Below are 56,604 nucleotides of genomic sequence, written 5' to 3'. Positions count from 1 at the left end.
AGAGCTAGAATTAATTGTTCAAACGGCAGGTCAGCTAAAGGCTGAGCCAAACCCAGAACTCATCAAGAACAAAGTTGTTGCCAGCTGCTTCTTCGAACCTTCTACGCGAACTCGTCTCTCTTTTGAAACTGCGATTCAACGCATCGGTGGTGATGTGATTGGTTTCGACAGTGGTGGTAACACTTCTTTGGCAAAGAAAGGCGAAACGCTAGCGGACTCGGTACAGGTTATCTCTTCATACGTTGACGCTTACGTGATGCGTCACCCTCAAGAAGGCGCAGCACGTCTGGCTTCTGAGTTCTCAAACGGTGTTCCTGTTATTAACGCAGGTGACGGCGCAAACCAACACCCAACACAAACGTTATTAGACCTATTCTCTATAGCTGAGACACAAGGCCGCCTCGACAACCTAAACGTTGCATTCGTTGGTGACCTTAAGTACGGCCGTACGGTTCACTCGTTGACTCAAGCACTAGCAAAATTCGACAACATCTGTTTCTACTTCGTGGCTCCAGAAGCACTAGCGATGCCAGACTACATTTGCGAAGAGCTTGATGAAGCGGGCATCAAGTACCAACTATTGACGGACATGGAAGATGTGATTCCTGAACTAGATGTCTTGTACATGACTCGAGTTCAAAAAGAGCGCTTCGATGAGTCAGAATACGCGCACATAAAATCCGCATACATCCTGACCGCTTCGATGCTGGAAAATGCACGCGATAACCTGAAGGTTCTGCACCCTCTTCCTCGCGTTGATGAAATTACTGTCGATGTCGATAAAACACCTTACGCTTACTACTTCCAGCAAGCAGAGAATGGTGTTTACGCCCGTGAAGCATTGCTAGCCCTTGTTCTTAACGAAACGCTGTAGAGGAGAGATATAATGTCTAAAGAGACTCAATTAAAAGTTGAAGCAATCAGAAACGGTACTGTTATCGACCATATCCCAGCCAATATCGGGATCAAGGTTCTAAAACTGTTCGACATGCACAATTCTCATCAGCGCGTGACGATTGGCCTGAATCTACCGTCTTCTGCACTAGGCGGAAAAGACCTGCTCAAGATTGAGAATGTGTTTATCACAGAAGAACAGGCGAGCAAGCTGGCACTTTATGCGCCTCACGCAACAGTGAATCAAATCGAAGATTACGAAGTGGTTAAGAAACTACCACTAGAACTTCCTGAGCAAATCAACGATGTGTTCGAGTGTCCAAACACCAACTGTATTACTCACAATGAACCGGTTGAAAGTAGCTTTAAGATCTTTGAAAAGAAAGAAGATATTCGATTGAAGTGTAAGTATTGCGAAAAAGTCTTCTCTCGCGAGATCGTAACAGAAAGATAACGTCATACGGCAAAGCAGACCGAATGTAAAAACTATCAAATACCTCGCCTGTGCGGGGTATTTTGCGCTTTACCTATCCAAAGTTTGAAGGCACACTGAAAATTGATTTTTATCTAATAACTGATGGAATAAACCAATGACTAAAGTACTTCACACAGAATCTGCTCCAGCTGCAATCGGCCCATACGTACAAGGCGTTGACCTTGGCAACATGGTACTGACTTCTGGTCAAATCCCAGTAAACCCAGCAACTGGTGAAGTATCTGCTGATATCGCAGAGCAAGCTCGCCAATCTCTAGACAACGTTCAAGCGGTTGTTGAAGCTTCAGGCCTGACTGTAAAAGACATCGTAAAACTAACGGTATTCGTTAAAGACCTAAACGACTTCGGCACAGTAAACGAGGTTTACGGCAAATTCTTCGATGAGCACGGCGTTGCAAACTACCCTGCACGTTCATGTGTTGAAGTAGCTCGTCTACCAAAAGATGTAGGTATCGAGATCGAAGCTATTGCGGTTCGCAAATAGCTTTTAATCTCTAGATTAAACACCTTCGGATAAACGACTTAGCGTAATGCTGAGTGTTTATTAGATACAAAAAAGGTTGCCCCGTTGGCAACCTTTTTTATTGTTCATCGTTTCGCTTAGATAATTACTTTTTATTAAGCTCAACCACTTCTTTGTCTAACTCTTCAAGTTTCGCAGCCATCTGCTCACGAGCTAGGTTAGCCAGTTCACGAACATTAGACTTGTCGTAGCCTTCAGTGCTGATTGGTGGCAGCATTTCAACAATCACGTGACCATTGTTCCAACGGTTTAGCTTCACGCCACCGGTTGAGCTACACACGATAGGGATGATAGGCAAGCCAGCACCAATCGCAGCATGGAATGCACCTGTTTTGAATGGCAGCAGACCACGGCCACGAGAACGAGTGCCTTCAGGGAACATCCAAACTGAAACATCGCTCTCTTTTAGACTCGTCACGACCTGATCAATCGTACCTACCGCTTTGCTACGGTTAGCACGGTCAATTAGGATGTTACCCGTCAACCAGTAAAGCTGACCAAATAGAGGCATCCACACTAGGCTTTTCTTACCAACAGTTACCACTTTTGGCGTTACCGCTGATGAAATCGTGAATAGATCCCAGCTGTTTTGGTGGTTCGCCACATAAACATGTTGGCCGCGAGAGTAGGCATCTTCTGGGATGCGAAGCTCTAACTTCATGCCGAAGATCTTCGACATGCGACCGAAATAACGGCCAAAGGTAAATACGTGTTTCGGGTTGCGTGGACTTAATAGGCAGTAACCACAACCAAATACAAACATAAGAATCGCAAATATCGCCACTGCGAAAATACGTAATATTGCTATCATTTTGTTCCTCACCGACCGCCAAGTTGATTCATCTATTCACACAAAATAGGCAATAGATTCACTTGCGGTAAATACAACTATAAAAAAGCCGAAACCAAGGTTCCGACTTTTATGTTTTCATCTTACTGATTCATGAATCCACTAACCTAAGTTAGTTCGACTCGCTAAATCGTGTAATGTTTGCGCCTAAAGCTGAAAGTTTATCTTCAATCTTATCGTAGCCACGATCGATGTGATAAATACGGTCAACGATAGTTTCGCCTTGGGCAATACAGCCAGCAATAACTAGACTCGCAGATGCACGAAGATCCGTTGCCATTACTTGAGCGCCGCTTAACTTCTCAGTTTCACCACAGATAGCCGTGTTGCCTTCGATTTCTGCTTTTGCACCCATTCGCTGTAACTCAGGAATGTGCATAAATCGGTTTTCAAAGATAGTCTCAGTGATAACACCACTGCCCTTCGCCATCATGTTGAGCAGAGTAAACTGTGCTTGCATGTCGGTTGGGAAACCTGGGTGAGGTGCTGTTACGATTTTCACCGCTTTCAGCTCACGATCTGTCATATCAAGGCTGATCCAGTCTTCGCCCGTTTCAACCTTCGCACCCGCTTCTTCAAGCTTCGCTAATGCAGCTTCAAGAAGATGAGCGTTGGTGTTGCGACAAACCACTTTACCGCCAGAAACAGCAGCAGCAACAAGGAACGTACCCGTTTCGATACGGTCAGCAACCACAGAGTGATGACCACCACCAAGACGTTCAACGCCTTCGATAGTAATCGTGTCTGTACCTGCGCCAGAAATCTTAGCACCTAGTTTGTTTAGGAAATCAGCCGTATCAACAATCTCAGGCTCACGCGCTGAGTTATCTAATACAGTTGTACCTTCCGCTAGCGTTGCTGCACACATGATAGTAATGGTGGCACCCACACTTACTTTATCCATCACGATGTGCGCGCCTTTCAAACGGCCGTCAACACTTGCTTTTACATAACCATCTTCCAACTTAATGGTCGCACCTAGTTGCTCTAGGCCATGGATATGTAAATCAACAGGTCGAGCGCCAATTGCACAACCACCAGGAAGTGACACTTGGCCTTCACCAAAACGAGCGACTAGAGGACCTAAAGCCCAAATAGAAGCACGCATTGTTTTTACTAAATCATAAGGCGCACAAAATTCATTAATCTCGCTGCCATCAACATGAACACTACCGTTACGTGATACTTTTGCGCCTAAACGCTTAAGTAGTTCCATCGTAGTATCGATGTCACGTAGGTGAGGAACATTACTCACTTCAACCGGCTCTTCAGCAAGGATTGAGGCGAATAAAATAGGTAGCGCTGCATTTTTTGCGCCTGAGATCGTCACTTCACCGCTTAACGGCTTATCCGATCCAATAACTCGAAACTTTTCCATCATAAACCTTAAAGTGACATCAGTTTCTTATCACGTTCCCACTCTTCTGGCGTGAAAGCCTTAATAGAAAGAGCATGGATGTCATTGCGTTGAATGTATTCCATTAGTGGGCCGTAGATTAGTTGCTGCTTCTTAACTCGATTCATGCCGTCAAAACATGGATCAACCGCAACAACTTCGTAATGACTGCCTTCACCCTTCACGAAAATCTCCTGAAGGTTCAGTGCCGCTGCTAATAATTCTTGTACTTTTGTGCTGTCCACAAATAGCTCCTGCCTAATTTTTTATGTGTTCTGCCATCATTGGCTGGATATTGCTCAATTGGAACAACGTTCGTAATTGTTCTGGCACGAAACTGAGCATTATATGACAGTTTTGATTTTTTGCATGCTCTAATAAGTGAATTAGCATCACCATTCCTGCTGAATCGACTCGATTTATATGGCTAAGGTCAATTTCAACGCTCGATTCCGTCGTTTGCCACTTTTCCAATATACGCCAGATTGCAGGGACACTGTCTCGGTCTAAATCACCGAACAGTTGATACTCTTTAGAGCTTAGTGCTTGCCATTGAGAATGGCTCATTATTTGTTACTCTCAAAACGAATCGGTTGTGCGGCTAATTTCTCTAGTTCGTCTGCAACTTGTAAGATGCCTTCTTGACGAATCTTAGTATTCCACTCCGATTGCTTGCTCGACAACAAGCTAATACCTTCGGCAACCATATCAAATGCTTTCCACTCGCCAGATTTCTTGTCTTTGCGAAGCTTAAATTCAAGCTTAATGTTTGGTCGCGGCGTATCGATGATGTCGACCTTGATACTGGTAATGCGGCTATCCGCTTTGATTTTTGGTTCTGGACCAAATTCAATCGTCTGATCTGTGTATTGAGTCAGCACTTGGGCATAAGAAGAAACAAGGTATTTACGGAATGAATCGATAAACACGCCCACGTCTTTTCTATCCGCGCCTTTCAAGTTTGGTCCAAGTAACTTAAGAGCTGCATATTGTGCATTCACATAAGGCATCAACTCTTCTTCCACGATGACCTTCAATAACTCTGGATCTTGGTGGATGTTGTCTTGTTCACTCTTCAAACGCTCAAATGCCACTTCGGCAACTTGAGTCATCATCTGGTAAGGCTGAGTACGGTCAATCGATTCTGCAGCAAAGGCTTGGGTAGAAATAAGCAACGCCATTGCCGCCATAAACATTGATTTCAAGTAACCAATAGCTTTTAAATAACTAATAGTTTTCAACATTATCTTATTCCTTAGCTTCGCTGTCATTAGAACCACCAACGCTATACAGCACTTGGCCAATCAAATCTTCTAGTACCAATGCTGACTTAGTGTCTTCAATTGAATCACCATCGACCAACATCTCTTCATCATCAAAAATGAAGCCTGGAACCAGACTAATGTACTGCTCACCAATTAAGCCAGATGTTAAAATTTGAGCACTAGAGGTATCTGGAAATTGTGAGTACTTCCCGTCAATAGACAGTTCAACGACAGGAAGGTAGCTCTCGGTATCAAGCTCAATGCTTTTAACTCGTCCAACAACGACGCCACCCACTTTCACTGGAGAACGAACTTTTAGGCTGCCAATGTTGTCAAAGGTCGCTTTTAGATTGTAAGTATGGTTCGAACCTATGCCTTTTACGTCAGCGACTTGAAAGATCATGATTAAGATTGCGCAAATTCCGGCAATAACAAAGGTGCCGACCCATAATTCTAATTTTCGAGTTTGTTGCATGATTAATTCCCAAACATCAATGCGGTAAGAACAAAATCTAGCCCTAGTACCGCTAGAGAAGAGTGCACTACAGTGCGTGTGGTTGCCTGACTGATACCTTCTGAAGTCGGTACTGCGTCATAACCATTGAAAAGTGCGATCCAAGTTACGGTGATAGCGAAGACCATACATTTGATCATGCTGTTACCAATATCTCGGCCAAGTTCTACTGAAGACTGCATCGCAGACCAGAAACTGCCGTGATCAATGCCTTTCCAATCAACACCAACCAGTTGACCGCCCCAAATACCTACCGCCATAAAAATCATAGCAAGCAATGGCATTGAGATAAGCCCGGCCCAAAGACGTGGTGCAATAATGCGTTTAAGAGGGTCAACGGCCATCATCTCAAGGCTTGAGATCTGCTCTGTTGCCTTCATTAACCCAATCTCTGCCGTGAGTGCTGAACCGGCTCGACCTGCAAATAATAACGCAGTCACCACAGGCCCCAACTCACGCAACAGTGAAAGCGCGACCATTTGACCAAGGTTTCCCTCAGCGCCGTAGTCAATTAACACGACATAGCCCTGCAGGCTGAGCACCATGCCGATAAACAGACCCGAAACTAAAATAATAGCCAATGACTGAACGCCAACGCTATAAAGTTGTTTTACTAATAAGGGGAAGTTTTTTAGTCGCGGGATGCCAAACAAAGCCCCAAATAACATCAGGCTTGCTCGACCAAATGACTCACAGCTCGCAAGTGTACGCTTACCGACACCCGCAATAGTTTTAACAATCATATTAAAACAAATCCTTTTCTAAGCTCTTCGCAGGGAATCTAAATGGTACTGGACCATCGGCTTCGCCTTGCAAAAATTGCTGCACTCTCGGATCGCTATTGTTGTACAACTCATCAGGTGTTCCAGCGGCAATAATCTTGCTATCTGCCATGAGGTAAACCCAATCAGCAATACTCATCACCTCTGGCACATCGTGAGAAACAACAATCGAGGTTAAGCCCAAGGCTTGATTGAGATTTCGGATCAATTCAACCAATACGCCCATGGTGATGGGATCTTGGCCAACAAACGGCTCATCGTACATGATAAGTTCTGGATCCAGTGCGATTGCGCGCGCCAGTGCGGCACGCCTAGCCATTCCGCCAGACAACTCACTCGGCATCAATTGCGCAGCACCACGTAATCCTACCGCTTCAAGCTTAAGTAATACGATGGTACGAATGAATTTGTCATTAAGTTCAGTGTGCTCTCGCAGCGGAAACGCCACATTATCAAAGACATTGAGATCCGTAAAAAGCGCACCCGATTGAAATAGCATGCTCATTTTCTTACGTGCTTGATACAGCTTTCGACGTGATAATGCAGGGACATTGTCGCCATCAAACCAAATTTCGCCTTCATCTGGCGGCAGTTGCCCACCAATCAAACGCAGTAAAGTCGTTTTGCCAATCCCAGACGGCCCCATGATTGCGGTTATCTTGCCTTGAGGCACCTCTAAACTGATGTCATCAAAGATAACGCGCTCACCACGTGAGAAGCTGAGGTTCTTAACTTTCACAAGCTCAGTGTTCAACATATTTTTGTTGTTTCCTTGCTTTAAAAAACGCCAATTATGGCTGCAATAATAATGAGTCTACTTTAGAATTAAAAGCACTGTTCAATTAATTCATATTAAACAGGAATCTATGCAGGGATTTGAAAGCATTAGGAAATTATCTATTGATCTCTCTTTCTTGCCTGCTAACTGGTAATTAATTTGCCGAGTGACTTCCCTTTTATCTAGCAACAGGTCAAAATTAGCGGTTAATTCTCCGTTTTTATTAATTTTTTAGGAATCATCATGCTTGAAGCGATTGCGTTTCTTATTATCGGTCTAGGTTTTTTGGTGTGGAGTGCAGATAAGCTGGTTTACGGTGCCGCTGCTCTTGCTCGCAACTTCGGTATTTCACCACTAGTTATCGGTATGACGATCTTAGCAATGGGGTCTTCGGCTCCTGAAATGATGGTTTCTGCGACAGCAGCCCTTGATGGCAAAACAGATACAGCTGTAGGCAACGTACTGGGCTCTAACATCGCCAACATCGCGCTGATTTTAGGTATTACAGCCCTTATCAAGCCGTTATCGATTAGCTCAGGCGTGATTCGTCGTGAACTACCATTAATGATCGGTGTCACTCTGCTAGCGGGCGCCCTATTGTGGGATAACCATTTAGGCTTCTATGAAGGCGTGTTGTTGTTTGTTCTTTTTGCCGCTTTTTTGTTTGCTATGTTGCAAATCAGCCGCAGCGAGAAAAAGAACGGCGATGCTTTCCTTGATGAGCAAGAATCAGAGATCCCTGAAGGCGTAAGTAACCCTAAGGCTGCAATGTGGGTCGTGATTGGTCTAATCGTCCTACCTTTAGCTGCTGATATGCTGGTAGATAACGCTGTGATCATCGCGAAGTTCTTCGGCATGAGCGACCTTGTCATTGGTTTAACCATCATTGCTGTTGGTACTAGCCTTCCTGAACTTGCAGCATCACTAGCCGGCGTTATGAAGGGTGAAGATGATATGGCTGTAGGTAATATCATTGGTTCAAACGTATTCAACATCCTTGCTGTTATGGGTATCCCGGGCATCCTAAACCCTTCGATCTTGAGCGAGTTCGCTATGGGTCGTGACTTCTGGGTAATGCTAGGCGTATCGCTACTACTTGTTGTGATGGCACTAGGAAAATCTCGTAGTGTGAATCGTATTGAAGGCGGCGTGTTAATTGTGACGTTCGTGGCCTACCAAAGTTACCTATTAATGAACATGTCGGCTTAATTGTTGATTTAACTTCCCGTACTTGGAGTATTTGATGTCTCAGCCATTTGATTACCGCAGCGTTGCAAAACAAGTTTTGGAAACCGAAGTTGCAGGTCTCACTCAATTAGACCAATATTTTAATGATGATTTTTGTAAAGCTTGCGACCTTATCCTGAACAACAAAGGCAAAGTCGTTGTGATGGGCATGGGTAAATCAGGCCACATTGGCAACAAAATCGCAGCAACATTGGCAAGTACCGGGACATCGGCTTTCTTTGTTCACCCAGGCGAAGCGGCGCATGGCGACTTAGGCATGATCGAACCTGGTGATATTGTGATTGCAATATCCAACTCCGGCGAATCGGGAGAAATCCTCAGCCTATTTCCTGTGTTAAAGCGTCTGAGCATCAAGATCATCAGCATGACAGGCAAGCCAGCATCAAACATGGCAACCCTGTCTGATATCCATTTACAAATTTCAGTACCGGAAGAAGCTTGTCCGCTGGGCTTAGCACCAACAACAAGCACCACGGCGACTTTGGTCATGGGTGATGCATTAGCCGTTGCACTTTTGCAGGCTCGAGGCTTCACCGCTCAAGACTTTGCCCTGTCTCATCCTGGTGGCGCTTTAGGTCGTCAGTTGCTGTTGAAGCTCGACGACATCATGCACACAGGCGATTCACTTCCTGTTGTAGCACCCGACGCACTAGTAAGAGACGCTCTACTAGAGATATCTCAGAAAGGCTTAGGCATGACAGCAATCGTTGGTGAAGATGGCCAAATGGCCGGTATTTTTACCGATGGTGATTTACGCCGTATCTTAGACAAACGCGTTGATATCCATAACACGCAGATCGGTGATGTGATGACGCTAAACCCGACGGTAGCCGAGCCAAACATGCTCGCGGTTGAGGGCTTAAACTTGATGCAAGCGAAGAGCATCAATGGCCTGATGTTATGCCAAGAAGGTAAATTAGTCGGAGCGTTAAACATGCATGACTTACTGAAAGCAGGAGTAATGTAATGACACAGACAGTCGAAACTCTATACGGCACTGTTAATTCAGATGTATTTGCAATTGCAAAAGAGATCAAACTGCTGATTTGCGATGTCGATGGTGTCTTCTCTGATGGTCGCATCTACATGGGCAACAACGGTGAAGAGCTGAAAACCTTCCACACTCGTGACGGTTACGGTATCAAATCACTGATGAACGCAGGCATTGAAATCGCGATCATCACGGGTCGCAAATCTCAAATTGTTGAGAATCGTATGACCGCTCTAGGCATTAAGCTGATTTATCAAGGTCAAGACGATAAAGTTAAGGCATACCAAGATATTTGCGATAAGCTTTCTGTAAACCCTGAAAATACAGGTTACATCGGAGACGATCTGATTGACTGGCCTGTAATGGAAAAAGTTGGCTTGAAGGTCTGTGTGGCAGATGGGCACCCGCTACTTGCAAAGCGTGCAAACTACGTGACAACCATTAACGGTGGTCATGGCGCGGTACGTGAAGTCTGTGACCTTATTTTACAAGCAAGAAATGAACTCGACGTGCATAAAGGTTTAAGCATATGAGTTTTACTCGTATTATCTATTTAATACTCATATTTATTGCCTCTTGGTCGACCTATTACTTGTACGACAGAGAGCAAACATCAACGATACAAGTGGCTCCAAATTTGGAGCTGCCCGCGTTTAGTGGCAAAAGCCTGAACAACATTAGCTACGACGAAAGCGGTATTCGCAGCTATCAGGTTGAATCGACGTATTTAGAACACTACTCAGTAGTTGGCGATACGCACTTTCAAAACCCAGTTCTTTCGGTATTCCGTGAAGGGCACACGATTGAATGGCAAGTGACCGCTGATCGCGCGATTATGGATGAGAATCAAGTTGTCACGTTTTATGACAACGTCGTGGCAAAGAACCTGTTGCCAGAAGCCAGCTTCGATACAATGACCACAGATAAAATGGTTGTTGAGCTGCCTAGCCGAGATTTTTATTCAGAGACTCCGGTCCATATGATCGGTACATTTTTTGAAACTGAGGGACAAGCAATGAAAGGTAACTTCGGTACCAACAATGCAACCCTCTTTAATTCTGTTCAAGGTAGATATGAAACTCTTACACCTTAGTTTATTCGCTTTGACCCTTGCGGCACCTAATGTCTATGCTCTGTCTTCGGATAGTGAGCAACCTGTCTACATTGACTCAGACAGCCAGCAATTGGATATGAAAAGTAACCAAGTGACTTTCCTTGGTGATGTGAACCTTAAACAAGGCAGCATCAATATCAATGCCGATAAGGTTATTGTTACTCGTAACGCCGTAAACGGTGAGATTGAAGAAATTCAAGGCTTCGGTAAGCCAGCAACCTTCTCTCAGCTTACTGACGACGGTAAGACACTCTACGGTGAAGCTGACGACCTGCACTACCAGCTTGTTGCCGACCGACTGATCATGACTAAGAATGCGATGTTATCTCAAGATGGCAGCATCATTCGCGGTTCTAAGATCACTTACCAGATCGGTTCTCAGAAATTAGTCGCTGACAGTGGTGAAAACAAACGAGTGTCAACGGTTTTACAACCAACGGAAGTGAATAAGTAACGATGGCTGTTCTTAAAGCAAAAAACCTAGCGAAAACCTACAGTAAACGTAAGGTTGTTACCGATGTAAGCTTACAGGTAGAGTCAGGCCAGATCGTCGGTCTGCTTGGGCCTAACGGTGCAGGTAAAACCACATCTTTCTATATGATTGTTGGTTTGGTGGCGCGTGATGAAGGTACCATCAGCATTGATGACCGAGACATCAGTATCTTACCAATGCACAGCCGCTCTCGTCTTGGTATCGGTTACCTGCCTCAAGAAGCATCGATTTTCCGTAAGTTGTCCGTAGAGAACAACATCATGGCGGTTTTACAAACCCGTGATGAAATGACCAACGAACAACGCCAAGATAAGCTGGAAGACCTGCTAGAAGAGTTCCACATCCAACATATCCGCACCAGCAATGGTATGGCTCTGTCGGGTGGTGAGCGTCGTCGTGTAGAGATTGCTCGTGCACTAGCAGCAAACCCGCAGTTCATTCTATTGGATGAACCATTCGCCGGTGTTGACCCGATCTCAGTAATCGATATCAAAAAAATCATTGTTCACCTGCGTGATCGCGGCTTGGGCGTTTTGATTACCGACCACAACGTTCGTGAAACATTAGACGTGTGTGAAAAAGCTTACATCGTAAGCCAAGGACACCTGATCGCTGAGGGTACTCCTGAAGATGTTCTCAATAACGAACAAGTTAAACAAGTTTATCTAGGCGAACAATTCCGTCTATGATTATATAGAGAGTATCGAGAGTTCTAAGAATAATAACTAGGTAAGTCACACTGAATGAAACCCTCATTACAACTTAAGCTAGGCCAACAGTTAGCAATGACTCCTCAATTGCAGCAAGCGATTCGTTTGTTGCAATTGTCTACTTTAGATTTGCAGCAAGAGATTCAAGAAGCACTTGAATCTAACCCACTACTCGATGTCGAAGAAGGCAATGAAGATACGCCAACATCGGAAGAAAAACCTAGCAGTGACGAAAAAGAAACTGTTGAAGCCACAGAGCAAGACTTACCTGATAGCTCAGACTTAATCGAAAAATCAGAGATTGGCAACGAACTAGAAATCGACACAACTTGGGAAGACGTCTACAGCGCGAACACCGGTAACACGGGTATTGCGATTGATGACGACATGCCGGTTTATCAAGGCGAAACCACTCAAAGCCTGCACGATTACCTACTTTGGCAACTCGACTTAACGCCATTCACTGACACCGACCGAAGCATCGCTTTTGCATTAATCGATGCCATCGACGACTACGGCTACCTCACTGTAACTTGTGAAGACATCCTTGAAAACTTCGACAATGAAGAGATCGAGCTTGATGAAATTGAAGCGGTACGTAAACGAATTCAGCAGTTTGATCCGCTAGGTGTCGGTTCAGTCAACCTGCAAGATTGCTTGTTACTGCAACTGGCAACCTTTCCCCAAGATACGCCTTGGCTTAACGAAGCTAAGTTAGTACTTACTAGCCATATCGACCAACTCGGCAATCGCGATTACAAACTGGTTATCAAAGAGACCAAGTTGAAAGAAGCAGAACTACGTGAAGTTTTGCAACTGATTCAACAGCTGGACCCTCGTCCTGGCAGTAAGATTACTCCGGATGAAACTGAGTATGTGGTTCCAGATGTATCTGTCTTCAAAGACCTTGGCAAATGGTTAGTGACCATTAACCCTGATAGCGTGCCTAAGTTGAAAGTGAATCAGCAGTACGCTGATCTGGGCAGTAAAGGCAACAGCGCCGACAATCAATACATCCGCTCAAATTTGCAAGAAGCAAAGTGGTTAATTAAAAGCCTAGAGAGCCGAAATGAGACGCTACTCAAAGTTGCGCGATGCATTGTTGAACATCAGCGTGATTTCTTCGAACATGGCGAAGAAGCGATGAAGCCAATGGTTCTTAATGATGTTGCGTTAGCTGTTGATATGCACGAATCCACGATCTCTCGTGTGACGACTCAAAAATTCATGCATACGCCACGTGGCATCTTCGAGCTCAAATACTTTTTCTCAAGCCATGTCAGCACTGACAATGGCGGTGAATGTTCATCTACAGCAATTCGCGCACTCATCAAGAAGCTTGTCGCAGCGGAAAATACCGCGAAGCCTCTAAGTGATAGTAAGATTGCTGCTTTACTGGCTGACCAAGGAATTCAGGTAGCTAGACGTACCATAGCGAAATACCGTGAGTCTCTGGGCATTGCCCCATCGAGTCAGCGTAAACGCCTGCTATAAGCTCATTTAGTCGCTAGTTACTTAGCAACTATGATCAGGCAACCAACTGAAAAGGAAAGTCTATGCAAATCAATATTCAAGGCCATCACGTTGATCTTACCGATTCAATGCAAGACTATGTTCACACCAAATTCGACAAACTTGAGCGCTTCTTTGATCATATCAATAGCGTTCAGGTTGTTTTAAAAGTTGAGAAAATCAATCAAATCGCAGAAGCTACCCTGCATATAAATCAGGGGGAAATCCATGCGACAGCAACAGATGAAAGCATGTATGCCGCGATTGATTCATTGGTTGATAAACTCGTCCGCCAACTCAACAAGCACAAAGAAAAGCTAAGTAGTCACTAACATGCAATTAAGCGAAGTACTTTCATTAGACTGCACCAAAAGTGCAGTCCAATGCACAAGCAAAAAAAGAGCCCTTGAGCTCATCAGCCAGATAGCAGCTGAGAGCTGCGGTCAAGATTCAACAGAGCTATTTGAGTGTATGTTGAGCCGTGAGAAGATGGGCAGTACCGGTATTGGTAATGGTATCGCGATTCCCCATGCTCGTATGAATGTCAGTGATAAAGCGATAGCTGTATTACTGCAATGCCAAGATCCTATCGAATTTGATGCGATTGATAATCGTCCTGTCGACCTACTATTTGCCCTGCTTGTTCCTAGCGAACAATGCAAAGAGCATCTAAAAACCCTTTCTTGTATGGCAGAACGACTAAACGACAAGCAGACTCTTAAACAGCTGCGTAATGCTCAGAGCGATCAAGAGCTTTACGACATCATGATTCAAGTGCCAACTTGCGAGCAATAACATGCGATTAATCGTGGTTAGTGGCCAATCAGGGGCCGGTAAAAGTGTTGCGTTACGAGTCCTAGAAGACTTGGGGTATTACTGTGTCGATAATCTACCAGTAAACCTGCTCAACAACTTTGTCGAATCGGTACGCGAAAGCAACCAAAACGTTGCGGTAAGTATTGATATACGTAACCTACCGAAAGAGCCTCAGTTAGTCACCGACACGCTCGAGCAACTCGAGTCAGCTACAAACATCGATGTTGATGTATTGTTCCTCGATGCCAGCAAGCAGACACTCCTTAAGCGCTACAGCGAAACCCGCAGAATCCACCCTTTATCAATTGGCCAAGAAAAGCTCTCTCTTGAGCAAGCGATTGATTTAGAGAAGACACTTCTGACACCTCTCGCAGAGCACGCCAGCATTGTGATCGACAGCAGTGACTGCAACCTCTACGAATTGAGTGAAAAGGTTCGATTTAAAGTTGAAGGCAAAGAGAAGCAAGAGCTGATCATCGTCTTTCAATCTTTCGGTTTTAAGTATGGCTTGCCAAGTGATGCCGACTACGTGTTTGATGTTCGCTTTTTGCCGAACCCTCACTGGGAACCTGCACTACGACCACTAACCGGGCTAGATGCACCAATTCACTCCTTTCTAGAAGAACACTCAGAAGTTCTGGAACTCAAGCAACAGATCCAAGGCTTTGTTGAACAGTGGTTACCAATGTTAGAGAAGAACAATCGCAGTTACCTAACGGTCGCGATTGGCTGTACTGGCGGCAAACACCGCTCGGTTTATCTAACCCAGAAAATTGGTGAGTACTTTGAGCAACTTGGCCATCAAGTTCAAATCAGACACGCCTCCCTAGAGAAGCACCAACAGGGCTAACCATGGAATTAACTCGAACTGTACTGATCCAAAATCGCTTGGGTCTTCACGCTAGAGCAGCCGTAAAGTTGGTTGAGCTTGCACAAAGCTTTGATGCAACCATCACTATCCATAGCGAAGAAGATAAAACAGCAACAGCAGACAGCGTAATGGGGTTACTTATGCTGGAATCAGCGCAAGGGCAACATATTACTATTCAAGCAGCAGGCACCGATTCACAGCAAGCACTGGATGCCGTCTGTCATCTCATTGAAGACAAGTTTGATGAGGGTGAGTAGCGAAAACGCTTCACTCGCAACGCCTAAGACTCAAACAACGAACCAACCAATATTAAATCTTAGTTCTACCTAAGTTTATGATTTAAATAAGCCCTAGAATTAAGTTACTATTCCAAGCATTGTAAGAATAATGAGATAGGAGGAAAATATGGCAGAGCAATTAGAATTCGACCAAGCTCACCAAACCCTCCAAGAAGTCAGCGAAGCCCTAGAAAACGGCCGATTTGTTCACGTACGCCGACAACTTCAGGACATGGAACCTGAGGATATTGCACACCTTTTAGAAGCCTCCCCTCGCAAAAGTCGTGACGTACTCTGGCAACTCACCGATCCTGAAGACTACGGTGAAATTCTTGATGAACTAAACGAAGACGTCAAAGATGCTCTTGTGTCGAAAATGGCACCTGAGACCTTGGCAGAAGCAACCGAAGGTATGGAAACCGATGACGTCGCGTACGTACTTCGAAGCCTACCCGACGATGTTTCTCGCGAAGTCCTTTCTCAAATGGACTCCGTCGATCGTGCATTAGTTGAAACTGCCCTGTCGTACCCTGAAGATTCAGCGGGTGCGATCATGAACACCGACGTAATCACGATTCGTGGTGATGTCGATGTTGACGTTGTATTGCGCTACATGCGTATGCGTGGCGAACTGCCGGATGCAACTGATGCTCTGTATGTTATTGATGAAGAAGAACGTCTTATCGGTAACCTATCACTTACCACGCTAGTAACGACTCAACCTGATGTCCCTGTTTCAGAAGTGATGGATGATGCCGACGAAGCGATCGCGGTAGAAACCAGTGCGTCAGATATCGCGAGCCTGTTTGAACGTCGTAACTGGGTTTCTGCGCCTGTCATCGATAGTAACCAGCACCTTGTTGGTCGTATCACCATCGATGACGTGGTTGATGTTATCCGTGAAGATGCCGAACACTCAATGATGAGTATGGCGGGTATGGACGATGACGAAGATACCTTCGCACCGGTCGTAAAATCTGCTCGTCGTCGTAGTGTGTGGCTTGGTGCTAACGTACTCGCAGCACTGGCGGCAGCATCTGTATCAAACATGTTTGAAGCAACGCTCGATCAAATGGCAGCGATTGCGGTTCTGATGACTATCGTGCCTTCGATGGGGGGTGTTGCGGGTAACCAAACCGTTGCTCTGGTGATTCGTGGTTTGGCACTCGGTCATATCGGTGACAGTAACAAACGCGAACTGCTACTCAAAGAGGCAGCCATCGGCTTCCTAAACGGCGTTCTATGGGCCGTTATCATTGGTGGTATCGTGGTGGCTTGGAAAGGTAACTGGATACTGGGAGGCATCATCTCAGCGGCGATGATGACCAACTTGATTGTCGCAGGTATTGCTGGTGTAACTATCCCAGTGATGTTGAAGAAGATGAATATCGATCCAGCCCTTGCTGGCGGTATGGCACTGACCACAGTAACCGATGTTATTGGCCTATCGGTGTTCCTAGGCTTAGCGACCATACTGATCTAGTTAGCATAAGCAGTTAGCCAATTTTTGGCGAAATACAGAAAACAAAAAGGGAGCCACGGCTCCCTTTTTTAATTCATCAGATTCGCTTTAATTGAATTACTCACCCGCGACTTTCATCGACTCAAGCAGGATAGAACCCGTTTGAATTTGCGAACGTGTTTCTACGTCGTTACCCACAGCAACAATCTGAGTAAACATGTCTTTTAGGTTACCTGCGATTGTTACTTCTGATACTGGGTATTGGATCTCTCCGTTTTCAACCCAGAAACCTGCAGCGCCACGTGAATAATCACCCGTTACGGTGTTTACGCCTTGGCCCATCACTTCAGTGACTAGGAAGCCAGTACCCAACTCTTTTAGCATCTGCTCAAAGTTTTGACCGGTCGATTTAACGAACCAGTTATGAATACCACCAGCATGACCGGTTGGCGTCATATCCATCTTACGTGCGGCATAGCTCGTTAGTAGGTAAGTTGCTAGCACACCGTCAGTGATGATTTCACGATCTTGAGTGAACACACCTTCGCTATCGAATGGGCTTGAAGCCAAACCACGCAAGATATGTGGTCGCTCAGAAATGTTAAACCAGTCAGGTAGGATTTTCTGACCGAGATGATCCAATAGGAATGACGACTTGCGGTAAAGGTTACCGCCACTGATCGCCATAACAAGGTGACCAATCAAGCCAGTTGCCACATCATTAGCGAACATAATTGGGTATTGGCCTGTTGGTAGCTTTTTCGCATCCAAACGGCTAATGGTCTTTTCTGCAGCTTCCTGACCTACACGCTCAGGCGTCCACAGTTCGTCACGGTGACGTGCAACGGTGTAGCTGTAGTCACGTTCCATTTCACCATTAGCGCCTTGTCCAATCACGCAGCAGCTCGTGCTATGACGGCTTGAAGCGTAGCTGGCTAGTAAGCCATGACTGTTACCGTAAACCTTAACACCGTAGTGACTGTCGTAGCTCGCGCCATCACTCTGTTTGATCTTATCGCTATAAGCGAGCGCTTGCTTCTCAGCTGCAATCGCAATCTCAGCGGCATAGTCAGGGTTAGGCTCGTCAGGGTGGAAAAGATCCAAATCTGGAATTTCTTTTACCATGTATTCTTTTGCCGCAGGACCGGCAAATGGGTCTTCAGAAGTGTACTGAGCGATATCAAGTGCGGCTGCTACCGTTTGAGCAATCGCCTTTTCACTCAGATCAGATGTAGATGCGCTGCCTTTTTTCTGGCCGCGATAAACAGTAATACCTAGCGCACCATCACTATTAAATTCAACGTTTTCCACTTCACACATACGTGTTGAAACACTTAAACCCGTTGACTTAGTAATAGCGACCTCAGCTGCGTCTGCACTCACTGATGCCATATCCAACGCTTTAGCTACTGCGGCTTCTAGCTCAACTCTTTGCTGGGCGACTTGCTGTTTTACATCCATATCTATTCTAATTTTTTAGGTCAATATTACGTAGGATAACAAGAATTTCGCTTTCTCCCCAAGATTCTTGCTAAAATAGGCAATATATTCGTTTGAGATAGTGACATAGGCAGAAAAGATGGCTCGCAAAAACCAAAAAGCCCCATGGGAACCAGAAGAAGAAATCATCTGGGTAAGTAAGACAGAAATGAAAACCGACATGGAAGCGCTACAAAAACTGGGGGAAGAACTTGTTTCCCTGAAGCCTTCTGTATTAGACAAGTTTCCTCTGTCTGAAGATTTGGCACAAGCGATTAAAGATGCACAACGCTTTAAAAATGAAGCGAAGCGCCGTCAACTTCAATACATTGGTAAAGTAATGCGCAATGTTGATCCTGAGCCAATTCAAGCGGCTTTGGATAAAGTACGTAACAAGCACTCGCAAGCAACCGCTGAACTGCACAAGCTTGAGCAACTGCGTGATCGCGTTGTTGCTGAAGGCGATGCTGCCATTTCAGAAGTCATGGACATGTACCCTGAAGCAGACCGTCAGCGTCTTCGTCAGCTAGCTCGCCAAGCTAACAAAGAGAAATCAGCGAACAAGCCAGCAAAGGCTTCTCGTGAAATCTTCCAAATCTTAAAAGAGCTAAAGCTAGAAGACTAATCGTTATCTCGCTTTACTCATAGAGTGAATAAAAGACCTAGCACATGCTAGGTCTTTTTGTTTTTGACGTACTCGATATCAAGAAGCACTCAATATCAATAAATACTCACAGGAGTGATGAGTCGTCACTCACCCGCTTTAACAAATGAGCTTAATTCTGTCTGTGGATGATCCGCCGTCAGTGCCTCTATCGAGTCTTCAACCAACACCTTACCTAGCGCCACAAACACAAACTTATTCGCGATACTGCGTGCGTCACCTAAATGGTGAGTCACCATCAAGACCGTAATATTTCGCTCTGCCGCTAATCGCTTCACTAAGCTAAGCATCTCTTCACGCAGCAAAGGATCAAGCGCAGAGAAAGGTTCATCAAGCAGCCAAATATCATGAGGTTGGACAAAACAACGCGCTAACGCAACACGCTGGCGTTGACCGCCGGATAAGTGCTCAGGCAACCTATCCAAATACTCAGCGACGCCAACTTGCGCTGCGGCTTGCTCCACAGCTTGCTTTTGGGTTGCAGTAAGCTTTAAACCTGGATGCAGACCTAAACCAATATTTTCTCGCACCGTAAGGTGAGCAAACAGGTTGTGCTCTTGAAACAACATCGCCAACGGACGCTGATGTGCTTCTTTACCAATAAGCGACTGCCCAGCCACTGATATCTCACCCGATGTAGGCTCGATGAAACCAGCAACTAGCGCCAACAGTGTAGACTTACCCGCACCACTCGGCCCCATAAGCGCAACAATATCGCCCTGCTCAGCTTGAAAATCAAAGCTAAACAACTCTCTGTGATAGTGGTAATCCACATCTTTCATCACTAACATCATCGGTTCCTTAATTCTTTAGCATCGAGCTTAGATCTTCGAGTAAATAAGAATTCTATTAAGCTAAAGCTGCCGACACTCAATAACAGTAAGCTCACAGAAACTACCGCCGCCGCTTCCATTTGATAGCTGCCTAACAATTGGAATAGGTACAAAGGCAGAGTTCTAAAATCTTGGCTACCAAACAAAGCAATCGCGCTTAAGTCACCCATCGCCAACATAAAGCTAATCGAGAAGGCTTGCGCCATCGGCTTACGCAATGCTCGCCACTCCACTAACCTAAAACGCGTGAAACCTGTCATACCCAAGCTTGCACACACATACTGGTACTGCTGAGACAAATGCAGCATAGGTTGAGCTAGGGTTTTAATTACGTAAGGCAGCGCCATTAAGCTGTTGACGGCAATCACGATAAAGAAAGCTAAACTGAATACATCGGTGAATGAACGCAGTAATAAGAAGATACCCGTACTGATCATCAGCCCCGGAGTCACCAAGATAATAGTGCCAATCAGCTCGATTTTATCGGCTCGAAAATTCTTGTTCTGTAAACGCCATGCTCGGCTAGTCAGTAGTATGGCGATACCAATACCAACTGCGATAACACTTGCTAATGACGCGACTTTAACCGAGGTCATTAACGCCGCCCAAAACGGCTCGCTGCTGAGTACGGTTAATGCCTGCGAGTTAATTCCACTGACGATAACCATAGCTAATGGCGGCAATACCAGCATTGAGACTATGATGATCCAAAAGCTATCCCAAGCTTTTGACCACCAGCTGTCCTTAACCAAATATTTCTCTTCCGACAGCTGACTGGCCGTCACTGAAATAGGCTTCGATAGGCGTTGAATGCTCACCGCTAGCACACCACACAGCAGCATTTGCCATATCGCGAGCAAGGCACCAGCTTGAAGGTCAAAGTCGAATTTAATCGCCTGATAAATAGCGAGCTCGATAGTGGTTGATTTAGGTCCACCGCCTAGCGCCATCACGGTAGCAAAGCTGGTAAAACACAACATGAAGACTAAGCCACACACATGTGGTAATTGCTGTCTTAAGCGAGGCCATTCAACCCATCTGAATTTGTTCCAATGACTCATACCCAAGTGAGCACAAAGCTTGTGTTGCTCGGCAGGCACGGTATCTAACGCTTGCAGAAGTAAGCGACTGGCATAAGGCAAGTTGAAGAAAACGTGCGCCAGCAAAATACCATTCAATCCGTATATGGAAAATGGCAATTCAATATCGAAGTTCGCCAAAAACTTAGCTAACCAACCACTATTGCCATAGATCGCAAGTAAGCCAAATACACCCACTAACACTGGCAGGACTAAGGTCGACGCGAACAGCCTTAACAACAAAGCGCGTCCAAAAAATTGTCTACGACACAGCGCATGAGCAATAGGTATAGCAAAGCCAACACTCAGCACCGTTGAGAGTGTCGCCTGATAAAAACTGAATTTCGTTACATGCCAATAGTAGGGATCGGACCATACTTGGCTGATATCAAGAGAAGGGGCATTGCTAAGCAATGCCCCAACTGCTGAAACCACGAAGGCGGTAATGAGTATCGCTACCCAAATCCCAACCTTAGGTGTTTTCTTTATCATAGATTGATTTTTTACCGTAAATGGTTCGCTCAGTTAACATCGAACAAACTTTTAAATACAGAAAGTTAGAAAGCTAATTTTTTAAAAGCAAATTAAAAAGTAAGTGCACTCTGCCATTCACGAATCCATGGCTTACGCTTAGCTGCAATTTCTTCGGGCGTAAAGCTTAGCGCTTTCTGAGGAACCGTAAGTTGCTCGAACCCTTTTGGAAGCTCAATATCGGTCACTGGGTACATCCAGTTGCCTGTTGGCATCGCCGATTGGAATTCATCACTTAGGATAAACGCCATAAACTCATCAGCAAGCTTTTCGTTCTTGCTACCTTTAACCTTAGCGGCCACTTCCACTTGAGTGTAATGCCCTTCTTCGAAGCTTGCTGCTGCATACTTAGAATCGCTTTCAGCAATAATGTGGTAAGCCGGAGACGTTGTATAAGACAACACTAAATCCGACTCGCCTTCTAGGAACATAGAGTAAGCTTCAGACCAGCCTTTGGTTACAGTCACTGTTTTCTGAGCAAGCTTCTTCCATGCTGCTGTCGCTTCATCACCGTATACTGATTTCATCCAAAGCATCATGCCTTGGCCTGGTGTTGATGTACGTGGATCTTGGTAGATGACCTTAAGATCATCACGCTGCTCAACCAGTTCTTTCAAGCTCTTCGGCGGGTTTTCCAGTTTCTCTTTATTGTAAACAAAAGCAAAGTAGCCAAAGTCATAGGGTACAAAAGTGCTGTCGTTCCAACCATTAGGAAGCGTTACCGATGACGTATCAACATTATGCTCAGCCAATAAGCCCGTCGCTTTCGCTTCAGCCATCAGGTTGTTGTCGAGACCTAGCAAGATATCGGCTTTGCTGTTGCCGCCCTCAAGACGTAAACGGTTCAGAATAGACACGCCATCTTCTAGAGCGACAAAATTCACATCACAACCACACTTCTCTTCGAATGCTTTTTCAACGGCAGGACGAGGGCCCCAATCCGCAGCAAAAGAGTCATAGGTGTATACAGTCAAAGTGTTGTCTGCAGCAAAGGCAGAAAAAGAAATAGCTGTAGTAACAGCAAGGGTAGTTAATGTGAATTTCACTGGACGCTCTCCATGGTCTGAGCGGCACAGGTTTGAGGGAGGAGAACGGTAGAGGTTGTTCCTAACTCAATTCCTACGCCAGCATTATCTGGTTCAGGTTTACGGGTCCCAAGCACCTGCTTGATCTCAGCTCGCATTCATTATTTGAATGGTTCGCTCCCCGATGAGTGTTCAGAATTGTAATTTGATTTTTAACAATAAGCTATCAAGTTTGGATCAATTACGTTGATCGTAACCCCAACGTGGCACTAAACCTTGTTCGATACCAAGGTGATCTAGAATACGCGCCACCATAAAGTCGACCAGATCTTCAATTGACTTGGGTTGATGATAAAAACCCGGAGCTGCAGGCATGATCGTTACGCCCATGGTCGAAAGTTTGTGCATGTTCTCGAGATGAAGCGTCGAAAATGGCGTCTCGCGAACCACCAACAACAATTGGCCTCGCTCTTTCATGACTACGTCTGCTGCTCGCTCAATCAGGTTATCTGATAGACCATGAGCAATCGAAGCCAAGCTTCCCGCTGAACATGGACAAACGACCATCTGTTTAGGTGCTGCTGAACCAGAGGCAACCGGCGAGAACCAATCATCTTTGCCACACACCACCAGCTTTTCAGGGTCGCAGCCAAGATGTTTAACCAAAGCTTGTTTCGCCGCATCTGGCCCAGCAGGTAACTTAAGTTCATGCTCGGTCGCCAATACCACTCGCGCTGCCGATGAAATCAGCAAGTAGACCTGATAATCGGCTGCCAAAAGGCATTCAAGTAAACGCAGGCCATAAGGCGCACCGGATGCGCCAGTGAAAGCAAGGGTTATCGCTTTATCGTGTTTTGTCATGTTCTCAATTACTTCAAATTATAAGGTCGTGGATGCCGTTAGCCTTTGAGTGCCAATCCATCCAACAGTTTTTGATGAATGCCACCAAAGCCACCATTACTCATTACCAAAATTTGGTCGCCAGCTTGTGCCTCTGAGACAATTTTAGCAACGAATGCATCCATGTCATCACTCACGTGTGCCGGTTGGTGACAAGCGTCTGCAACATCTTGAACTGACCAATCAATGTTATCCGGTTGGAATAAGTAGGTAGAATCCGCCTGCTTCAACGAATCAGCCAGTATTTCTTTGTGCACACCACGTTTCATGGTGGCAGAACGAGGCTCTAAAACGGCAATGATTTTCTTAGTGTCGACCTTATTACGTAATCCCCCGAGCGTAAGTTCAATCGCCGTTGGATGATGAGCAAAATCGTCATAAACAGACACACCTGCCACCTCGCCTTTAAACTCCAAACGGCGCTTAGTATTAATAAAGGTAGCTAGTGATTCACAAGCAAGGTCAGGTGTCACGCCCACATGACGTGCAGCTGCAATCGCCATCAAAGCATTATTTACGTTGTGGTCGCCCACTAAATCCCAATTTACGGTTCCAACGCATTCATTTTGGAAGTAAACCTCAAATTGAGAGCCATCTTTGACCAGTTTCTTGGCATCCCAGTCGCCTTGCTCGCCACTCGATTCAGTTTCACTCCAGCAACCGCGAGCTAGAACATCTTCAATAGCGCTGTCTTGCTTAGGTGAGAAAATGCGACCATTGCTTGGCACAGTACGCACCAAATGATGAAATTGTCGCTTAATCGCTTCAAGATCGTCAAAGATGTCCGCATGATCAAACTCTAGGTTATTCATCACTAAGGTTCTTGGGTGGTAATGAACGAACTTAGATCGTTTATCGAAAAAAGCACTGTCGTATTCGTCGGCTTCTACCACGAAGAACATGCTTTCACCAAGGCGAGCAGAGATACCAAAGTTACCCAACACTCCGCCAACTAAGAAGCCCGGTGCATAGCCACAGTCTTCCAAGATCCAAGCCAACATACTGGAAGTTGTGGTTTTACCGTGAGTACCGGACACCGCAAGAACCCAGCGGTCATGCAATAAGAACTCTTGCAGCCATTGTGGACCAGAGGTGTATCTAAGGTTGTTATCCAAGACATACTCAACACATGGGTTACCACGGCTCATCGCATTACCGATAACCACCAGGTCAGGCCTAGGCTCTAGTTGGCTTGGGTCGAACCCTTCAATAATTTCAATCCCTTGCGACTCTAACAAGGTGCTCATTGGTGGGTAAACATTCGCGTCACTACCCGTAACCTTGTGACCTAATTGACGAGCCAATACCGCAGCACCACCCATGAAGGTGCCACAAATTCCTAAGATATGAATATGCATAAATTGCTTCCAAACGCTTGGCTAAATAAACAGTGCCTAATTAAAACGGCTTGCACTCATTATCATTAAATGGCGATTAAAAGCGAGCGGCAATGCAAAACAAATTGAGTCGACATAGTAAGTGAGATCTGTGTCGCTTAGTTCATTACCATTAAAAAGATCTAACCTTTAGAATTTAGGTAAGCGTCTAGATGAATAAAGCCCACTCAAGAGGCCGAATCTACAGTGCTCAAATCCCCCCTAATATTGAGAGAAGTTTAAGGAAATAACATGTCTGAGATGCGCACCCTTGGTGAGTTCATTGTTGAGAAACAGAGTGACTTCCCCCATGCAAGCGGTGATCTATCATCCCTTTTGTCGTCTATTCGACTTGCTGCAAAAATTGTTAACCGTGAGATCAACAAGGCTGGCCTAGTCGACATCACTGGCGCTGTTGGTACAGACAACGTGCAAGGTGAAGAGCAGCAAAAGCTAGACCTTTACGCGAACGACAAATTTAAAGCGGCTCTAGAAGCCCGTGACCAAGTTTGTGGTGTTGCAAGTGAAGAAGAAGACGAAGCTGTCGCCTTCAATAAAGAGCTCAACAAAAACGCAAAATACGTTGTACTGATGGATCCACTAGATGGCTCATCAAACATCGATGTAAATGTATCGGTTGGTACAATTTTCTCTATCTACCGTCGAGTATCACCGATCGGTACACCACCAACACAAGAAGATTTCTTACAGCCCGGACACAAGCAAGTAGCCGCGGGTTACGTGATTTACGGTTCTTCAACCATGCTTGTATACACAACAGGTGCTGGCGTAAATGGCTTCACCTACGACCCATCACTGGGTACCTTCTGCCTATCTCATGAAAACATGATGATTCCAGACGAAGGTAAGATTTACTCAATCAACGAAGGTAATTACATCCGCTTCCCTACGGGTGTTAAGAAGTACATCAAGTACTGCCAAGAAAATGAGCCAAGCGACAACCGCCCTTATACATCACGTTACATCGGTTCTCTAGTATCAGATTTCCACCGTAACCTTTTGAAAGGCGGCATCTACTTGTACCCAAGCACGCAAAGTCACCCTCAAGGTAAACTGCGTCTGCTTTACGAGTGCAACCCAATTGCTTTCCTTATGGAACAAGCGGGCGGCATCGCTTCAGACGGTGCTCAACGTATCATGGATATCAAACCAACTGAGCTGCACCAACGTGTACCTTTCTTTGTTGGCTCAACAAACATGGTTCGCAAAGTAGAAGAGTTTCTTGAGCTGAACCCTGAGTAACCCTCTCATTTCATTCTCAAACTAACGCTATTAAAAAGCCAGCACCTCAGTGCTGGCTTTTTGTTGTCTCGTAAGGTGATTAACTAGTTAGGAATCATTGTTCCGCTGACACCAGTTACCCGAAAGTATTTCTTTATTAGCTGTTAGATCAAGCTGATACAAATATACCCATGCTAATCCAAATATAGTCTCTATTTGCTCGCGACGATACTCAACAGGAACATCTTCTAGCCGATCGAGCGACTCTAAAATTTCGTCGTTAATGATATAGACCTCACCAGCGACACTTTTCTTTCCCAAAATCATCGCCGGATAGGCACCTAAATCAAAAAGTGCGTATTCCTTAGGTGTATCAAACTGCCCTAATAAATCGCAGCCCTGCAAATAATGGTGATTGGACTGACCTTGCCTCAAGGTTCCATAGACAAAAACAAGATGCTGCATACTCACTCCCTAGCATTCGTCACCCGCGAATCAATCGCCGCTCAAAGTGTTACTCAAATTCAAATTGATAGAGAAGATCCACAGCACTGTCTAGACCCGATACTGCCTCTACGTAGAGATCCTGCATCAATCGATAACGAACGGTAAACTCACCTAACGAGTTAAAGATACCCACACCATACTTCACCTGTAAGCCAGGCAGGATGTAACCACTTACCGTCACTTGAGAGTCATCGCCAGAGCCTGCAGTATCCAGTTGCAAGTCCTTTACACCAAAGGCTTCACCGATTTCACCAACAACCTTACCACTCTTCGCTAAACTCAAACCGATTAAAGTCGTAGTCATCGAACCGCTCGACTCACCGTCGATATCTTGGCCACGCAAAATATAAGACAGTGCGTTCGCTTGTGGCATCGCTGGGTCAGAATAAATCTCGATGGTAGGCTCTGTCGCAGGGCCAGTCACTCGAATACCAGCGGTCACGTCATCCTGAGTATTATCAGGATTACGAATCGCGTTGATGGCTACGTATGGCTGATCCGGTGGTCCATTCATTAGGATCTTACCCTCTTCGATCAAGAGGTCTTGCCCGAATGATTGATAAGTACCATCGACGATGTTCACTTCACCTGTAATAAATGGACCTTGGTCTTTTTGAGCCACGTTGAGCTTACCGACCAAATCACCTTCAAGACCGAAGGCAGACAGTTTAAAGTCATCACCAATGGAGATATTAATATTCGTCATCACATTGAATGGAATCGTATCTTCGTTTTCTGGCTCTAGATCTTTATTCAAAATAACCTGATCAGAAGAGACGCCAACCGCTGACGGTGGTAAATCTTCAACAACAATTCGTCCCCATGGTAATGCAATATCACCGGTGATTTTCGCCAGATCTGGTGTGACATCAATAGTCATATCAGGTACGACCTTCACCTTAACCATCGGTGGGATATCAACCATCAACTCATCAGCGAAAACTCTAACGTTCGAGTGCCATGCTTTAAGATCTTGCCAATCTCCGGTTCCCTCAATATCAAGGTGACCATCAGGCGTTTCGACATTCGCATCCAGTTTTGCACTATAACCATCAAAGTCGAGGTCGATGCGGCCATCTTTCACATCAACAGGCGTAACATCGCCTTTGACTTGAATACCATCAACAGAGAATTGACCAAAGACTTGAGGGTGCATCAGAGAGCCTTTAACTTGAAGATCACTCTCAAGGTCGGCTTTCAATAAGCTGTATTCACCTAGAATTGGTTGTAAGAAATCAAGATGGAACGTGGTCAGCTTAATTGCCGCATCGACCATTTTGTCTTCGGCAAGAATATCCGGTAACGACACCGTGCCAGACAGGTCACCATTGTCGGAAACATCCAACTTAAAATCGGCATCCAGTTTGTTGTCTTTCAGTTGGGCATTCAATGCAACGCTTTCCCAACCCAGTGTGATTGGCTCACCCACTTGTTGAACAACCTGACCTTTCGGCATATCAACGCTTACCGTGACTTCAGGCTCATCTTGTTCAGACCACTTTGCATGAGCAGTCGCATTGACTAAGCCCTGTAATTGCGTCTCTTTAGGCACAAAGGCTTTAATCTGCTCGAAATCGAATTGATTGATGGCTACCTTGGCCTCACCCGATTTTCCGACACGAACGTCTTCATCCAAACACACGCTCGAACCCGATTGTTTCCAACAGTGCGCTTGAACATCGGCAAACTGTTTATCAACATCCGCATTTATCGCGACAGGTTGATCTAACACCCAAGGACCTTGCTGAGTGGTGATTTTGACTCTGTCTAACGATCCATACCAAATAAGAGAAGGCTTTTGAATCAACTCTCCGGAAATAGCTAAGCTTGTAGACACGATGTCGGATATCACATCAAGTGTCACTGTGTGTTTCTTCTCACCACCACTCACCGTGAGATCAATGCTTTTTACGCTCTGATCTTGATAGGTTAGGTTGTTAGCTTTTAATTCAAGATCAGCTTGAGCTTCAGGCAATGGCAGAGGAACCACAGAACCATTAAGCGACAAGGATTCTAGTGTTGCTTTGTTATTCCAATCTACCTTATCCACATTTAGAGCGAGATCGACTTCAGGCTTTTTCGTTGGACCACTGAGCTGGATGTTACCAATCACTTTACCTTTCAAATCAGGGACGCTTTTTACAAGCTCAGGGAAGTGAATCTCAACACCCATGTCCCATTTCTTATCAAGCTCACCCTGAGCCTTAATCGAGTTAACACCGTGAGCTAAGCTCAAACCACTGGTTTTCAGTTTTGGTTCACCGCTCGCGCTGCGATCCGACGCTGACAACTGACCTTCGATATCCAGAGGGTATTCTCGCAAGATCCCTTCAATATCCAATTTAGGCAGTTCAATCGCCCAGCCGCCCGCTTCCGTCAACTCACCTGAGGTGACGATGTTTCCACTAATGTTGCCCTCAGCTTCTGGCCACTGCAGACCCGGTTGAATATCTTTGAGTGTCACGTCAGCTTGCCAGTTAACGAGACTCTTCCAGTTCGCTTTAACGACACCGTTAAGCTCACCGCCTAGCGTGTTGAGCTTTAGACGCTCGAGAACAATTTGTTCCGTCGTGCCTTTACCCTGTAGATCGATGGCTAATTCAGGGATTTCCTTACCATCGGCTTCACCTTTAAGAAGAACATTAAAACCATCTAGTGAGCCATCAGCTTTAAATTGCTCAATTGTCGCTTGGTAATCGCTTTTTCCGGTAAGGGGCCACTGTGCTTGTCCGCCCTCTAAAAGAAGGTCAAATGGCAGAGTCGGTTCTAAGGGTTGAATATCCCCAGACAACTTTGCCTCAATCAGCTCAGAAAATTGGGAGTCTAGGTTTAGCTTAGCCACGCTGCCTTGTGCTTTCAGAGACAACTTCTGCCCAACAAGGTCGGTTTCTTTCACCAACGCATCCAAAGAAAGTTCTAGCGGGTAACCGCCCTTGAGCTCAACCTTCGTGGTTAGATTGGCGCTTGCTTGTGGCATATCGAGTTCGAGAGTTGAAACATCAACCGTGTGTTTGCCCGCGCGAGCTTCTAGCCCAAGGTGGTTAACAACGATTGGTGTTTCTTGTTCTAAGGTGAAACGGTTGAGGTCAAAACGCTCCAACACAACCTGCAGAGGAATCCAGACTTCCGGCAATTCGATAGCCGTTTTAACGGCAGCTTTTGGCTCAACCTTTTCTGCTTGCGGTTCTTCTGTCGACTCAGCGAGTTTAACCTTAAGATCATTGAATAAGGTTGGCGATACAGTTAGCTTTTCGCCCTGCATACTCAAAGCCGTAGAGAACAAGCTCCATTCAATTTCATGCCCTAAGATATTCAACTTGATATCAGACAAAGCGATACGGTTGATTACGATTGGCAACGGTGTTTTTACCGATGTTACGGGCGGAGTAGGTTCTGTTTCTTCTGTAGAGGCCGGAGGCAGTTCAGTAAATGCGAAGTCCAATCCTTGAATCGCTAAACGATCGACACACAACTTAGGGTCGAGCAGACAGCGAGGATTAATCGCCAAGTTCAGCTTTTGAACTTTGGTGTCTATATGCAGGCTGTCATCTTTAAACTGAACATTATTAAGCGTAAAGCTCGGGAACAGAGCCCCTTTAGTGCTTTCCACTTTAAGCTGTGGCAACGCTTTTTCAGCGCCCCACAACACAGTGTTCAACCCTGGATTGGTGAACAAAACAAAACCTAGCAAGGCTATCAACAACAGCAAAATAGACGTCAATGAGATCGACGTCCACTTGATGCACTTGCCCATCACTTTGATCATAATTCTGGCCCTAAACTAAAGTGTAACTGGAACTCATCACCTTTTGCTGCATCTAGACCCCAAGCAAAATCTAAGCTCACAGGGCCGACGGGCGACGCCCAACGAACCCCGACGCCGGTACCATGTTTCCATTCAGGTTTATCATTGAAGGCATCACCAATGTCGTAGAATGCTGCGCCCCACCAGTTTCCAACCAAGCGGTATTGGTATTCAAACGAGCTGGTTGCAATGAATTTGGCACCCGTTAGTGCGCCACTTTCATCTCGAGGAGAGATCGACTCATAACCATAACCACGAATGCTATTGTCACCACCAGCAAAGAATCTTAGGGAGGGAGATAGCTTATCAAACTCGTCGGCAAAGTTGCCGCCAAATTGAAGTCGAGTTAAGCCTCGGTGATTGTCGCCAATGCTTCGAATCCAAGCGGTTTGACCTTGAAAACGAACAACCTTAGTTTCAGATAACAAGGTATCATCACCCGCTTCAACCATAATGGTTTGTTTATCGCCCCACATCGGCATCGAACCGCCTCGCGTTCGAGTGCGTGAGAAAGAGATACCCGGCAGCACAAATTGCGCTAAATCATCCTGCAAACCTTGCTCATAGTTTTCGACCAAGTATCGAATGAAGACCGTGCGTTGCCAACCGTTATCCAGTCGCCAATATCTTTCTAGCGCTAAGTTTGACTCCAAACTCTTGGTATCACGATTATCCAAGTTTTTCATACCGTACTTAACTTGATAGTAGTCGTTCAGCACGTCATCCAGAGGGATTTTATAGGTAGCGGTAATCGTCTGTTCAGGTTTAGAAATCGACAGGCTGCTATTGAAGCTATGGCCTTGTTCATTAACCCAAGGTTTTTTCCACTTCAGAGTGCCTTTTACGCCAAGGTCGGTGGATACACCGATACCCGTTTCGATTTGGTTACGAGCTTGCGGAGCAAGGCTAACCTTCATCGGGATCTCTCGGCCTTCGCCTAACTGGCTTAAATCTGGTTCAACAAATACCGAGGAGAACCAATCCGTATTGGACAGGTTTTGGTTGTACTCACCGACTTTGGTGATTGAGTAAGGTTCGCCATCCTCAAATGGTTTAAGTGACTGCACCTTATCTTCTTCTATCTGGCTACCAGTAACCTGAGTAGTACCAAAGTGATAGCGGATACCACTGTTATAATGAAGACGAACATAAGCGCGGTTCAATTCAGGAGCGACTTCTAGCTTACTAAGATCATAAGCACCATCGAAGTAGCCTTTCGCTAAGCCAAGGTTGCGGATCGACGATTTCAAAGAGTCATAATTACCATGATTCAGAGTCGAACCTTTAGACAAGCTACTCTTCGCTATCAAGGCTAAAAAGTCTGGGTCATCCTTGGCTTCACCAGTTAGAACGATATCTGAAGTATAAATAACAACAGGCTCTCCCGGCTCAACCGTAACGGTCATTTCGGTATCATCTTCGGAGTGAGTAAATGTGATTTTAGGGTGGTAGTAGCCTAACGCATTCAGGGCTTCTTTAATCATAGATTCCAAGCGGGATTGGAATCTTAGTGAAACCGAATACTCTTCTTCAGGGATCGCACTCAGATAAGCATCAACATTATCCTCAAGCGCTCCATCTAGCCCTTTGATTTCAAGGGAAACGTCAGCAAAAGCGAGCGTCGATGACAATAGAGTGCCAATCAGAACTGGTAAAGTTTTTCTTATCATGTTTAATTGGTGAAGAAGTTATCAATACGTTAATAAGTGAAAAGAAATAATACCGCTAAATAGGCATTGAGTCTGTAATAAATCCTGGAATAACACGGTCTAATTTAAAGACTTATTCAATATTGACCAACAGTTAATATGAACCCACGTTAAATAAAAGCCAGCGCGGTAAACGTATGCGAAAAGGAATATAACATGCTAAACAAACAACAACTGGTTTCTGCAGCAACCGCACTACCGGGAAATGCTGACCCAATTCGAATCACTGAGCGCCATTTCGTCAATCAAACCGACCTGCTCGATGCACCCACGGGCTCTCAACAAGAAGTCCTGTTTGGTATGGGGTGCTTCTGGGGAGCTGAGCGTTTGTTTTGGCAATTGGATGGCGTTATTTCAACATCCGTTGGTTACGCTGGCGGATACACAGTTAATCCCACTTATGAACAAGTATGTACTGGGCAAACCGGCCATACCGAGGTCGTTCGTGTCATATTTGATAGTGAACAAACCTCTCTAGCTCGAATACTTGAAACCTTTTGGGAGCGTCATGACCCAACTCAAGGGATGCGCCAAGGCAACGATTTAGGGACTCAGTACCGTTCTGCGATTTACACCTTCAGTGAAGAACAACAATCTATCGCTGAGCACTCTAAACGTGAATATCAACGAGCAATGACTGAATCTTTAGGCAACGAGATCACGACGGAAGTTCTGCCTGCTGGAAAATATTTTTTCGCAGAAACCTACCACCAACAATACCTAGCTAAAAATCCGAATGGGTATTGCGGGTTGGGCGGTACGGGTGTGTGCTTCCCTCCGCAATAATGTGCGTTAGGCATACAAGCTAGAACAACATCCATTAAAAAAAGGGCTTCCATCAGGAAGCCCTTTTCATTGTTAATCTATTCGGTGCAAGACAAATCGATAAAGCTCAGTTACACCGGCAACGCTGCAATGGTGCCGTTAACTTCTTTAAAAATAGTGAGCTTTTGTTTGTCTGAAACTTCAGGAAGTAGCACCTTGCCTTGGTCGAAGCGAAACTCTCCAACACCTTCAATAGCAAATTGGCCTTTGAACAGGACTTTAACGAAACGCGCCACCTGACGTGGACGGTAAGTAGAAAATTTTCTTAACATAATACAACCTCAATTCCATTTGAGTACTACAGTCACATACCTGAACAGCGTCGCTGTTCAAAGCACATTTAATCGCTAATTCCTTTAGCAAACAGCAAGATAATCTATTGTTCATCTTGATATTGATGCATTATACCTTTTGGTAACAAGCCTGCAACTTCTTTCTACGTCGTACGATAAAAAAGTTAAAGAGGCATTTTTCAAATTTCATATTATACTTCCTGTGCAAACCAATAAGCGGAACAAAAATATAATGAAAAACAAAACTCTACTGGCTTTTCTAGCCGCAGCCTCTCCACTCTTCGCCAATGCTCACAACCTATCAGTAGGCGCTACCCTGCCTGCCGTCGATGTGAGTAACTATGGTGAGATTGTTCTAAACGACGGAAATACTGGATATCAAGCTTGGGCAACCAATGATCTTCTAGGAAAAGTTCGCGTCGTTCAAGCTATCGCTGGCCGCAGCAGCTCTAAAGAGCTCAACGCACCACTGATGGCAGCCATTACCGCATCGAAATTCTCAGAAGACAGCTACCAAACCACCACTATCATCAACCAAGATGATGCGATTTGGGGTACTGGGTCTTTTGTTAAGTCCTCTGCCGAAAGCAGCAAAGAAGAATTTCCATGGTCTTCTATGGTCCTAGATGAAGACGGCGCCGTTGCGTCAACATGGGCTCTAAAAGAAGAAAGCTCAGCGATTATCGTTCAAGACAAGCAAGGTAAAATCTTGTTTGTAAAAGAAGGTGCATTAAACGAATCAGAAGTCACTCAAGTCATTGAGTTGATTAAAGCGAGCCTTTAATAAGATATTCGCGTCTTTTTCGAGACCTAACCAAAGGATATTGTTATATTATAACAGTATCCTTTTTTTAATTCTGTGGTTAATCATCCTGATGTGGCAAAACACACCCAACAATGTGAAACGCAAAACAGGCTTCTTGCTTGGGCTTATGCTCATGTTAAGCGTGTTAGCCGCAACACACATTGTGGATATCGCACCAGAGCACCACACTTCACACCATTGTGAGCTGTTTTCGCTTAATCAGTTCATCACAGCGCACTCACTACCACAGATTCCAGAGTTCCATTCGGAATTTACTGTCGCTATTACAGAGTCAGTAACTTCACTACAGCGGCTATATTTCGCTTATTTGGCACGCTCACCTCCTGTAAATATCGCTTAATTACCACTACTTTTTAATTAACCTTTATTCAGGAAAAAACATGAAACCTACTTTTTTAGCCGTTGTTATCGGCATGACTGTCTCTACAAATGCTCTAGCTAACGAAGAATTCCGCTCTCATGATGCACACGTACATGGCCAAGTTGAAGTAAACATCGCGCAAGATGGGCAAGAATTGCTTGTTGAAGTAACAGCTCCAGGCGCAGATGTGGTTGGGTTTGAACATGCTCCAAAAACTGCAGAACAGAAGAAAGTGTTTGAACAGGCTATCGCACAATTAAACAAGCCAGAAGAGCTGTTTAGTTTTAACAATGCGAGTTGTACTCTGAAGTTCAAGTCAGTAGCAAACACCTTAGAAGGCGGTCATGACGACCATGAAGGCCATGACCATGCGGAACACGGTCATGGCGACCACAAAGACCATGATCACGCTGAACACGATCATGACGACCACAAAGACCATGACCACGCTGAACACGATCATGATGACCACAAAGACCATGACCACGCTGAGCACGATCATGATGACCACGAAGGTCACGACCACCACGATCATGAAGGCCACGATCACTCAGAAGGTGGCCACGGTGAGTTCACTGTTGAGTACCACTATGAATGTTCAGATGTTGCTAAGCTAGACACAGTTAGCACTCAGTGGTTCTCTAAGTTCAGCAACACTGAAAAAATGACGGTGAACCTACTAACAGACACAGCTCAAGTACAAGAAGTGCTTAACGCAGAGCGTATTAGTTTCCGATTCTAATCACTCCTAGATCGGATTAAACGTAAAATAAACAGCCAGGTAAGTCATCGCTTACTTGGCTGTTCAAATCGGTGTGTTCCTGGGAATTTATGTTTCAAATTACTGTCCAGTAGATACACCGCTTTAATTATTGGAGCTAGCATGTCTTCTGACAGTTCATCACTTGTGGTCAAACTCGAAAATATCAGCTTTCGTTGGAAGCCTGAATTACCACCAACGCTAGAGATCCCCTCTCTTCACATCCCAGCCCAAGAGCACCTTTTTATTAAAGGGCCAAGTGGTTGTGGAAAATCAACTTTGTTAGGGCTACTGACCGGAATCAACCAAGCTGAGCAAGGAGAAGTCTCTATCCTTGATCAAGACCTCACTCAGCTTACACCTCGTCAAAGAGATAAATTCAGAGCCGATCATATTGGTTATATTTTCCAACAATTTAACCTGCTTCCTTATCTATCAGTTATCGATAACGTGACGCTTCCTTGCCAGTTTTCACAGATACGTAAACAGCAAGTCGCTGAAAGCCAGAAAAGCTTACAAGAGACGGCTCGAGAGTTGTTACTCAGATTAAAACTACCTCAAGCTTTAATGGACAAGCCCGTTACCGAGTTAAGCATCGGTCAACAACAACGTGTTGCTGCCGCTCGTGCTTTGATCGGCCAACCCAAAATCATTATTGCCGACGAGCCAACCTCGGCTTTGGATCATGACAACCGAGAAGCTTTTATCGAACTGTTGTTAGAACAAGCCAACCAGGCAGGTTCTACTCTTATCTTTGTTAGCCATGATCCAACACTAGAAAAATTATTTACTCGAACCATAGATTTAAAAACCGTTAACCAAGCTAAGGTTGTCGTATGAAAGTAATTACTCACTTAGCCTTAAAAAGCGTACTCAACCGTAAAGCCACGGCTATTCTCACCATTCTCACGGTGGCGGTATCTGTCATTCTCTTGCTCGGCGTAGAACGCGTTAGAACCGAAGCAAAAAGCAGCTTCGCCAATACGATTTCAGGTACTGACCTTATCGTTGGTGGCCGTTCTGGTCAGGTCAACCTGCTGCTTTACTCAGTATTCAGAATCGGTAATGCGACCAACAACATCGACTGGAAAAGCTATGAAGAATTTAGCCAGCACAACGCAGTAAAGTGGGCGATACCAATATCATTGGGCGATTCACACAAAGGCTTCCGTGTGATGGGTACAAATCATAGTTACTTTGAAAACTATCGCTATGGAAGTAAGCAATTACTTACTTTCCAACAAGGTAAAGAGTTTAATCAGCTATTTGACGTAGTGATTGGTGCCGACGTCGCGAAGAAGCTAGATTACAAAATAGGTGATCAAATCATTCTTGCGCACGGTATCAGTGATGTTGCGTTTAGCCGTCACGATAATCTGCCCTTCAAGATTGTGGGAATACTCGCGCCAACAGGAACACCAGTAGACAAAACCGTACACGTATCGCTAGAGGCAATCGAAGCAATTCATGTTGGCTGGGAGTCAGGTGCCAACCTCGGGCACACACCGAATGCTGAAGCGCTAAAGCAACGTGACTTCCAACCGAAGCAGATTACCGCGATGATGGTTGGCCTTAAATCGAAGATCCAAACCTTCGCACTGCAACGAGAAATCAATAACTACCGCCAAGAACCTTTAAGCGCCATTATGCCGGGCATTGCGCTTCACGAATTGTGGGGAATGATGGCTGTAGCAGAACAAGCATTACTGATTGTTTCAGGGTTTGTTGTTGTCGCCGGATTATTGGGTATGCTCAGTAGCCTACTCACTAGCTTGCAAGAAAGGCGTCGAGAGATGGCTATCCTACGTGCGATGGGCGCAAGACCTCGTCATGTGTTTGGTTTACTGATCAGTGAAGCCAGTGCACTAACCTTCCTTGGCATTACATTAGGTGTTGCAGTGCTGTTTGCGCTGATCGCAGTGGTTGCTCCTATTGTGCAACAAAGTTATGGTATCAACATATCGATATCCGCAATCACACCGCATGAGTGGAAACTGCTTATGCTGGTACAAGTTGCCGGAATCATTATCGGCTTTATTCCCGCTTTCAGGGCTTACCGCCAGTCATTGTCTGATGGCATGACGATTCGAATCTAAAATAGGAACCTACGATGCAACGCAAATTCCTACTGATACTTGGGCTACTTCTGTTCCCATTTATCAGTACAGCTCACGCTGAAACCACTCAGAATGACGAATCGGTATTAACACTTGAATGGATTGATTTGATTCCAGAATCAGAACGTGCTCAGCTAGATTCATTTGGTATGCCGATGGTTGACCACAATAGTATGGACAAACCTCAACAATCGACACTTGGTGCTGTTCGCCCAGAGCTGAATGGCAGCACAGTGAAGATTCCTGGCTTTGTGATTCCATTGGAAGGTGATGAGAATATGATCACTGAGTTTCTGCTGGTACCGTACTTTGGCGCATGTATCCACGTGCCACCGCCGCCACCGAACCAAATCATCTACGTGAAGTTCCCGAAAGGTGCACCAATACAGCAGTTATGGGATGTGATCTATTTGGTCGGAACGCTGAAAACTGAGTCAATCAGCCATGACTTAGCGCAAACCGGTTATCTTATTGAAGGTACTGCGATTGAAGAGTATGACGACATGTAGTCATTAGAAGGGTGGCTCAAGGATGAGCTGCCGTCACTGAACGAGTGTGATCATTCAATAACAGTTTAATAACGATAATTTTCTTCTGAATTACGCGATGTAATTAGATAAGTAAGCTAGAACAGCGACATAAATCGCGAGTAATAACCCTATACTAAGCTGTTTCTTCAGCTTGTTATCATTGACTTGATTCATAACTCCTCCTTGAGAATTACAACAAATTTAACATTTTATTATCATTAACAAAAGTAAAATTTTGTTGAAACCTTCAACTATGCTCACAAAATCTAGCCACCAATAAGATAAAGAGTTACATTTTAGACAGTTATACCAATCACAATAAGTAAGTGTTCAGAAATAGCGTAGGAAAAAGCCTTGAGAACAAGGCGGAGCTTTTTGATAAGTAGTTATTCTACAATCAAAAATTGTAGCTCAGTTATCAAGCGTTTTAACAAGCTAGGCTGAGCAATTATTTACTACGATTGGTTTTGAGTCGTCTCCTAACGGTACTCTTATGTCAAAAACCAAACAGCCAGTGATCATTGAGCATGCTAGCGACACACAGCATAAGCATGAGAAAAAGCCTCATATTGCCGACAGTGCCAGCAGAATGCTGCACATCGCACAAAGCTTCGGCCTCGATTCCTTAATTAGTCATAGTGCCAAGCCAAAGGATAAAGCTGAGAGTACGCTTATCGAACGGGCACTATTGCGAGAGAAAAAACGTAGAGAGCTTCGCCAAAAGAACCTAGAACAGATTCTAAAGTTGGCGCACTCTTCATGTAAGGATGAAGCGGCTGGAGACCCGGATCAGGACTGGTTATACCGTTTCTTCGACATGGCACAAGAGATCCACAATACATCGATGCAGAGGCTATGGGCTCAAGTACTGAAACGAGAAGTCACCAACCCAGGCTCGACGTCGATGAAGGCACTGCAAATCTTAAAAGACATGACACCAAAAGAAGCGTTAACCCTACAAAGGGCAGCATCACTGGGTTGTAGCTTTGGTAGCGATAACAGCAGAAAGCTCTTACTCGGCTTTAAATCTCATGCTGGGCTATTCAACTTTGGCAAAAGGGACACCACCAACACCATCAACCTTGGTGGGCACAACCTGCCCTACTCCAGCTTGCTCCACTTGATAGAGCTCGGGATTATTCTGGGCACAGAATTAGAATCCGGAGAGATTGATTTCGATCCAGCCCTGCACCTAACCTATCAAGGTAAGAGCATGTCACTGGCACCATTATCAAAAGGCGTGAAGCTGGTTTACTACCGATTCAGCCCTACAGGCAATGAGCTTTGTACCTTGCTCGGCAACAAGCCAAACACACAATATTACGACCAACTGATTGCACTATTGAGCCAGAAATTCACGGTTCAGACAGAGGTGAAAAGCAGCGTGAATTACACCGTCTAGACACTCTACGGAGCTAAAATAGACGATGTAAGAAGTGAAGTATTAAGAGGAATAAAGAGAATCTAGGGGATAGGTTTCTTGTCTCGGTAAACCAAGGCTGTACTACTTATCAGTCATGAATAAGTCGATAAGTAAGTGAACAGCCTTAGTCGTACCAACGATCTCAATTGGCTAAAATATTTCGCTTCTCCAACGCATCAATACACAGTTCGACCAATTCATCGAGTGTCTTCTCACCTGCAGGTAGATCAATCTCAGGGTTCAGAGGCGCTTCGTACACTGAACTAATACCTGTGAAGTTCGGGATTTCTCCGGCACGTGCTTTCTTATACAGACCTTTAGGATCACGCTGTTCGCAAACCTCTAATGGCGTATTGACGAACACCTCAAGAAACTCACCTTCCGGCAATAAATCTCTCACGAGTTGCCTTTCAGCTTGATGCGGAGAAATAAAGGCTGACAACACGATCAAGCCTGCATCTGCCATCAATTTAGCAAGCTCACCAATACGACGGATGTTCTCTCGACGATCTTGCTCAGAGAAACCAAGGTCACTACATAATCCATGACGCACATTGTCGCCATCCAATAGGTAAGTATGGTAACCAAGCTGTGCCAAGCGATTTTCTAATGCTCCAGCGACTGTCGACTTCCCAGAACCAGATAATCCCGTGAACCAGAGCACGGCTGGCTTTTGTGATTTCAGATCAGAGCGAAATGTTTTATCAATCGAGTGTTGATGCCACACAACATTCTCATCTTTTGGTTTGAGTACTGCGGTCATAATTAGTCCTTTAAATAAACAGCATTAAAATGGGAAAAAATAAGGAATTAGGGTCAGCACCAAACCCGAATAAACAATCGAGATTGGGATGCCGATGCGCAGATAATCCGTAAGGTGGTAATTACCTACGCTATAAACAAGTAAGTTGGTTTGGTAGCCGTATGGCGAAATAAAACTGGCACTGGCACCAAACAGAACCGCCATAATAAACGGCATTGGATCGACGCCATAGCCCACGGCCATACTGTAGCCAATGGGGAATGAGAGTGCCGCTGCCGCATTATTGGTCACCAACTCAGTCAGGACCAACGTCATGAAATAGGTCGCGACTAGCGCTCCAAATACGCCCCAGCCATTAAAGGCCTCCATAAACATCAGCCCCATTCGCTCAGACAACCCAGATGAAATCATCAGTTGAGCAATAGAGAGTGCCGAACCAACGATCACGACAATATCGACGGGGAAGCGGCGGCGAAGCTCACCAAGTTGTACTACACCAAATGCCACCAGCAATAATAAAAATCCCGCTAGCCCTTTAATAATCGGCACGACTTCAGCGAGCGATAACCCAATCACACTGGCAAAACCGAGCAACACAAACGTCGATTTATCGGCATCAAGCTTGGCGCTTGAGTCTAGGTCGTTCATCAACACAAACTCTTTATTGTGTTGTTGACGCTGTTCTTCAAAACGTTTGCCTGGAACCAAAATCAAGGTATCGCCGGCGGTTAATGTGATGTTTCCAAGGCCACCTTCAAGGCGTTCATGACCACGACGAATAGCAACCACAACCGCATCGAAGCGATCTCTAAACTGGCTGGTCTTGAGGGTTTTATTACAGAAGCTTGCCGATGAACTGACTACGACCTCAACAAAGCTCTGGCCGTTCAGGTGGTGCTGACCAAACAGAGTTAGCCCTTGGATCTCTTGCAGTGTCGCAACACTCTCGACATCACCACAAAACAGTAGTCGATCACGAGCTTGAAGAATAAAATCAGGGTCAATAGACGCGGTTGTTTTACCGTCTCGAATCACTTCCGCTAAGAACAGTTTTCTCAATGCTCTGAGGTTATTCTCGCTGACGCTGCGGCCAACTAAAGGAGAACCCGGCTCAACTCGCGCCTCGAGAAAGTAAGGCAGATCATCTTGAGAACCATCATCGTAGCTGGGTAAGAAGTAGCTCAGAGGAATGAGGATCAACACACCGCCGACCAACACCGCTAAACCGATCAAGGTCGGTGTAAAAAAGTTTAAGCTTGGCAGTCCAGCATCTTCAACAAAGCTATTGATGATCAAGTTGGTAGAGGTGCCGATCAATGTCAGGGTTCCACCTAAGATGGCAGCGTATGACAAAGGGATAAGCAGTTTAGATGGCGCATGTTGTTGATTACGTTTGATCGCCCCGATCAAAGAAACAACCACCGCCGTGTTATTAGTAAAAGAAGAAAGTAACGCTGTGGAAATACCCAACTTCGCAACCACGGTACCTAGCCTACCTTCAGAGATATTACGGCTAACCCAACTGATTAAGCGAGTTTTCTCCAACGCACTTGATGCGAGGATAAGAAGAATTAAAGTCAGTAACGAGGAGTTAGTGAAGTTATTGGCTAAGCTCGACAAATCGATCATACCAGCCATAAAAGCAATAAACGCCGCGCCAGCAAAGATAAAGCTTGGCTTAATACGGGTAACGAGCAGGCAAGTAATGATGCCGAGCAAAATCGCTAATACAAATCCTTGTTGCCACATATACCCGTCCTTTATGGCGGAAACGATCGGTTTCCGCCTGATTCAATAAGCTGTTACTTGGTCGTTTATGACTTCAGTAGTTGGCTTAGATCTTTGGCATCCCAATGAGGGAAATGTTTGCGAACCAATGCGTTGAACTCAAGTTCAAATGCAGAGAAGTTACCGACTTGCTGTTCAACAGAGTCCAAACGGTCTCGAATCAAACCCGCGCCAACCGTCACGTTGGTTAGTCGGTCGATAACGATGAAGCCACCGGTATCGGCACTTTCACGGTATTTATCCAGCGCGACAGTCTCGTTCAGTGACCATTCACACAAGCCAATGCCATTCAATGGCAACTCATCGACAGCGTGAGTCGATAGGTTGTTGATGTCGTATTGGTGACGAACCGTTTCAACCTGACCAACGGTTTTCTTGCCTGCGATCTTGATGTCGTAAGCTTTGCCCGGTTGCAATGGTTGCTCTGTCATCCACACGATGTCAGCCAATACGTGGTTAGTGGATTCAATCTGCGCGTTTTCTAGCACAATCAAATCACCACGACTGATATCAATCTCATCTTCAAGGGTCAGTGTTACTGCCAAGCCCGCTTGCGCAGACTCCAAATCACCATCAAAAGTTACAATGCGTGCAACCTTAGAGGTTTTACCCGACGGCAGCGCCTTGATTTCATCACCGACACTGACACGGCCAGAGGCAACGGTGCCAGCAAAACCGCGGAAGTCTAAGTTAGGACGATTGACGTACTGAACTGGGAATCGGAATTCACCTGCCGAACGCTTTTGGTCAATGTCGACGTTCTCTAACACTTCTAGCAGAGATGGGCCTTCGAACCATGCAAGCTCTTTACTTGGTGCAGCAACGTTGATGCCTTCAAGCGCCGATACTGGCAAGATCTGAATATTGGTTTCACCTTCTAGGTTTTCTGCAAACTCTAGATACTGATCGCGAATCTCCTCAAAACGATCTTGCGAGTACTCGACGAGATCCATTTTGTTGACTGCGACGATGAAGTGCTTCAAACCAAGCAGGTTAGAAATAAACGAGTGACGACGTGTTTGATCCAGAACGCCCTTACGAGCATCAATCAAGATCACCGCTAGATCACACGTTGAAGCGCCTGTTGCCATGTTGCGCGTGTACTGCTCATGCCCTGGGGTATCAGCAATAATGAATTTACGCTTTTGAGTCGAGAAGTAACGATAAGCCACATCGATCGTAATCCCTTGCTCACGCTCAGCCTGCAAGCCATCAACAAGCAGTGCTAAATCAGGTTTCTCACCCGTGGTACCCACTCGTTGGCTATCAGAGTGAACCGCTGCTAGCTGATCTTCATAAATCTGCTTTGTATCATGGAGCAAGCGACCGATTAACGTACTTTTACCGTCATCTACCGAGCCACAAGTTAAAAATCTAAGCATAGATTTATGCTGATGCTGACTTAGATAACCTTCAATCCCTAGTTCAGCCAATTCGGCTTCTACTGCACTATTCATTTTTCTTTCCTTAGATTCTTAGAAATAACCTTGGCGCTTTTTCAGCTCCATAGAGCCCGACTGATCATGGTCAATTGCTCGACCTTGACGCTCACTAGACGTCGCCACCAGCATCTCTTCAATAATGCCTGTTAGCGTATTCGCCTCAGATTCAACCGCTCCGGTTAATGGGTAACAGCCTAAAGTACGAAAACGAACGCTTTTCTCTTCAATCACTTCACCTTCTTGCAGCTCCATACGGTCATCATCAACCATGATCAGCATGCCATCACGCTCAACTACAGGGCGTTTGTCTGAAAGGTAAAGTGGAACAATATCGATGCTCTCTAGGTAGATGTATTGCCAGATATCGAGCTCAGTCCAATTAGATAGCGGGAAGACACGAATGCTTTCGCCCTTATTAACCTGACCGTTGTAAGTGTACCAAAGCTCTGGACGCTGGTTTTTTGGATCCCACGTATGGTTCTTATCGCGGAAAGAGTAAACACGTTCTTTCGCACGAGATTTTTCTTCATCACGACGCGCACCACCAAAAGCTGCATCGAACCCATACTTGTTTAACGCCTGCTTAAGGCCCTGTGTTTTCATGATGTCAGTGTGCTTCGAAGAACCATGTACAAATGGGCTACAACCCATCTCAATACCTTCTGGGTTCTTATGTACTAAAAGGTCGAAGCCGTACTTTTTAGCCGTACGATCACGAAACTCAATCATCTCGCGGAATTTCCAATCCGTATCTACATGCAATAGCGGGAATGGAATCTTGCCTGGATAAAACGCTTTGCGAGCTAAATGAAGCATCACAGAAGAATCTTTTCCGATGGAGTACATCATCACTGGGTTATCAAACTCAGCCGCTACTTCACGGATAATATGAATACTTTCCGCTTCGAGCTGTTTTAGGTGGGTTAAACGTTCTTGGTCCATTTCAGTGCTTCCTTTAAGGCTCGCGTTACGAGCAATTCATTACTTGTTCTTGTCAAGCATGGGATTTAACTCATCCACTTGAGTGAATGGGAGTATTGGCACTAGAAGAAAACAGAAGCTTCGTGTTGAGCTATCCTTGCTATTCGTCTGCCTGATACGTCCTTGATATAGGCATTATGACGAGCCTCTCATATTACTGGAAATTCTAAAATTTCATTTTTTATTCGAAAAGCTGATAAGGGATTGAATTTACCGATAAGCAGGTGAAATGAATGGACTAATATTATCGATATCAGTTGCGCATCGATTGAGCAGCTTTGGGAGGCGTCTTGCAGAACACCATAAAGTAATCGATCTAAGTCACGAATTAACATTCGTTGTAATCATTGTTTCATTCGGTTTTGTTACATTACGCAACGAATTTTCTACTATCCACTTTGGAGCTACAAAATGAAAGTTGCAATGAAACCTTTGTCATTGGCTGTACTTGCGGGTCTTGGTTTGACTTTAGCAGGCTGCACAACAACACCAGATACCGATGAAGTGATTAAATTACGTGTCGTAGAAACGACGGATATCCATACCAACCTAATGGATTACGACTACTACAAAGACAAGCCATCGAAAAAAATCGGCTTAGCACGTACTGCAACTTTAGTAAAAGAAGCTCAAAGCGAAGTAACCAACAGCGTTTTAGTTGATAACGGTGACTTACTGCAAGGTAGCCCAATGGGTGACTACATGGCAGACAAAGGCATCGAAGCTGGCGAAGTTCACCCTGCATATAAAGCAATGAACCAACTAAGCTACGACGCTGCAAACCTAGGTAACCACGAATTCAACTACGGTCTTGAGTTCCTAGAAGAATCGATCAACGACGCTGATTTCCCTTACATCAGTGCTAACGTTTACGACGCAGAAACCAAAGAACACTACTTCACGCCTTACATCATCAAGACGCACACGTTCGAAGATACTGCTGGCGTAGAGCACGAAGTAAAAGTGGGTTACATCGGTTTTGTTCCACCACAAATCATGACGTGGGATAAGAAGAATCTAGAAGGCAAAGTGATCGCTCGCGATATCATTGAGACGGCTAACGAGTTAGTGCCTCAAATGAAAGCGGAAGGTGCAGAGGTTATCGTTGCTATCCCTCACTCAGGCGTATCAACTGACCCATACAAAAATGGCGAAGAGAACTCAACGTTCTACCTATCTGAAGTAGACGGCATCGATGCGATCGCATTCGGCCACTCTCACGCAGTTTTCCCAGGTAAAGGTTTTGATGACATTCAAGGCATCGACAACGAAACGGGCACCATGAACGGCGTTGTGGCAGTAATGCCTGGTCGTTGGGGTAGCCACGTTGGTGTTATGGATCTAACACTTGCACAAAAAGACGGTAAGTGGGAAGTCGTTAAAGGCCAATCAGAAGCACGCCCTATCTACGACAAGATCGAGAAGAAATCTCTTGCTGCGGCTGATGAAGGCATCGTAACAGCACTAGAAAAAGACCACGCTGGTACTCGTGAGTTTGTTAACCAACCGATTGGTAAAGCAGACGATGTGATGTACAGCTTCTTGTCTCTAGTACAAGACGATCCAACAGTTCAAATCGTTAACCTTGCACAGAAAGATTACGTTGAACAGTTCATCCAAGGTGACCCTGACCTAGATGGTACGCCAGTACTTTCCGCGGCTGCACCATTCAAAGCTGGTGGCCGTAAGAATGACCCAGCGAACTTCACTGAAGTTGAATCTGGTCAACTGACATTCCGTAACGCAGCTGACTTATACCTTTACCCGAACACACTAGTTGCGATGAAGGTAACAGGTCACGAAGTAAAAGAGTGGCTTGAGTGTTCTGCTGGTCAATTCAACCAAGTTGATGTTAACTCAACAGCACCACAACAGTTGATCGAGTGGGATAACTTCCGCACTTACAACTTCGATGTTATCGACGGTGTTGATTACCAAATCGACGTAACTCAACCTGCGAAATACGATGCAAACTGTAAAGTCGTTAACCCTGACTCACAGCGTATTGTTGGCCTAACTTACCAAGGTAAGCCAATCGACATGAAGCAAGACTTCCTGATCGCAACCAACAACTACCGTGCATACAGCGCTAAGTTCCCAGGCACAGGTGAAGACTTCATCGCATTTGATGCACCAGATGAGAACCGTACTGTTCTTGCAAACTACATCTCTCGCGTAAGCAAAGAACAAGGTCAAGTGAGCCCAAGCGCAGATAACAATTGGTCATTTTCACCAATCAAAACGGATAACAAGCTAGATATCCGCTTTGAAACGTCGCCAAGTGAGAAAGCGGCACAGTTCATTAAAGAGAAGGGTCAATACCCAATGAAACGTGTTGCCACTGACGATGTTGGTTTCGGCGTTTACCAAATTGATCTAACTAAATAGATTACTCTAGTAATCAATAGTTAACCTTCTAAAAGGCTGAGTTTAACGACTCAGCCTTTTTCTTTTCTTATCTAAATTCTTAGTGTAAGGCCTCAGCTTTCGAAGCTTAAACTCCTGCTCATTCTTCGCCTAATATCGCACACCTCAAATCACCTATTGAATCCAATCAACGTAAAAAAGCAGCAATTCGCTGTAAGTTTTTCTGAGCTCCTCCTGTCTATTTAATTTACTACACTCAATGAATGGCCGGTAAGCCATTCATCTATAGGATAGATAAGGACATTTGATGGGCACCGTCGAGAGCATTCAAGCATGGTTACATTCAGGGGAGGAGTCGCTGCTATGGCTGATGCTTGGCATTATCGCGCTTTCTTACCTGCTTGAAGATCTGGCAATCGTGACGGCCGCTGGTTTAGCGACTCAAGCACTCATCCCACCGCAATATGCGTTACTTGCAATTTTCATTGGCATTGCCACTGGTGATCTTGGTCTTTATTACCTTGGTAAATCAGGACGTTACTTCCGAGGCGTTCGATATAAAGCCCTCACCAATAAGTACTTTCGTTCGCTTCGTACCAAATTACGCCAAAACGCATTCAGCAGCCTTTTTGTTATCCGCTTTATTCCTGGGCTACGCACCGTTGGTTTTACTCTGAGTGGCTTTTTCGCCATCCCACTGCCTACTTTCTTATTTGCCGTCATCAGCGCAACTGCGCTCTGGACTGGCATTGTCTTCTCTGCCATCTACTATTTAGGGACATCAGCCTGGCTGCAAGCCTCTGAATATCAATGGATCATCATCCCGTGTGCCATCGTTTTGCTGTTTATCGGCAATCGATTAATGAATAAAACCTACTCTAGAGGGCTATCATGAGTTCACCGCAAGATATTCGCATCATTCCCGCACATCAAATTAATGCAGGTATGCCTCTGCTTGAAAAAGATACCGTGCGAAGTGTCTCTCCTTATGAGTTTCTTCCGACTTGGTTCTTCTACACGCCAGTGGTCATTCAAAGCCTGATGCAAGGGTTACGGCACTTTGACTGGGCGCTGCCGCTCATCGCCAATCCAAGCATTAAGTTAAGCGGCATGGTAGGCGAATCAAAACATGAGATATTGAGCCTTGCCGGATCTTCAAGTCAGCGTTGGATCTCACCGTTTATAACCCTAACCAAAACGGATCTCGGCAGTAAAAAACAAGCCGAAGACGCACGCAGCGCACTCATACAAACGGATCTTGATTTCCCTATCGTGGCTAAGCCGGATCTTGGCTGTCGAGGTGTTGGCGTTAAGCTGATCAACAACCAAGTTCAACTTGAGCAATATGTCGAATCTTTCCCAAATAATGCTCGCTTTCTACTGCAAAAAAAGGCGCCTTATCAAGCCGAAGCGGGTGTTTTCTACGTTCGTTACCCAAATAAAAAGCAAGGTGAGATCATCTCGATCACACTCAAATATGCGCCAATGGTGATGGGTGATGGCAAGTCGACACTCAAGCAGTTAATTGAAAACAGCCCGCGCGCTGGGCAACTCAGCCACCTGTATCTACCAAGGCATGAAGATAAATTGGATCAAGTGCTCGCAGAGGGTGAAGAGTTCCAACTCGCGTTTGCAGGCAGCCATAGCCGTGGCTGTATCTTCCGAGACGGTAATCAATACATCACTCAGGCTCTAACAGAACGCTTAGACGAGATATTCGACGACTTCGATGGCTTTCACTTTGGTCGACTCGACGTCAAGTTTAAAGACATGTACAGCCTAATGAACGGTGAGGATTTCACGATTCTTGAGGTCAATGGCGCAAGCAGTGAGGCTGGACATATCTGGGATCGCAACACCCCATTACGAGAGATATTTTCTACGCTACTCCTGCAATATCGCATTCTTTTTGATATTGGCGCTCAGCAAAAACAACGAGGCCACCAATCCCCTTCTTTCAAGAGCTTATTTGCGGCGTGGCAAGAAGAGCGACGTCTTGTTCAACAATATCCGACTACCGACTAACTTTGCACGAGGATCATGAATGAACCCCATAGCCCAACCGAGCGCCCTTACTTCTTTCTCTCCTAGTATCAAGGGAGCGGTAGAGATATTGAATCAGGGTCTAGAGTTTTTGTTAGCGATTTCTGACAGCGATTACCTGACACGAGCAAAGCCACACGTTACAAGCTCTATCGGTGAACATACTCGTCACACACTGGATCTTTTTCACGCCTTGATTTTAAAAGAGGATGAGGCCGTTGATTACAACACTCGTCGTCGTGGTCATCCTGTCGAATACGACCGCTCTATTGCAGTCAAAGAGATCCACTATGTGATCAACTGGCTTGAACGATTAGACCGTCGAGATCTCGAAGCGCCTATCATGATCCAAACCGAGGTTTCGATGGATGCTCAAGTGTTCGCAAGCCTGCCTTCAACGCTCGAAAGAGAGGTCACCTTTGCCGCACTGCATGCCAATCATCATTACGCGATGATCAAGGTGATCACCACCTTCCTAGACGTCGAGACCTGCAACACCTTTGGTTATGCCCCAACCACCAACAGCTATCTGAGGGAGCAATAATCATGTGTTCAGTATCTTGGCTGCTTGAAGAGAATGGTTATCAGGTCTTTTTTAATCGTGATGAACAAAAGACGCGAGCACTGGCAATGCCACCCAGACAATATCGAGTCAACGGTGTCGATATCATTATGCCACTCGACCCAACTGGCGGCGGTAGCTGGATAAGTATCAATGAGTTCGGGCTTTCGCTATGCCTACTCAATAACTATCAAGGCACAGTGCCCGTTGGCCCTTTAGTAAGCCGCGGTTTGCTACTTAAAAACCTATCATCGAGTCGTAATATCAGTCAGCTATCTGAAGCGTTTCACAAGCTAGACCTACACTCTTTTGCCCCATTTACCTTGCTAGCTTTCGCGCCCAATCTAACCCAACACAATGGTCTGGTTATCGCCTACATGTGGGATGGTATTCAACAGAAAATAGTCGACACTGATTCTCCACTCTTCTCATCCGGTGTTGATTTAGAGCGAGTGCAAGCCTACCGACAAGCAAAATATGATCAGATCATGGCGGCAGGTAAGAATCAACAGAACTTACTGATGTTCCACTCTCACCATCACAATGAGCAACCTCATTTAACGACCTGTATGCATCGCGAAGACGCACATACCGTGAGCTTTACACACTTACGTAACCTGCATGGTCAAGCCTCTATGTTTTATGCACCCGGCTCACCATGCGAACCCATTAAACCATGTCAGATAAATCAGCAGCGCTTTACCTTTGATTTATCACCCGCAATCAATCTATAGATGGAGTCCATCATGAGAAAACTATTCACCATGGTTCTGCTACTTGTTAGCCCGTACGTATTTGCCGCCGATGAAATCTATACCGGCTTCTTTAGCAGTAAGGCACTCGATGGCTACGATACCGTGGCTTATTTCACGTCTGGGAAGCCTGTTGAAGGGAGCAAGAAGTTCAGCACAGAGTACAAAGGCGCGGACTGGTATTTCTCTTCTGAAAAGAATCTGACTTTATTTGTTAATAATCCTGAAAAATATGCCCCTCAATATGGTGGTTATTGCGCATGGGCCGTTTCTGCCAAAAACGACTTCGCACCAGGTGACCCACAGTATTGGACCATAGTTGATGACAAACTTTATCTTAACTACGACCAAGAGATTAAGCAGCGCTGGGAACAAGACCAAGCACAGCATATTCAACAAGCCGATAAAGTTTGGCCGCAACTGATTAAGTAAGGTAATTTCATTATGATTGATAGTCCTTTTCGTTTACCACGTTACACGCCTTTTGGTTTAGGTGAGTCTGTTGTCGAGTGGGCAACTGGGCTATCTAAGCTAGACCGACTCTACCAAGATCGTAAAAACGAGTTATCTAGCTTCGAATTCATGAATTACACTCTGTCGGCGCTCAATATCGACTACTCGGTTGCATCGGGAAGCACGGAAAACATCCCGGAAGAAGGGCCTGTCGTGATTGTGGCGAACCACCCGCTTGGTGCGATCGAAGGCGTGATCCTTGCCGATCTCGTAGGATCAGTAAGAAAGGATGTGAAGGTGCTGGCCAATGAGTTACTTAAGCGCCTGCCTGAACTGGATGATCTTTTCATCGGTGTCGATGTCTTTAACAGTAAAGAATCGAAACGCACCAATGCCAAAGCGATTCGAGATGCCAATCGTCATTTGGCTGATGGTGGACTATTGATTGTATTCCCAGCAGGTGAAGTATCAAGCTACCGTAAAGGGGCAAAAACACTGACAGACATCGAGTGGAGCAAGTCGGTAGCGAAATTCGTCAAACGTCACCAAGCCACCACGGTACCTATCTTTATCAATGGCAAGAACAGTGAGCTTTTCTATCAAGCGGGTCGTGTTCATCCACTGTTGAGAACCGCTCTACTCGGGCGTGAACTTCTTAATAAACAAGCGACAACTATCTCTATCTCGATTGGCTCATCGATTCCGTATTCAGAGATAAAATCGTTTGAAAAAGAGATGGATATCGTCAACTACCTACGACTTAATACCTATCTAATGAGTCAACAAGATAGTCCGAACACGCCAATCCACGCGCCCTCTTTCGATACCCAAGTGATAGCGCCTATTCCACCAGAAGTCTTATCAATAGAGATAGACTCACTCCCTGAAGAGATGAAACTGCTCGAGCAAGGGAACTTTGAGGTCTACTGCACACCAAGCCAATCCATTCCTAACTTAATGCGCGAGATTGGTCGAGTAAGAGAAGAAAGCTTTAGAGAAGTCGGAGAAGGCAGCGGGCTGGCCTGTGATTTAGATGAGTATGACCTTTACTACCATCAACTGTTTGTGTGGAATAAAACCAAGGCAGAACTGGTTGGCGCGTATCGACTCGGTATGGTCGACAAACTCATCGCTGAGCACGGGCTTGATCAGCTCTACTCTCGTAGCCTGTTTAACTACAACCAAGAATTCATTGATACTCTAGAAAACAGCATTGAGCTTGGGCGATCGGTAGTAAGTAAACCTTACCAAAAGAGTCTGAACTCACTGCTACTATTGTGGAAAGGTATCGCGACCTTTGTGTCTCATCACCCTCAATACACCCATCTGTTCGGCCCTGTCAGTATCAGTAATGATTACAGCCACAATGCGCGTCTGTTGATCGCGACCACGTTATCAATCCACCATTATGATGAGGAAAAGGCGAATTTGGTTTCACCTTCGTCACCACTCAATACCAGCAGTCATGTGTTCTGGCAAAATCACCTGCTCTCTTCACTGGCGAGTGTGCCTCTGCTCTCTAAAGTGTTAGCACGCATGGAGCAAGGTAAAGGCCTGCCGGTACTGCTGCGCCAATATCTAGGGATGAACGGTAAACTGGTGTGTTTTAATGTCGACCCATCGTTTAATGATGCCTTGGATGGCTTGATTGTGGTGAACCTTAAGAAGGTTCCATTGAAGACCTTAGGTAAATACATGGGCAGAGAACTTGCTCAAGATTACCTAGAGCAACACGCACGCCTCTGATTTATCCTGCTCTGTACCTCTCTCCAAATAAGTGCGATGATTTCGGCACTTATTTGGGATAGGTTATTTTCATGCACACCTCTTTTATCGAACAACTGCAAAGCTTCGACTTCTCTGAAAGCCAGATTGAATCTCTACTCGCTGTCGCCAAGCCACTTGAGCTGCCAACCAGACACATCTTGATCAATCAAGGTGAGATGGCGAGTTCAATCTACTTTGTACTTGAAGGCTTGTGCCATGCCTGCTACCTCACTGATGATGGTAAGCAATACAGCAAAGAGTTCTATTGGGAACAAGATTGGATCATCGGCTTTGAGAGTCTGATAAAGAACCAAGCCTCTCCTTACCTATTAGAAACGCTGACACCCATCACCATGTTAGAGCTGCCAATGAATGCGGTTATCGAGTGGCGTGCATCAAATAATCCTTTGTATTTAAAGCTGTTAGAAACACAACTGATGCATAAGGAAAACAAAGAACGCTTCATGCTGCTCTATACACCAGAGCAACGCTATCAGCTGTTCTGCGAGCACTATCCCGACCTTGAGCAGCGCTTGAACGACAATCAAATTACAGCCTACCTAGGAATAACCGCAATCAGCCTGAGCAGAATTAAAGGTCGAATTAACAATAGTTAATGCCAACAATCATCGCGCATAGTACATTCAGAGCATCGATAATCTCTGGATGTAAACATGATCACTTGGCACTCAATTCCTTTTTCTGAACTCTCAACACAACAGCTTTATCAACTACTTAAATTAAGAGTCGATGTATTTGTGGTCGAGCAGACTTGTCCTTATCCAGAGCTGGACGGTAAAGATACACTCGCGGGTGTTGAGCACCTGCTTGGCTATGCTGATGAAGAGTTGGTAGCGTGTGCACGTTTATTACCACCAGGTACCTCTTACGACAACACCAGCATCGGTCGAGTCGCAACCAAGCAATCGGCAAGAGGTGGTGGCTTGGGGCATCAATTAATCAAAGAAGCATTAACACGCTGCGAGGCTCTTTGGCCAAATACGGCCATTGATATTGGCGCGCAGCAACACCTAGAAAACTTCTATGCGAGCCACGGCTTCAACACCATCTCGGATATGTATCTCGAAGATGACATTCCTCATATAGACATGAGATTAGAAAAATAATGACGAATATCACTGCCGGTATTCTATTGTTGGTTGCAGGTAACTTGTTTGCCTCGCTTTCCGACGTAGCGGTAAAGCTGTTAAATGGCGAAGTACCGCCCTTACAGTATATTTTTTTCCGACAGTTGATATCTCTGGTCATCATCACCCCTTTGTGGCTACAGCAGAAAAAAGAACAACGGCGCTTACAGCAGGCTAAGGTAACCTTCATTCGAGGTCAGTTAATTCTGACCGGCAGTGGGTGCATGGTGGTCGCGATCACTCACTTGTCTTTGGCAACCGCCAACGCAGTATTTTATGTCGCGCCTTTACTGATGTTGCCGCTCTCAATGTTGCTATTGAAAGAGCAACCGGCACTCGGCAAGGTTATCGGCACAACCATAGGTTTTATTGGTGCATTGATTGTCTTGAGGCCATCACAATTTCATTGGGCGGCACTGTTTGCTTTGGGGACAGCACTCACCCTAGCACTATTTAATGTACTCGTAAGAAAGCTTCCTAGTGAGCAAACGGTGGTCACTACGCTGTGGTGGACAACCTTATTCTCTATTCCAGCCTCATTAGTACTGTGCTTCTTATACTGGCAGCCAGTGTCTGTGGAGCATTTGGGATACATAGCCCTGAGTGCGACGCTAATCTTAAGTTACAACGGCCTTGCGGTTGCTGCCTATCAAAAAGCACACTCTAGCCAAATTGCCTTGGCTGAGTATTCAGGATTGGTGTTTGTCGCGCTAATAGGTGCAATATGGTTCGATGAGATTCCGGATACATTAACCTTTATCGGAATCATGCTTATCATCTTGCCACTCGCCCCTTTCAAGCGACCAAAAAAAAGAGCTAATGCTTAGCTCTTTTCTATCGTTTATCTGTGTCTGGTGAAGCGCTTTAACTCAGGCTCACTATTCATCTACTTACTGCGACCAAAGCCACCATCGGATAAGCGGAAGAACATCACCGAAGTGTCGCCTTTCTCTAGCTGAAGAATGTCCAACTGCCCAGTTTCAGCAAGTTTGAAACGAACCAGCTGGCCTTTACGAATCTGACTGAGCGGCTTATCTGCACCTTCAATTCGCACTAACGCATTCAAGTCAGACAATGGCAAATCGTTGTTTCGAAAAACCTGCGCTAACGTATCCCCTTGCTTAACAAGGTACTCCTGCCAATTTTTGTTACTCGGTTCTAATGAGCTGTTCTTGGCATTTTGCTGTTCGCTTAAGCCGACGGTGTTTATTTCAAGCTCAACGCGCGATGTTGTTGGAGCTGTGTCTACTTTAGGTTCTGGTAGCGGCACAAAAAGTAATATCAGTACGATCGGAGAAATCACCATCAACAGTCTTTGGTGTAACTTCGGCAATGAACCCCAAGTTTGCGCTGTCGAGGTTTTCATTTTCTTCACATCGATCGAACTCAATTTCTCTTTGACCTGATTCAGTCGATCCTTGAATTCTGCTAAGTGGTCAACTTTCTGTTTTTTCTTTTGACGACGATTCATACCACTGCGTCCTATACATTGAATAACTACAGTATAAAAACCAAAGTACCAACAGTATAGATCTTTCCGTCACAACAAGGCCCAAAGCGAGAAAATTGACATGGCTGTGATTTGGGCACAGTAAAGCGCAAGTGATCAGGGACTAGCCGTTTCTTCACGCTGCTAATACTGGTATTCTTACCTTTTTCGTACTGACAAAAAGAGTGACTTTTCATGTCTGAAGTAAAATTTGAAACTGTAGAGCAAAAAGCTAGCTACGGTATCGGTCTACAAATGGGCCAACAACTTGCTGGTTCTGGTCTTGAAGGCCTAAACGTTGACGCAATCGCTGCTGGTATCGCAACAGCTCTAGTTGGCGACATGCCAGCTATCGAAGTTGACGAAATCAACAACGCACTACAAGAGCTACACACTCGCGGTGAAGCTGCACGTCAAGAACTAGCTAAAGCTGCTGCTGCTGACGGCGAAGCTTTCCTAGCTGACAACGCTCTTCGTTCAGAAGTAACGGTTCTTGAGTCTGGTCTTCAGTACGAAGTACTAACTGAAGGTACTGGCGAAATCCCAACTGCAGACAAGCAAGTACGTGTTCACTACCACGGCGAACTAACTGACGGTACTGTTTTCGACAGCTCTGTATCTCGCGGTCAACCTGCTGAATTCCCTGTAACTGGCGTAATTCAAGGTTGGGTACAAGCTCTACAAATGATGCCTGTTGGCTCTAAGTGGAAGCTATACATCCCTCAAGATCTAGCATACGGTGAGCGTGGCGCAGGTGCTGCAATCCCACCATTTGCTGCTCTAGTATTTGAAGTAGAACTTCTAGCTATTCTTTAATTTTTATAAAAACCTTTAGTAAAACAAAATACTATTGGCAAATAAAATTGAAATAATCCAACGGCGATGTGACTACATCGCCGTTTTTCGTTTATAGTGAAAGAGTAAATTACTTTATTACTTAAGGACGAATAATGAAGAAAGTACTCATCACAGTTTTAAGCAGCCTTGCTGTTGTCTCTTGCGCTAGCACGAGCGACTCTGAACAAACAAGTTCATCATCAGATACCAACTATTCCCAACTATCCCAAACTGCACTGATGGCAGCAGTGAATATGTGGTCTCAACAGAACGAAACAACACCACTTGTAGATACGGTAGCTGACCAAGCTTCTGTTAGCAGTGACCAAGCAGTTGGCGGTATTGGTTCAATGTTAGCCCTTGCACAAAACTCACTTGGCACAGCCGACAACAAAGAACTCGCAACGCTGATTCCGGGTATGTCGAGCCTTGAGTCTACGGGGCTATCATCGCTATTAAGCTCACAAGGTGCCGTTGAAAGTGCGTTTTCTGGATTAGGTATGGATCCATCAATGGTTACAACATTTGCACCCATCATTCTTCAAGCACTGCAGTCACAAGGTGCAACGAGCGGCCTGATGGATTCACTTGCAGCTGTTTGGCAATAAGCGTTAGTTATTAATAGCTAGCTTAAAATCTGATAGGAGCACTTCGGTGCTCTTTTTTGTGCGTGGAAGAAAAGATATTTGAGATACGAGATACGAGATACGAGATACGAGATACGAGATACGAGATACGAGATACGAGATACGAGACATTTTTGAAAATTGGAGCAGATAAGACAAGCAAAAAGTGCCAAACATCATGGTGCAATTTCTATTATCTTTTCCTTGTTCTACAGACACAAAAAAGCCGAGCTAATGCTCGGCTTTTGTATTAAGAATCTAGTATAGATTACTCAGCAGCTTCTTCAGCAGCTGGGCGGTCTACAAGC

The 56,604-nt window shown here is 45.2% G+C and carries 61 protein-coding genes and 1 riboswitch (2 of these 62 cut by a window edge); of the genes, 37 read left to right on the top strand and 24 right to left on the bottom strand.

Going from position 1 to position 56,604, the window contains the following annotated elements:
• From pyrB to A6D97_RS10515, 3 genes are all read left to right on the top strand, one after another.
• Window positions 1–874: the 3' portion of an aspartate carbamoyltransferase gene (pyrB, locus tag A6D97_RS10525; protein WP_012604860.1), read on the top strand. The gene continues 56 nt to the left of window position 1, outside the view; only the last 874 of its 930 coding nucleotides appear in the window; the start codon falls outside the window, past its left edge; it ends in the stop codon at window positions 872–874.
• Between the two features lie 12 nt (window positions 875–886).
• Window positions 887–1,348, top strand: a complete 462-nt coding sequence (gene pyrI, locus A6D97_RS10520) for an aspartate carbamoyltransferase regulatory subunit (protein ID WP_017058927.1) — start codon at window positions 887–889, stop codon at window positions 1,346–1,348.
• Window positions 1,349–1,484: 136 nt separating this feature from the next.
• Window positions 1,485–1,874 carry a RidA family protein gene (locus A6D97_RS10515; RefSeq protein WP_004735319.1) on the top strand — a complete coding sequence of 130 codons (390 nt, stop codon included), beginning with the start codon at window positions 1,485–1,487 and terminating at the stop codon, window positions 1,872–1,874.
• 124 nt (window positions 1,875–1,998) lie between these two features.
• Here A6D97_RS10515 and A6D97_RS10510 read toward each other — a convergent pair whose 3' ends face one another.
• The 8 genes from A6D97_RS10510 to mlaF form a co-directional block, all read right to left on the bottom strand.
• Window positions 1,999–2,724 carry a 1-acylglycerol-3-phosphate O-acyltransferase gene (locus tag A6D97_RS10510; RefSeq protein ID WP_017058926.1) on the bottom strand — a complete coding sequence of 242 codons (726 nt, stop codon included), beginning with the start codon at window positions 2,722–2,724 and terminating at the stop codon, window positions 1,999–2,001.
• A gap of 151 nt (window positions 2,725–2,875) precedes the next feature.
• Window positions 2,876–4,141 carry a UDP-N-acetylglucosamine 1-carboxyvinyltransferase gene (murA, locus tag A6D97_RS10505; RefSeq protein ID WP_004735317.1) on the bottom strand — a complete coding sequence of 422 codons (1,266 nt, stop codon included), beginning with the start codon at window positions 4,139–4,141 and terminating at the stop codon, window positions 2,876–2,878.
• Between the two features lie 8 nt (window positions 4,142–4,149).
• Window positions 4,150–4,404 carry a BolA family iron metabolism protein IbaG gene (gene ibaG / locus A6D97_RS10500; protein WP_065584322.1) on the bottom strand — a complete coding sequence of 85 codons (255 nt, stop codon included), beginning with the start codon at window positions 4,402–4,404 and terminating at the stop codon, window positions 4,150–4,152.
• Between the two features lie 13 nt (window positions 4,405–4,417).
• The gene (locus tag A6D97_RS10495) at window positions 4,418–4,726 is read right to left on the bottom strand and encodes a lipid asymmetry maintenance protein MlaB (RefSeq protein ID WP_017058923.1); all 309 of its coding nucleotides are present in this window, start codon (window positions 4,724–4,726) and stop codon (window positions 4,418–4,420) included.
• Window positions 4,726–5,355, bottom strand: a complete 630-nt coding sequence (locus A6D97_RS10490) for a phospholipid-binding protein MlaC (RefSeq protein ID WP_120459707.1) — start codon at window positions 5,353–5,355, stop codon at window positions 4,726–4,728. Before A6D97_RS10490 ends, A6D97_RS10495 begins: the two co-directional genes overlap by 1 nt.
• Window positions 5,356–5,407: 52 nt before the next feature.
• A complete protein-coding gene (gene mlaD / locus A6D97_RS10485; RefSeq protein WP_017058921.1) occupies window positions 5,408–5,899 on the bottom strand; it encodes an outer membrane lipid asymmetry maintenance protein MlaD in 492 nt (163 codons plus the stop codon).
• Window positions 5,900–5,901: 2 nt separating this feature from the next.
• Window positions 5,902–6,681, bottom strand: coding sequence for a lipid asymmetry maintenance ABC transporter permease subunit MlaE (gene mlaE, locus A6D97_RS10480; RefSeq protein ID WP_017058920.1), 780 nt, complete (start codon window positions 6,679–6,681; stop codon window positions 5,902–5,904).
• 1 nt (window position 6,682) lies between these two features.
• A complete protein-coding gene (gene mlaF, locus A6D97_RS10475; RefSeq protein WP_065584321.1) occupies window positions 6,683–7,477 on the bottom strand; it encodes a phospholipid ABC transporter ATP-binding protein MlaF in 795 nt (264 codons plus the stop codon).
• Between the two features lie 264 nt (window positions 7,478–7,741).
• Between mlaF and A6D97_RS10470 the strand changes: the two genes are divergently transcribed.
• From A6D97_RS10470 to mgtE, 12 genes are all read left to right on the top strand, one after another.
• A complete protein-coding gene (locus A6D97_RS10470; protein ID WP_017063737.1) occupies window positions 7,742–8,707 on the top strand; it encodes a calcium/sodium antiporter in 966 nt (321 codons plus the stop codon).
• 34 nt (window positions 8,708–8,741) lie between these two features.
• Entirely contained in the window at window positions 8,742–9,713 is a 972-nt protein-coding gene (gene kdsD / locus A6D97_RS10465) for an arabinose-5-phosphate isomerase KdsD (RefSeq protein WP_017058917.1), read from the top strand.
• Window positions 9,713–10,270, top strand: a complete 558-nt coding sequence (kdsC, locus tag A6D97_RS10460; protein WP_017058916.1) for a 3-deoxy-manno-octulosonate-8-phosphatase KdsC — start codon at window positions 9,713–9,715, stop codon at window positions 10,268–10,270. Before kdsD ends, kdsC begins: the two co-directional genes overlap by 1 nt.
• Entirely contained in the window at window positions 10,267–10,830 is a 564-nt protein-coding gene (lptC, locus tag A6D97_RS10455) for an LPS export ABC transporter periplasmic protein LptC (protein ID WP_065584320.1), read from the top strand. Before kdsC ends, lptC begins: the two co-directional genes overlap by 4 nt.
• Window positions 10,811–11,305: a lipopolysaccharide transport periplasmic protein LptA gene (gene lptA / locus A6D97_RS10450; RefSeq protein ID WP_017058914.1), complete on the top strand. Its 495-nt coding sequence runs from the start codon at window positions 10,811–10,813 to the stop codon at window positions 11,303–11,305. Before lptC ends, lptA begins: the two co-directional genes overlap by 20 nt.
• Window positions 11,306–11,307: 2 nt before the next feature.
• A complete protein-coding gene (lptB, locus tag A6D97_RS10445) occupies window positions 11,308–12,033 on the top strand; it encodes an LPS export ABC transporter ATP-binding protein (RefSeq protein ID WP_004735304.1) in 726 nt (241 codons plus the stop codon).
• A gap of 54 nt (window positions 12,034–12,087) precedes the next feature.
• A complete protein-coding gene (locus A6D97_RS10440) occupies window positions 12,088–13,548 on the top strand; it encodes an RNA polymerase factor sigma-54 (RefSeq protein WP_017058913.1) in 1,461 nt (486 codons plus the stop codon).
• A gap of 62 nt (window positions 13,549–13,610) precedes the next feature.
• Window positions 13,611–13,898, top strand: a complete 288-nt coding sequence (hpf, locus tag A6D97_RS10435; RefSeq protein WP_009847742.1) for a ribosome hibernation promoting factor — start codon at window positions 13,611–13,613, stop codon at window positions 13,896–13,898.
• Between the two features lies 1 nt (window position 13,899).
• Window positions 13,900–14,361 (top strand): PTS IIA-like nitrogen regulatory protein PtsN, encoded by a 462-nt coding sequence (gene ptsN / locus A6D97_RS10430; protein WP_004738707.1) that lies wholly within the window; start codon window positions 13,900–13,902, stop codon window positions 14,359–14,361.
• A gap of 1 nt (window position 14,362) precedes the next feature.
• Entirely contained in the window at window positions 14,363–15,232 is an 870-nt protein-coding gene (gene rapZ, locus A6D97_RS10425; RefSeq protein WP_017063735.1) for an RNase adapter RapZ, read from the top strand.
• Window positions 15,233–15,234: 2 nt separating this feature from the next.
• Window positions 15,235–15,510: an HPr family phosphocarrier protein gene (locus A6D97_RS10420; RefSeq protein WP_017066670.1), complete on the top strand. Its 276-nt coding sequence runs from the start codon at window positions 15,235–15,237 to the stop codon at window positions 15,508–15,510.
• A 148-nt stretch (window positions 15,511–15,658) separates the two neighbouring features.
• Window positions 15,659–17,014 (top strand): magnesium transporter, encoded by a 1,356-nt coding sequence (mgtE, locus tag A6D97_RS10415; protein ID WP_017058911.1) that lies wholly within the window; start codon window positions 15,659–15,661, stop codon window positions 17,012–17,014.
• Between the two features lie 96 nt (window positions 17,015–17,110).
• Here mgtE and pmbA read toward each other — a convergent pair whose 3' ends face one another.
• Window positions 17,111–18,454, bottom strand: a complete 1,344-nt coding sequence (pmbA, locus tag A6D97_RS10410) for a metalloprotease PmbA (protein WP_017058910.1) — start codon at window positions 18,452–18,454, stop codon at window positions 17,111–17,113.
• A 118-nt stretch (window positions 18,455–18,572) separates the two neighbouring features.
• Between pmbA and yjgA the strand changes: the two genes are divergently transcribed.
• Window positions 18,573–19,097: a ribosome biogenesis factor YjgA gene (yjgA, locus tag A6D97_RS10405; protein ID WP_017069408.1), complete on the top strand. Its 525-nt coding sequence runs from the start codon at window positions 18,573–18,575 to the stop codon at window positions 19,095–19,097.
• 125 nt (window positions 19,098–19,222) lie between these two features.
• Here the strand turns inward: yjgA and thiQ are convergent, their stop codons facing one another.
• From thiQ to mpl, 5 genes are all read right to left on the bottom strand, one after another.
• Window positions 19,223–19,927: a thiamine ABC transporter ATP-binding protein gene (thiQ, locus tag A6D97_RS10400; protein ID WP_017071293.1), complete on the bottom strand. Its 705-nt coding sequence runs from the start codon at window positions 19,925–19,927 to the stop codon at window positions 19,223–19,225.
• A complete protein-coding gene (thiP, locus tag A6D97_RS10395; protein WP_065584319.1) occupies window positions 19,927–21,540 on the bottom strand; it encodes a thiamine/thiamine pyrophosphate ABC transporter permease ThiP in 1,614 nt (537 codons plus the stop codon). Before thiP ends, thiQ begins: the two co-directional genes overlap by 1 nt.
• Window positions 21,541–21,632: 92 nt before the next feature.
• Window positions 21,633–22,625, bottom strand: coding sequence for a thiamine ABC transporter substrate binding subunit (gene thiB, locus A6D97_RS10390; protein WP_017058906.1), 993 nt, complete (start codon window positions 22,623–22,625; stop codon window positions 21,633–21,635).
• Window positions 22,626–22,678: 53 nt separating this feature from the next.
• Window positions 22,679–22,798, bottom strand: a riboswitch (TPP riboswitch).
• 43 nt (window positions 22,799–22,841) lie between these two features.
• Window positions 22,842–23,465, bottom strand: coding sequence for a flavin prenyltransferase UbiX (locus A6D97_RS10385; protein ID WP_016787846.1), 624 nt, complete (start codon window positions 23,463–23,465; stop codon window positions 22,842–22,844).
• A gap of 38 nt (window positions 23,466–23,503) precedes the next feature.
• The gene (gene mpl / locus A6D97_RS10380) at window positions 23,504–24,862 is read right to left on the bottom strand and encodes a UDP-N-acetylmuramate:L-alanyl-gamma-D-glutamyl-meso-diaminopimelate ligase (protein WP_065584318.1); all 1,359 of its coding nucleotides are present in this window, start codon (window positions 24,860–24,862) and stop codon (window positions 23,504–23,506) included.
• A gap of 270 nt (window positions 24,863–25,132) precedes the next feature.
• On the opposite strand from mpl, the gene fbp reads away from it, so the two are divergent.
• Entirely contained in the window at window positions 25,133–26,143 is a 1,011-nt protein-coding gene (gene fbp, locus A6D97_RS10375) for a class 1 fructose-bisphosphatase (protein WP_017633404.1), read from the top strand.
• 87 nt (window positions 26,144–26,230) lie between these two features.
• On the opposite strand, the gene A6D97_RS10370 is transcribed toward fbp, so the two are convergent.
• The 3 genes from A6D97_RS10370 to A6D97_RS10360 are packed head-to-tail and all read right to left on the bottom strand — an operon-like array spanning window position 26,231 to window position 32,104.
• The gene (locus tag A6D97_RS10370; protein WP_017069403.1) at window positions 26,231–26,587 is read right to left on the bottom strand and encodes a gamma-glutamylcyclotransferase; all 357 of its coding nucleotides are present in this window, start codon (window positions 26,585–26,587) and stop codon (window positions 26,231–26,233) included.
• A gap of 49 nt (window positions 26,588–26,636) precedes the next feature.
• A complete protein-coding gene (locus tag A6D97_RS10365; protein ID WP_065584317.1) occupies window positions 26,637–30,395 on the bottom strand; it encodes a translocation/assembly module TamB domain-containing protein in 3,759 nt (1,252 codons plus the stop codon).
• A complete protein-coding gene (locus tag A6D97_RS10360; protein ID WP_065584316.1) occupies window positions 30,392–32,104 on the bottom strand; it encodes an autotransporter assembly complex family protein in 1,713 nt (570 codons plus the stop codon). Before A6D97_RS10360 ends, A6D97_RS10365 begins: the two co-directional genes overlap by 4 nt.
• A 195-nt stretch (window positions 32,105–32,299) precedes the next feature.
• Here A6D97_RS10360 and msrA point away from each other — a divergent pair, with 195 nt between their 5' ends.
• The gene (gene msrA / locus A6D97_RS10355; protein WP_017058899.1) at window positions 32,300–32,929 is read left to right on the top strand and encodes a peptide-methionine (S)-S-oxide reductase MsrA; all 630 of its coding nucleotides are present in this window, start codon (window positions 32,300–32,302) and stop codon (window positions 32,927–32,929) included.
• A 110-nt stretch (window positions 32,930–33,039) separates the two neighbouring features.
• Here msrA and A6D97_RS10350 read toward each other — a convergent pair whose 3' ends face one another.
• On the bottom strand, window positions 33,040–33,240 hold the full coding sequence (locus A6D97_RS10350; RefSeq protein WP_017058898.1) for a DUF1107 family protein: 201 nt from the start codon (window positions 33,238–33,240) through the stop codon (window positions 33,040–33,042).
• A gap of 253 nt (window positions 33,241–33,493) precedes the next feature.
• Here A6D97_RS10350 and A6D97_RS10345 point away from each other — a divergent pair, with 253 nt between their 5' ends.
• The 7 genes from A6D97_RS10345 (at window position 33,494) to A6D97_RS10315 (ending at window position 39,257) form a co-directional block, all read left to right on the top strand.
• Complete coding sequence (locus tag A6D97_RS10345) at window positions 33,494–34,045, top strand: YtfJ family protein (protein ID WP_017063723.1); 552 nt, start codon at window positions 33,494–33,496, stop codon at window positions 34,043–34,045.
• A gap of 91 nt (window positions 34,046–34,136) precedes the next feature.
• A complete protein-coding gene (locus A6D97_RS10340) occupies window positions 34,137–34,427 on the top strand; it encodes a DUF2607 family protein (RefSeq protein WP_017063722.1) in 291 nt (96 codons plus the stop codon).
• A gap of 40 nt (window positions 34,428–34,467) precedes the next feature.
• Window positions 34,468–35,190 carry a DUF2796 domain-containing protein gene (locus A6D97_RS10335; protein ID WP_065584315.1) on the top strand — a complete coding sequence of 241 codons (723 nt, stop codon included), beginning with the start codon at window positions 34,468–34,470 and terminating at the stop codon, window positions 35,188–35,190.
• Window positions 35,191–35,331: 141 nt separating this feature from the next.
• The gene (locus A6D97_RS10330; protein ID WP_065584314.1) at window positions 35,332–36,048 is read left to right on the top strand and encodes an ABC transporter ATP-binding protein; all 717 of its coding nucleotides are present in this window, start codon (window positions 35,332–35,334) and stop codon (window positions 36,046–36,048) included.
• A complete protein-coding gene (locus A6D97_RS10325) occupies window positions 36,045–37,304 on the top strand; it encodes an FtsX-like permease family protein (protein WP_017067558.1) in 1,260 nt (419 codons plus the stop codon). The genes A6D97_RS10330 and A6D97_RS10325 overlap by 4 nt, the downstream gene beginning before the upstream one ends.
• 14 nt (window positions 37,305–37,318) lie before the next feature.
• Window positions 37,319–37,834, top strand: a complete 516-nt coding sequence (locus A6D97_RS10320) for a DUF3299 domain-containing protein (RefSeq protein WP_017058892.1) — start codon at window positions 37,319–37,321, stop codon at window positions 37,832–37,834.
• Between the two features lie 514 nt (window positions 37,835–38,348).
• Window positions 38,349–39,257: a TIGR03899 family protein gene (locus tag A6D97_RS10315; RefSeq protein ID WP_017069397.1), complete on the top strand. Its 909-nt coding sequence runs from the start codon at window positions 38,349–38,351 to the stop codon at window positions 39,255–39,257.
• Between the two features lie 163 nt (window positions 39,258–39,420).
• Here A6D97_RS10315 and cysC read toward each other — a convergent pair whose 3' ends face one another.
• The 4 genes from cysC to cysD all read right to left on the bottom strand — a co-directional run bounded on the left by cysC (window position 39,421) and on the right by cysD (window position 44,249).
• A complete protein-coding gene (cysC, locus tag A6D97_RS10310) occupies window positions 39,421–40,041 on the bottom strand; it encodes an adenylyl-sulfate kinase (protein WP_065584313.1) in 621 nt (206 codons plus the stop codon).
• 24 nt (window positions 40,042–40,065) lie between these two features.
• Window positions 40,066–41,790 (bottom strand): SLC13 family permease, encoded by a 1,725-nt coding sequence (locus tag A6D97_RS10305; protein WP_004735273.1) that lies wholly within the window; start codon window positions 41,788–41,790, stop codon window positions 40,066–40,068.
• Between the two features lie 65 nt (window positions 41,791–41,855).
• Window positions 41,856–43,286 (bottom strand): sulfate adenylyltransferase subunit CysN, encoded by a 1,431-nt coding sequence (cysN, locus tag A6D97_RS10300; protein WP_017063719.1) that lies wholly within the window; start codon window positions 43,284–43,286, stop codon window positions 41,856–41,858.
• Between the two features lie 18 nt (window positions 43,287–43,304).
• Window positions 43,305–44,249 (bottom strand): sulfate adenylyltransferase subunit CysD, encoded by a 945-nt coding sequence (gene cysD, locus A6D97_RS10295; protein WP_276202727.1) that lies wholly within the window; start codon window positions 44,247–44,249, stop codon window positions 43,305–43,307.
• A 414-nt stretch (window positions 44,250–44,663) separates the two neighbouring features.
• Here cysD and A6D97_RS10290 point away from each other — a divergent pair, with 414 nt between their 5' ends.
• The 10 genes from A6D97_RS10290 to A6D97_RS10245 all read left to right on the top strand — a co-directional run bounded on the left by A6D97_RS10290 (window position 44,664) and on the right by A6D97_RS10245 (window position 54,171).
• Window positions 44,664–46,640 (top strand): bifunctional 2',3'-cyclic-nucleotide 2'-phosphodiesterase/3'-nucleotidase, encoded by a 1,977-nt coding sequence (locus tag A6D97_RS10290; protein ID WP_065584311.1) that lies wholly within the window; start codon window positions 44,664–44,666, stop codon window positions 46,638–46,640.
• A gap of 286 nt (window positions 46,641–46,926) precedes the next feature.
• Window positions 46,927–47,514, top strand: a complete 588-nt coding sequence (locus tag A6D97_RS10285; RefSeq protein ID WP_017071303.1) for a DedA family protein — start codon at window positions 46,927–46,929, stop codon at window positions 47,512–47,514.
• Window positions 47,511–48,644 (top strand): ATP-grasp domain-containing protein, encoded by a 1,134-nt coding sequence (locus tag A6D97_RS10280; protein WP_017058884.1) that lies wholly within the window; start codon window positions 47,511–47,513, stop codon window positions 48,642–48,644. The genes A6D97_RS10285 and A6D97_RS10280 overlap by 4 nt, the downstream gene beginning before the upstream one ends.
• A gap of 19 nt (window positions 48,645–48,663) precedes the next feature.
• Window positions 48,664–49,206, top strand: coding sequence for a hypothetical protein (locus tag A6D97_RS10275; RefSeq protein WP_032545608.1), 543 nt, complete (start codon window positions 48,664–48,666; stop codon window positions 49,204–49,206).
• 2 nt (window positions 49,207–49,208) lie between these two features.
• Window positions 49,209–49,958 (top strand): NRDE family protein, encoded by a 750-nt coding sequence (locus tag A6D97_RS10270; protein ID WP_065584310.1) that lies wholly within the window; start codon window positions 49,209–49,211, stop codon window positions 49,956–49,958.
• Window positions 49,959–49,970: 12 nt separating this feature from the next.
• Window positions 49,971–50,408 carry a YHS domain-containing (seleno)protein gene (locus A6D97_RS10265; RefSeq protein ID WP_017063714.1) on the top strand — a complete coding sequence of 146 codons (438 nt, stop codon included), beginning with the start codon at window positions 49,971–49,973 and terminating at the stop codon, window positions 50,406–50,408.
• A 12-nt stretch (window positions 50,409–50,420) separates the two neighbouring features.
• Window positions 50,421–52,175 (top strand): lysophospholipid acyltransferase family protein, encoded by a 1,755-nt coding sequence (locus A6D97_RS10260; protein ID WP_065584309.1) that lies wholly within the window; start codon window positions 50,421–50,423, stop codon window positions 52,173–52,175.
• Window positions 52,176–52,246: 71 nt separating this feature from the next.
• Window positions 52,247–52,813 (top strand): Crp/Fnr family transcriptional regulator, encoded by a 567-nt coding sequence (locus A6D97_RS10255; RefSeq protein ID WP_065584308.1) that lies wholly within the window; start codon window positions 52,247–52,249, stop codon window positions 52,811–52,813.
• 57 nt (window positions 52,814–52,870) lie between these two features.
• The gene (locus A6D97_RS10250; protein ID WP_017058878.1) at window positions 52,871–53,323 is read left to right on the top strand and encodes a GNAT family N-acetyltransferase; all 453 of its coding nucleotides are present in this window, start codon (window positions 52,871–52,873) and stop codon (window positions 53,321–53,323) included.
• Complete coding sequence (locus A6D97_RS10245) at window positions 53,323–54,171, top strand: DMT family transporter (protein ID WP_065584307.1); 849 nt, start codon at window positions 53,323–53,325, stop codon at window positions 54,169–54,171. Before A6D97_RS10250 ends, A6D97_RS10245 begins: the two co-directional genes overlap by 1 nt.
• A 59-nt stretch (window positions 54,172–54,230) precedes the next feature.
• Here A6D97_RS10245 and A6D97_RS10240 read toward each other — a convergent pair whose 3' ends face one another.
• Entirely contained in the window at window positions 54,231–54,815 is a 585-nt protein-coding gene (locus A6D97_RS10240; protein ID WP_017068022.1) for a LysM-like peptidoglycan-binding domain-containing protein, read from the bottom strand.
• Window positions 54,816–55,028: 213 nt separating this feature from the next.
• Here A6D97_RS10240 and A6D97_RS10235 point away from each other — a divergent pair, with 213 nt between their 5' ends.
• On the top strand, window positions 55,029–55,649 hold the full coding sequence (locus A6D97_RS10235; RefSeq protein ID WP_008220519.1) for an FKBP-type peptidyl-prolyl cis-trans isomerase: 621 nt from the start codon (window positions 55,029–55,031) through the stop codon (window positions 55,647–55,649).
• A gap of 134 nt (window positions 55,650–55,783) precedes the next feature.
• Window positions 55,784–56,278 carry a DUF2780 domain-containing protein gene (locus A6D97_RS10230; protein WP_065584306.1) on the top strand — a complete coding sequence of 165 codons (495 nt, stop codon included), beginning with the start codon at window positions 55,784–55,786 and terminating at the stop codon, window positions 56,276–56,278.
• 286 nt (window positions 56,279–56,564) lie between these two features.
• On the opposite strand, the gene rplQ is transcribed toward A6D97_RS10230, so the two are convergent.
• A protein-coding gene (gene rplQ, locus A6D97_RS10225) for a 50S ribosomal protein L17 (RefSeq protein WP_004729812.1) crosses the window boundary here: on the bottom strand, window positions 56,565–56,604 show its 3' end. The gene runs 341 nt beyond the window's last position; only the last 40 of its 381 coding nucleotides appear in the window; its start codon lies off the right edge, out of view; its stop codon occupies window positions 56,565–56,567.

Source organism: Vibrio sp. ZF57 (assembly GCF_001691235.1).
GTDB lineage: Bacteria > Pseudomonadota > Gammaproteobacteria > Enterobacterales > Vibrionaceae > Vibrio > Vibrio crassostreae_C.
Note: the sequence above shows the minus strand (reverse complement) of the source record. Positions and strands in the feature narration are given on the sequence as shown.

What these genes read in the sequence shown, in the direction of transcription:
- pyrI (WP_017058927.1), top strand. Translation starts at nt 887, where the DNA reads ATGTCTAAAGAGACTCAATTAAAAGTTGAAGCAATCAGAAACGGTACT.
- A6D97_RS10515 (WP_004735319.1), top strand. Translation starts at nt 1,485, where the DNA reads ATGACTAAAGTACTTCACACAGAATCTGCTCCAGCTGCAATCGGCCCA.
- A6D97_RS10510 (WP_017058926.1), bottom strand. Translation starts at nt 2,724, where the DNA reads ATGATAGCAATATTACGTATTTTCGCAGTGGCGATATTTGCGATTCTT.
- murA (WP_004735317.1), bottom strand. Translation starts at nt 4,141, where the DNA reads ATGGAAAAGTTTCGAGTTATTGGATCGGATAAGCCGTTAAGCGGTGAA.
- A6D97_RS10495 (WP_017058923.1), bottom strand. Translation starts at nt 4,726, where the DNA reads ATGAGCCATTCTCAATGGCAAGCACTAAGCTCTAAAGAGTATCAACTG.
- A6D97_RS10490 (WP_120459707.1), bottom strand. Translation starts at nt 5,355, where the DNA reads ATGTTTATGGCGGCAATGGCGTTGCTTATTTCTACCCAAGCCTTTGCT.
- mlaD (WP_017058921.1), bottom strand. Translation starts at nt 5,899, where the DNA reads ATGCAACAAACTCGAAAATTAGAATTATGGGTCGGCACCTTTGTTATT.
- mlaE (WP_017058920.1), bottom strand. Translation starts at nt 6,681, where the DNA reads ATGATTGTTAAAACTATTGCGGGTGTCGGTAAGCGTACACTTGCGAGC.
- mlaF (WP_065584321.1), bottom strand. Translation starts at nt 7,477, where the DNA reads ATGTTGAACACTGAGCTTGTGAAAGTTAAGAACCTCAGCTTCTCACGT.
- A6D97_RS10470 (WP_017063737.1), top strand. Translation starts at nt 7,742, where the DNA reads ATGCTTGAAGCGATTGCGTTTCTTATTATCGGTCTAGGTTTTTTGGTG.
- kdsD (WP_017058917.1), top strand. Translation starts at nt 8,742, where the DNA reads ATGTCTCAGCCATTTGATTACCGCAGCGTTGCAAAACAAGTTTTGGAA.
- kdsC (WP_017058916.1), top strand. Translation starts at nt 9,713, where the DNA reads ATGACACAGACAGTCGAAACTCTATACGGCACTGTTAATTCAGATGTA.
- lptC (WP_065584320.1), top strand. Translation starts at nt 10,267, where the DNA reads ATGAGTTTTACTCGTATTATCTATTTAATACTCATATTTATTGCCTCT.
- lptA (WP_017058914.1), top strand. Translation starts at nt 10,811, where the DNA reads ATGAAACTCTTACACCTTAGTTTATTCGCTTTGACCCTTGCGGCACCT.
- lptB (WP_004735304.1), top strand. Translation starts at nt 11,308, where the DNA reads ATGGCTGTTCTTAAAGCAAAAAACCTAGCGAAAACCTACAGTAAACGT.
- A6D97_RS10440 (WP_017058913.1), top strand. Translation starts at nt 12,088, where the DNA reads ATGAAACCCTCATTACAACTTAAGCTAGGCCAACAGTTAGCAATGACT.
- hpf (WP_009847742.1), top strand. Translation starts at nt 13,611, where the DNA reads ATGCAAATCAATATTCAAGGCCATCACGTTGATCTTACCGATTCAATG.
- ptsN (WP_004738707.1), top strand. Translation starts at nt 13,900, where the DNA reads ATGCAATTAAGCGAAGTACTTTCATTAGACTGCACCAAAAGTGCAGTC.
- rapZ (WP_017063735.1), top strand. Translation starts at nt 14,363, where the DNA reads ATGCGATTAATCGTGGTTAGTGGCCAATCAGGGGCCGGTAAAAGTGTT.
- A6D97_RS10420 (WP_017066670.1), top strand. Translation starts at nt 15,235, where the DNA reads ATGGAATTAACTCGAACTGTACTGATCCAAAATCGCTTGGGTCTTCAC.
- mgtE (WP_017058911.1), top strand. Translation starts at nt 15,659, where the DNA reads ATGGCAGAGCAATTAGAATTCGACCAAGCTCACCAAACCCTCCAAGAA.
- pmbA (WP_017058910.1), bottom strand. Translation starts at nt 18,454, where the DNA reads ATGGATGTAAAACAGCAAGTCGCCCAGCAAAGAGTTGAGCTAGAAGCC.
- yjgA (WP_017069408.1), top strand. Translation starts at nt 18,573, where the DNA reads ATGGCTCGCAAAAACCAAAAAGCCCCATGGGAACCAGAAGAAGAAATC.
- thiQ (WP_017071293.1), bottom strand. Translation starts at nt 19,927, where the DNA reads ATGTTAGTGATGAAAGATGTGGATTACCACTATCACAGAGAGTTGTTT.
- thiP (WP_065584319.1), bottom strand. Translation starts at nt 21,540, where the DNA reads ATGATAAAGAAAACACCTAAGGTTGGGATTTGGGTAGCGATACTCATT.
- A6D97_RS10385 (WP_016787846.1), bottom strand. Translation starts at nt 23,465, where the DNA reads ATGACAAAACACGATAAAGCGATAACCCTTGCTTTCACTGGCGCATCC.
- mpl (WP_065584318.1), bottom strand. Translation starts at nt 24,862, where the DNA reads ATGCATATTCATATCTTAGGAATTTGTGGCACCTTCATGGGTGGTGCT.
- fbp (WP_017633404.1), top strand. Translation starts at nt 25,133, where the DNA reads ATGTCTGAGATGCGCACCCTTGGTGAGTTCATTGTTGAGAAACAGAGT.
- A6D97_RS10370 (WP_017069403.1), bottom strand. Translation starts at nt 26,587, where the DNA reads ATGCAGCATCTTGTTTTTGTCTATGGAACCTTGAGGCAAGGTCAGTCC.
- A6D97_RS10365 (WP_065584317.1), bottom strand. Translation starts at nt 30,395, where the DNA reads ATGATCAAAGTGATGGGCAAGTGCATCAAGTGGACGTCGATCTCATTG.
- A6D97_RS10360 (WP_065584316.1), bottom strand. Translation starts at nt 32,104, where the DNA reads ATGATAAGAAAAACTTTACCAGTTCTGATTGGCACTCTATTGTCATCG.
- msrA (WP_017058899.1), top strand. Translation starts at nt 32,300, where the DNA reads ATGCTAAACAAACAACAACTGGTTTCTGCAGCAACCGCACTACCGGGA.
- A6D97_RS10350 (WP_017058898.1), bottom strand. Translation starts at nt 33,240, where the DNA reads ATGTTAAGAAAATTTTCTACTTACCGTCCACGTCAGGTGGCGCGTTTC.
- A6D97_RS10345 (WP_017063723.1), top strand. Translation starts at nt 33,494, where the DNA reads ATGAAAAACAAAACTCTACTGGCTTTTCTAGCCGCAGCCTCTCCACTC.
- A6D97_RS10340 (WP_017063722.1), top strand. Translation starts at nt 34,137, where the DNA reads ATGTGGCAAAACACACCCAACAATGTGAAACGCAAAACAGGCTTCTTG.
- A6D97_RS10335 (WP_065584315.1), top strand. Translation starts at nt 34,468, where the DNA reads ATGAAACCTACTTTTTTAGCCGTTGTTATCGGCATGACTGTCTCTACA.
- A6D97_RS10330 (WP_065584314.1), top strand. Translation starts at nt 35,332, where the DNA reads ATGTCTTCTGACAGTTCATCACTTGTGGTCAAACTCGAAAATATCAGC.
- A6D97_RS10325 (WP_017067558.1), top strand. Translation starts at nt 36,045, where the DNA reads ATGAAAGTAATTACTCACTTAGCCTTAAAAAGCGTACTCAACCGTAAA.
- A6D97_RS10320 (WP_017058892.1), top strand. Translation starts at nt 37,319, where the DNA reads ATGCAACGCAAATTCCTACTGATACTTGGGCTACTTCTGTTCCCATTT.
- A6D97_RS10315 (WP_017069397.1), top strand. Translation starts at nt 38,349, where the DNA reads ATGTCAAAAACCAAACAGCCAGTGATCATTGAGCATGCTAGCGACACA.
- cysC (WP_065584313.1), bottom strand. Translation starts at nt 40,041, where the DNA reads ATGACCGCAGTACTCAAACCAAAAGATGAGAATGTTGTGTGGCATCAA.
- A6D97_RS10305 (WP_004735273.1), bottom strand. Translation starts at nt 41,790, where the DNA reads ATGTGGCAACAAGGATTTGTATTAGCGATTTTGCTCGGCATCATTACT.
- cysN (WP_017063719.1), bottom strand. Translation starts at nt 43,286, where the DNA reads ATGAATAGTGCAGTAGAAGCCGAATTGGCTGAACTAGGGATTGAAGGT.
- A6D97_RS10290 (WP_065584311.1), top strand. Translation starts at nt 44,664, where the DNA reads ATGAAAGTTGCAATGAAACCTTTGTCATTGGCTGTACTTGCGGGTCTT.
- A6D97_RS10285 (WP_017071303.1), top strand. Translation starts at nt 46,927, where the DNA reads ATGGGCACCGTCGAGAGCATTCAAGCATGGTTACATTCAGGGGAGGAG.
- A6D97_RS10280 (WP_017058884.1), top strand. Translation starts at nt 47,511, where the DNA reads ATGAGTTCACCGCAAGATATTCGCATCATTCCCGCACATCAAATTAAT.
- A6D97_RS10275 (WP_032545608.1), top strand. Translation starts at nt 48,664, where the DNA reads ATGAACCCCATAGCCCAACCGAGCGCCCTTACTTCTTTCTCTCCTAGT.
- A6D97_RS10270 (WP_065584310.1), top strand. Translation starts at nt 49,209, where the DNA reads ATGTGTTCAGTATCTTGGCTGCTTGAAGAGAATGGTTATCAGGTCTTT.
- A6D97_RS10265 (WP_017063714.1), top strand. Translation starts at nt 49,971, where the DNA reads ATGAGAAAACTATTCACCATGGTTCTGCTACTTGTTAGCCCGTACGTA.
- A6D97_RS10260 (WP_065584309.1), top strand. Translation starts at nt 50,421, where the DNA reads ATGATTGATAGTCCTTTTCGTTTACCACGTTACACGCCTTTTGGTTTA.
- A6D97_RS10255 (WP_065584308.1), top strand. Translation starts at nt 52,247, where the DNA reads ATGCACACCTCTTTTATCGAACAACTGCAAAGCTTCGACTTCTCTGAA.
- A6D97_RS10250 (WP_017058878.1), top strand. Translation starts at nt 52,871, where the DNA reads ATGATCACTTGGCACTCAATTCCTTTTTCTGAACTCTCAACACAACAG.
- A6D97_RS10245 (WP_065584307.1), top strand. Translation starts at nt 53,323, where the DNA reads ATGACGAATATCACTGCCGGTATTCTATTGTTGGTTGCAGGTAACTTG.
- A6D97_RS10240 (WP_017068022.1), bottom strand. Translation starts at nt 54,815, where the DNA reads ATGAATCGTCGTCAAAAGAAAAAACAGAAAGTTGACCACTTAGCAGAA.
- A6D97_RS10235 (WP_008220519.1), top strand. Translation starts at nt 55,029, where the DNA reads ATGTCTGAAGTAAAATTTGAAACTGTAGAGCAAAAAGCTAGCTACGGT.
- A6D97_RS10230 (WP_065584306.1), top strand. Translation starts at nt 55,784, where the DNA reads ATGAAGAAAGTACTCATCACAGTTTTAAGCAGCCTTGCTGTTGTCTCT.